Below are 54,369 nucleotides of genomic sequence, written 5' to 3'. Positions count from 1 at the left end.
TTCGGAACCGGCGGCCCTGCAGCGGCATCATTACGGCGTCTGGGTGCTGCTGTTCCTGGCGCTGTTCACCCTGCTGGCCTATTTCCTCAAGAAGGAATACTGGAAAGACGTCCACTGAGCCCGGGGGAAATACCCATCGGATGCGGCGGCCCCGGCCGCCGCATCCGTGCAACCGCAACAGGGAATATCGCGCATGGTTCCAAGCGCCCGCTCGCGTACCGCACTCACCCTCTACACCACGGCCGACGACATCCAGTGTCACCGTGCCCGCCTGGTGCTGGCCGCCAAGGGCGTCGGCTACGAGAGGGTGCTGGTGGACCCGGGCAAGCCGCCGGAGGATCTGCTCGACCTCAATCCCTACGGCACCACGCCCACCCTGGTCGACCGCGACCTGACCCTGTACGACGCCAGCGTGGTGTGCGAATACCTCGATGAGCGCTACCCGCATCCGCCGCTGATGCCGATCGATCCGTTGTCACGCGCGCGCCTGCGCGTGGCCGCGGTGCGCATCGAAAAGGACTGGCTGACCGAGGTCGACACCATCTGCGCCGGCGGCCGTTCCGCCGAGCCGGCGCGCAAGCGCCTGCGCGCCCACCTGCTGGCCGCACTGCCGCTGTTCAAGGCCGCGAAATTCTTCCTCAACCCCGAGATGAGCCTGGCCGATTGCCTGGTGGCGCCGGTGGTGTGGCGGCTGCCGTGGCTGGGCGTGGACCTGGGCCGCGAGGGCAAGCCCATCGTCGATTACGGCGAGCGGCTCTTCCACAGCCAGGGTTTTGCGCGCAGCATGACCGAGCAAGAAAAGGCCATGCGACCCTGATGAGCGAAGCGACCCACCCGATGAGCTCCAACCGCCCGTACCTGCTGCGGGCGATCTATGACTGGATCAGCGACAACGGCCTGACCCCGTACCTGCTGATCGACGCCTCCGGCGAAGGCGTGCGCGTGCCGCCGCAGGTCATCAAGAACGGCCAGGTGGTGTTGAATATCGCGATGCGTGCGGTGGCGAACCTGGAACTGGGCAACGACTGGATCGGTTTCTCCGCGCGCTTCTCCGGCGTCAGCCACGTGGTGCGCATCCCGGTCGGCTCGGTACTGGCGCTGTACGCCCAGGAGAACGGGCAGGGCATGATGTTCCCGGCCGAGGAGGAAGGCGGCGACACGCCGCCGCCCGCGCCCGCGCCGGACGAGCCGCCGTCCGGCCAGGGCAGCGCCGGCGACGACAAGCCGAAGCGTGGCGCCCCGTTCCTGCGAGTCATCAAGTAGGAACGGCTTCAGCCGCGACAGCTGTCGTCAATGCAGCGTGTCGCCGCCGCCGGAACGCCGGCGCGGCCGCAGCGGTATCACGTTGCCGCCGGGCGCGGCTTCGTCATGGCGATCGGCCCCCGACTCGGTCGGTGCGTGCCGTGATTCCATGCCGGTGATCCGATCCTGCGCCGGGGACTCCGATGGGGTGAGCACGACCGTGGGCAGGCGCAGTTCGCTCATCGCGTCGCCCAGCATCCACAGCGATCCCTGCTCGCGGTCGGCGCCGTCGATGCTCACCTCGAAGCCGTAGCAGCGCTCCAGCCGGCGCTGGCCGGCCACGCGACGCAGGCGCAGCGCACGCAGGCCCACGGTTTCGTCCAGCAACTGCAGGCCATGGCGCTCGCACTGCTGCCGCGCCTCGGCGCCCGCGCGTTCGCGCGCCGCGCTCAGCTTCAGCCACAGCCCGACCGCGACGATCAGCGCCAGCAGTACCAGGAGGTCGTCCACGTTGTCCATGCCTGCAGTGTGTGGGCGGGTGGGGTGGCGCGCAAGCCGCAGGAGCGGGCGCAGGGGCGGCTTCAGCCGCGATTCCACTCCGACGGTCGCGGCTGAAGCCGCTCCTGCAGCTGTCTTCAGCCCAGCCGCAGGCGCAGCGACAGGTCGACCGCGTGGACGTGCTTGGTCAGCGCCCCCACCGAGACGTAGTCGACGCCGGTGCGGGCGTATTCGCCGATGGTGTCCAGGTCGACGTTGCCGGACACCTCCAGCGGCACGCGCCCGGCGGTGAGTTGCACGGCTTCGCGCATCAGCGGCACGGTGAAGTTGTCGAGCATGATGCGGTCGACGCCGGCGGCGAGCGCCTGTTGCAGCTCGTCCAGGTTTTCCACCTCGACCTCAAGCAGCAGGCTGGGGTGCAGGCGGCGGGCCGCCATCACTGCCGCGGCGATGCCGCCGGCGGCGATGATGTGGTTCTCCTTGACCAGGATCGCGTCGTACAGGCCGATGCGGTGGTTGTGGCCGCCGCCGCAGCGCACCGCGTACTTCTGCGCCAGGCGCAGGCCGGGCACGGTCTTGCGGGTGTCGAGCACGCGCGTGCCGGTGCCGGCCACCGCGGCCACGCAGGCGGCGGTGGCGGTGGCGGTGCCGGACAGCAGCTGCAGGAAGTTCAGCGCCGAGCGTTCGGCGCTCACCAGCGAACGGGCGTGGCCGGCCAGCCGGCAGATCACCGTGCCGGGCGCCACGCGCTCGCCGTCGTGCACCTGCCAGGCGATGCGCACGGCCGGATCCATGCGCCGGAAACAGGCGTCGAACCACGGGATGCCGGCGATCACCGCGTCGTCGCGGCAGGTGAGCGCGGCCTCGGCGCTGGCGTCGGGCGGCAGCAGCTCGGCGGTGGCGTCGCCCTTGCCGAAGTCCTCGGCAAAGGCGCGTTCCACATCGGCGGCGATCAGTTCGGTATCCGGCGGGTCGAACGGGAGCCTGGCATTCATTCGGTGTCGCTGTCCGCGTCCGGGGCGCCGGGCTGGCGCAGGCGGCTGACGATGGCGCTCATAGCGCGGTCGAACAGCGCGTTGGTGGCCAGCACCTGGGCGTGGCCGCCGGCCAGCAGCACGGCCAGTTCCTGCGGCGCGTAATCGGCCACCTTCAGGCCGCGCCGGTTGACGAACAGGTAGCGGCCGCTCATCGGGCTGATCCACGACAGCTTGGCGCGCACCATCGGTTCGTCGGGCAGCTGGAACTCCAGCCAGATGCCGGGCTGCAACGCCTCCACCTGCTGCCACTCGGGACTGTCGGTGGCGACCGGTACGCTTTCCCCGGGCAGCTCGTCCTCTTCTTCGGCGGCCGGCACGACGATGGGCTGGATGCTTTCCGGTATCGCGGCGACGCTGCTGGCGGCGGGCGCGGTGTCGCGCGCCGGCTCGCCCAGTTGCTGGCCGTACCAGTCGCGCAGCTGCGCCAGCAGGCGCTCGATGTCCTGCGGCTGGAAGGCCACGTTGGCCAGGCCGTGGCGCAGCGCGCGCTCGATGCCGGGCAGCAGGTGGCGCAGCTGCTGACGCGCGGTGGCGTCCTGCGGCGGCCGCGTGCTGGCGATGAAGTCGTCCACGAAGCGCAGGCCGTCGCGGAACTCGGCCGAATCCTCGCCCTGGCGCAGCAGCACCAGCACCAGGTGGTTGGCCCAGGCGCGCGCCAGCACTTCGTGCACCAGCGGCGGCAGCTTGCGGCCGTCGATGCGCTCGACGATCTCGCGGGCGGCGCGGCGCCGCGCCTGCTCCAGCTTCTCGCGGCCGCGGGTGGACTCGGCCACGCGCTGCTCGGCCAGTTCGGAGCGGCGCCGGTTGAGTTCGTGGAACTGCTGCAGGTCCTGCAGCAGCCGTTCGAAGATGCCGAGATCGTCGTCGAATTCGTGCAGCAGCTGGTCGACGATGCTCTTGACCTTGTCGTGCAGGCGGCCGTCGCGATCGGATTCCGGCGACCAGCCCTTGGCCTGCTCCGCCAGCGCGTCGAGCAGGCGGCGCGCCGGGTGCTGGCGGTGGGCGAACAGCTTGCGGTCGAGGATGGCCGCCTTGAGATAGGGAATCTGCAGCCGCGCCAGCATCACCTGCATCTCGGCCGGCAGGGTCTGGTCGTCGAGGATGAACTCGAACAGCATGCCGACCAGGTCGATGGTGTCCTCGTCGATGCTGGCGACATGGCTGGGCCGCGCGCCACGCAATGCACCGAGCTGGCCGAGCAGCTGGTCCTTGAGCTGGGCCACCATGTCGCGCTCGAGGTTGCCGGCCTCGGCGGCCATGGACGACACCGGCATGGCGGTGGCGGCGAGCTGGGTCTGCAGCACGCTGAGCGCACCCAGCAGTTCGTTGCTCGAAGGCGGCGGTCCGCCGGCGCCGCCGACCTGGGCATGGGACATGCTGGTGCCGCGCCGCGCGACGAACAGGCTGTGCAGGGTCTGCAGCAACTCGGCGGCAGCGGGGTCGGCGAACTCGTCCGTGCCGACGCTGCCCACGTTGGCGCCAGCGGCTTGCGCCGCCTGCGCGGAGCCATGAGGGGCGGTGGCACCGCGCGGCGCCACCGGGCGCAGCTGCGGCAGTACGCCCGCGCGCGCCAGCTCGGCGTTTGCTTCGGCGTACAGCTCCTCCAGCGTGGACAGCACGTAGCGGTCGAACAGCTTGTAGATGAGGAGCTTCACGCGCATGTCCGCGCCCAGCTCCTTCAGTGCCTGGCGGAAGGCCTGCGACAGCGCAGCCGGGGCGATCGGGTTGCTGGCGTCGTCGACCTTGCGGCCGCCGCAGATCACCGAAAGGCGCTGGTTGGTGGCGAACAGGTCACGCGCCAGCCGGCTCTCGTGCTTGCTGCTCATGCTGGTGATCGCCAGCGACTCTTCCAGTTCGGCGTCGGCCACCAGCGACAGCTCGGCCATCGCCGGCGCGGGCGCGTTGGGTGCGGCCCGCCCGGCCAGTCCGCCCAGTTCCCGGTTGACCGTGGTGAGGAAGTTGCGCTCGACCGCCGGGCGGCGTTTGCGCACTTCGCGCATGCCGTCGAAGTAGTGCGTCTGGGTGGCGTTGTTCTCGGCCTTCTCGGCGAGGTCGAACAGCGCGTCGTCCACATGCTCGAACAGGTGGCCCAGGCATTGCTGTAGCCGCTTGCCGGCGATGCTGCGCACGGCGTTCAGCAGTTCGCCCACGCGCTCGCCCGAAGCGTCGAGGCGGGGTGCAAGGGGCACGATCTTGGGTGGTTCGAAGGCTTCGTTCATGGCCACACCGGGAGGCTGTCTTTGGCGCTGGGACGTCCTGCAGGCGAATTGTCAGTCCGTCAACGAGGGTTCGGGGCGTGGGAACGCTTCAGGGGTTGGCCGGGAAATCGTTCAACTGGGTGGTGCCGATGCCTTCTTCGGGCAGCATCACGGGGATGCCGTCGTCGACACGATAAATCAGTTTGCGGTCGGTGGTGATCAGGCCTTCGGCCAGGCGTTCACGCACGGGGCTGCCGGCCGTCGTGACCACGCCGCCGGCCGCGATGGCACCGTTGAGTGCGTCCATCTCGGCGCGACCGAGCAGGCGCACCGGCGTCTTGTTCACCGGGCAGCACAGGATGTCGAGCAGGCGCTTGTCCATGGGGCAAAATCGTTGCGGGTCCGGAAAGCCCGTACAATAACCACTTTTGGGCGGTCGGACCATGACAGCAACGACGGAAACGCCGCGGGTGGGCGTGGTAATGGGGTCGCGTTCGGACTGGGAAACCATGGAGCACGCCGCCGGGGTGCTGACCGAACTGGGCGTGGCGCACGAGGTGCAGGTGGTGTCCGCCCACCGCACGCCGGACCTGCTGTTCCGTTATGCCGAACAGGCGGCCGATCGCGGCATCCAGGTGATCGTCGCCGGCGCCGGCGGCGCCGCCCACCTGCCGGGCATGCTGGCGGCCAAGACCCGGCTGCCGGTATTCGGCGTGCCGGTGCAGTCCAAGGCGCTGAACGGCATGGATTCCCTGCTTTCCATCGCGCAGATGCCGGCCGGCATCCCGGTGGGCACGCTGGCGATCGGCCGGGCCGGCGCGGTGAACGCGGGCCTGCTCGCGGCGGCCGTGCTGGCGCTGCACGATCCCCGCCTGGCGCAGGCGCTGGAGCACTGGCGCGCGAAGCAGACCCAGGCCGTGCTCGACCAGCCGGACCCACGTGCATGAGCGCGTCGCGGCAGCCCGTGCTCGGCATCCTTGGTGGCGGCCAGCTGGCGCGCATGCTGGCGCTGGCAGCCGCCCCGCTCGGGGTGAACACCCTGGTGGTGGACAGCGCCGCCGATGCCTGTGCCGGCCAGGTGGCGCCGCTGATCAAGGCTGACTGGACCGACTACGCCGCGCTGGAAGACTTCGCGCGCAAGGTCGACGTGGTCACCTTCGATTTCGAGAATGTGCCGGCCGAGACCGCGCAGCGGCTGGCCGGGCGGGCGGCGGTGTTCCCGAACCCGCGCGCGCTGGCGGTGGCGCAGGACCGCCTCGCCGAGAAAACCCTGTTCCGCGAGTGCGGCTTGCGCACACCCGAATTCATGGCGGTGGATACCCGCGCCGGCCTCGACCACGCGCTGGCCGCGGTGGGCGCGCCGGCCATCCTAAAGACGCGGCGGCTGGGCTACGACGGCAAGGGCCAGTTCCGCCTGAAGTCGCTGGGCGACGCCGATGCGGCCTGGGCCGCGCTGGGCGCGCAGGCGGCGAAGCATGGCTTGATCCTGGAAGCCTTCGTGCCGTTCCAGCGCGAGCTGTCGGTGCTGGCCGTGCGCGGTCGCGACGGCGATTTCCGTACCTGGCCGCTGACCCGCAACTGGCACGTGGACGGCGTGCTGTCGATGAGCCTGGCGCCGGCGCCCGACATCGCCGCGCTGCAGCCGCGTGCCACCGCGCTGGCGCGCACGCTGGCCGAACGGCTGGATTACGTGGGCGTGTTCGCGTTGGAACTGTTCGTGCAGGATGGCGAGCTGCTCGGCAACGAGATGGCGCCACGCGTGCACAACTCCGGCCACTGGACCATCGAGGGCGCGCACGCCAGCCAGTTCGAGAACCACGTGCGCGCCGTGCTCGGCCTGCCGCTGGGCGACACCGGCGCACGCGGCTTGTCGGCGATGTTCAACTGGATCGGCGAACTCCCCGATCCGGCGCCCGTGCTGCGCGCGGTCGACGCGCACTGGCACGACTACGGCAAGTCGGCGCGTGCCGGCCGCAAGGTGGGGCATGCCACGGTTTGCGCGCCGGATGCGGCGCAACTGGCGCTGCGGCTGGAGGTGATCGGTCGCGAGTCGGGGCGCGAGACGCAGGTGGCGCCGACGGTGGAAGCGCTGCGCGGGTGAGGCCTGCGACCAGGGATGGGCGCACGTGCGATCGGGCCCGAAGGGCCCGATCGCACGGAGTCTGGCTCGCGTCGCGGGCCAGGCGAGCCGGAAAAGGGCCGGGGCCCTTTTCCGGCATCAGGCAGGGCGCTCTTGCTCTCGATGCATGGATACAAAAAAAGCCGCGGATGTCCGCGGCTTTTTTGTGTTCGGCTGTTTGACAGCCCAGAGCAAGAGCGTTCGTGCCTGATGGTCAAAAAAGGGCTCCTGCCCTTTTTTGACTCGCCTGATTCGCAGGGCGAATCAGGCTCCGCTTCGCGCGCGCCCTCAGACCTGCATGGCCTTGGCGACTTCGGCCAGGTAGTCTTCCTGCACCTTCTCGATGCCTTCGCCCACGGCCAGGCGCACCACCGAGACCACGTCGGCGCCTTCCTTCTTCAGCGCGTCGCCCACGGTGACGTTGGTGTCCAGCACGTAGGGCTGGCCGACCAGGGTGACCTCGGAGACGATCTTGTTGATCTTGCCCGCGACGATCTTTTCCAGGATCTCGGCCGGCTTGGCCTTTTCCTTGTCCGACATGGCGGCCAGCGCGATGTCCTTTTCCTTGGCGATGAAGTCGGCGGGGACGTCCTCGGCCTTCACGTAGGGCGGATTCATCGCCGCCACATGCATGGCGATGCCCTTGGCCAGCTCCTCGGAGCCGCCCTTGACCGCCACCAGCACGCCGATGCGGCCGCCGTGGATGTAGCTGCCGATGGTGCCGTCGCTCTCGACGCGGGCGATGCGGCGCACTTCGATCTTCTCGCCGATGGTGGCGACCAGCGCCTTGGCGCCTTCCTCGACGCTGGCGGCGCCCGGGTAGGCGGCGGCCTTCAGCGCGTCGATGTCGGCGGCGCCGGACTTCAGGGCCACCTCGGCGACGGTGTCGCTGAACTTCACGAAGTCGGGGTTCTTGGTGACGAAGTCGGTTTCGCAGTTGACCTCGACCAGCACGGCCTTGCCGCCGGCCTGGGCGGCGACGATGCGGCCTTCGGCGGCCACGCGGCCGGCCTTCTTGTCGGCCTTGGCGAGGCCGGACTTGCGCAGCCACTCCATCGCGACCTCGATGTCGCCGTTGTTCTCGACCAGCGCCTTCTTGCATTCCATCATGCCGGCGCCGGAACGCTCACGCAGCTCCTTGACCTGTTGGGCGGAGATATTGCTCATCGGTATTCCTCGGATGCTTGTGGCGTCGTGGCGGGCCACGCCACGACGCCGGGATGGGCTTCGGAGTCCGGGTGGCAGAAGCCGCTCGGGCTGCAAAGCCCGCCCTGCGGTGCATATTCCCGCCGCTTCTTGGCCCATAGAACCACTATGGGCCGGCGAACCGGCGAAAATCTGCCCTCACAGGACGAGCTTTTCGCCTCGAACGTTTCTGCCGACCGGACTCCATGTCGCTGCGGCGGCGGTTGCCCGCCGCCGACCGGCTTACTTGGCGTCGCGCGGAGCGCGGGCGCCGTCGCGGCCGCCTTCACGGCGCGGGGCGCCATTGCCCTTGCGGGGAGCGGCATCGCGGCGCGGGGCGGACGGCTTGCGCTCGCTGCGCTCGGCCTTGGCGACCGGGTTGCCTTCCTCGTCCAGCTCGACGAACTCGTCGGCGTCGCCCTGGGCGGCGGTCGGCGCGGCGGCCTTGCCTTCCAGGATCGAGTCGGCGGCGGCGCGGGCGTACAGCTGGATCGCGCGGATCGCGTCGTCGTTGCCGGGGATCGCGTAGTCCACCAGCTCCGGGTTGTAGTTGGTGTCGACCACCGCGATCACCGGGATGCCGAGCTTCTTGGCTTCCTGCACGGCGATGTCCTCGTGGCCGATGTCGATCACGAACAGCGCGTCGGGCAGGCGGTTCATGTCCTTGATGCCGCCCAGCGAGGCCTGCAGCTTGTCGCGCTCGCGGCGGCGGGCCAGCACTTCGTGCTTGACCAGCTTCTCGAAGCTGCCGTCGGTCTCGGCCGCTTCCAGTTCCTTGAGCTTGGCCACCGACTGCTTCACGGTGCGGAAGTTGGTGAGCATGCCGCCCAGCCAGCGCGCGGTGACGAAGGGCATGCCGGCGCGGGCGGCCTCTTCGGCCAGCGCCTCGCGGGCGGAACGCTTGGTGCCCACGAACAGGATGGTGCCGCGCTTCTGCGCCAGGCCCGACAGGAAGTTCATCGCGTCGGTGAACAGCGGCAGGGTCTTCTCGAGGTTGATGATGTGGATCTTGCCGCGGGCGCCGAAGATGTACGGCGCCATCTTCGGATTCCAGTAACGGGTCTGGTGACCGAAATGCACGCCGGCTTCGAGCATCTCGCGCATGGTGACTTGAGCCATGGTGTAACTCCTTGCAGTGGGCCTTTTCAGGTGGCCCGGGGGTTGGGACCTCCACGCATCCCCGGCTTCGACCGCGGCAGCGAACGCTGCGCGCGGCACCCCGAAGAACGGTGCCGATGCGTGTGTGGCGTTGGTTTGGGCTTGTACCGCATGGCGGTTACAATCCCGTCTCGTTTTGCGCGGCGGCGGCGTCGATGACGACGGATGCAGCCTGCAAAACCGTGCAATTGTAGCCGGTACGCCGGCGACGCGGCAAGTCGCTGGATCTGCAGCGTTTGTGCCGCCATATAGGCGAGATCATGGCCATTACCCTGAAATCCCCCACGGACCTCGAAGGCATGCGCGTGGCCGGCCAGCTGGCCGCCGAAGTGCTCGCCATGCTCAAGGAGCACGTCAAACCCGGCGTCACCACCGAGGAACTGGACCGGCTGGCCTACGAGCACATCGTCAACGTGCAGAAGGCGGTGCCGGCCAACGTGGGCTACCACGGCTTCCCCAAGACGCTGTGCACCTCGGTCAACCACGTGATCTGCCACGGCATCCCCAGCCCCGGCAAGGTGCTCAAGGACGGCGACATCGTCAACCTCGACGTCACCGTCATCAAGGACGGCTGGCACGGCGACACCAGCCGCATGTACTTCGTGGGCACGCCTTCGGTGCTGGCGAAGCGGCTGGTGGAAACCACCCACGAGGCGATGATGCGCGGCATCCGCGCGGTGCGTCCCGGCGCCACCCTGGGCGACGTGGGCCACGCGATCCAGCAGCACGCCGAGGCGGCGGGCTTCAGCGTGGTGCGCGAGTACTGCGGCCACGGCATCGGCAAGGTCTACCACGACGAGCCGCAGGTGCTGCACTACGGCAAGCCCGGCACCGGCGTGGAACTGAAGGAAGGCATGACCTTCACCGTCGAGCCGATGGTCAACGCCGGCAAGCCGCAGACCAAGCAGCTGCCCGACGGCTGGACCGTGGTCACCAAGGACCATTCGCTCTCGGCCCAGTGGGAACACACCATCGCGGTCACCGCCGGCGGCTTCGAGATCCTCACGCCCTGGCCGGATGCCTGAAGAGCCGGGATTCGGCAGGCCATGCGACGCGGGTCGGGATTCATCCCGGCCTTCCCGGGAGTCGGGCCGAAGCCCGACCCGCCGGTGACGTGAATCCACAGCCGCGTGGCAGACTGGTGGTCCTTCTCCGTCGTCCCGAATCCCGCCGATGAGCGTCGTGCTCCCCCCCTTGCCGCGCCTGCCGCCGGCCGTGCCGCGTTCGGGCGTGTCCGCCGACGCGCGGCGCGCGTTGCGGCAGTTGCTGGGCGACGTTGACCGGGCGCTGGCCACCGCATTCCGCCACGGCGCCGACGCCAGCGCGCTGGCGCGGCGTCGCGGCGAGGTGGTGGCGCGCATCGTGGTGCATGTATGGACGGCCTGCCTGGGCGAGGTGACGGGCGCGGCGCTGTTCGCGGTGGGCGGCTTCGGCCGCGGCCTGCTGTTTCCGCATTCGGACGTGGACCTGCTGGTGCTGGCGGAACGCCCCGAGCCGGCGCGCCTGCGCGCGCTGGAACAATGCTTTGCCACGCTGTGGGACGTGGGCCTCAAGGTGGGCCACGCGGTGCGCGAACCGGCGCAGTGCCGCGCGCTGGCCGCCGCGGACGCCAGCGTGTTCACCAGCCTGCTCGATGCGCGCCGGCTGGCCGGCGACCCGGCCATGGATGCAGCGCTGCGCGCCATCGTGGACGATCCGGCGCTGTGGCCGCCGCGCGACTACCTCGCCGCGCGGCTGGCCGAGCGCGATGCGCGCCATGCGCGCCACAACGACACCGCGAGCAATCTCGAACCCAACCTCAAGGACGGCCCGGGCGGCCTGCGCACGCTGGATTCGCTGCGCTGGCTGGGACGCCGGCTGGCGCATGCCGGCGGCTTCGAGGCGATGCAGGAGGCCGGCCTGCTCGATCCCGCCGAGCGGGCCAGCCTGTGCGATGCCGAAACCACGCTGCGTCGCTACCGCTGGGCGTTGCACCTGGAGGCTGGACGGCCGGAGGAACGCCTGCTGTTCGACTACCAGCGTGCGCTGGCGGCGCGGCTGGGCTTCGAGGACGAGCACGAGAAGAACCTCGGCGTCGAGCAGTTCATGCAGGGCTATTACCGCGCGGCCAGCCAGGTCGAGCGGCTGGGCGTGCAGATCGCCGAGCGCTTCGTCGAACTGCTGGAACCGCCGGGCGAGGCGAAGCCGGTGGGCGAGGACTTCGTGCGCCACGGCACGCGGCTGTCGGCGCGCGATCCCGGGCTGTTCGCGCGACGGCCGGCGGCGCTGGTGGAAATCTTCATCGCACGGCTGGACGAACCGGACCTGATCGGCTTCAGCGCCGACACCATGCGCCGCATCCACCAGGCCACCGCGCAGCACGACGGCGCGCTGGCCGACGATCCCGCGGTGCTGGCGGCCTTCCTGCGCCTGCTCAGGCGCGGCGCGCCGGCGGTGGATGCGCTGTGGCGGATGAACCGCCACGGCCTGCTCGCCGCGATCCTGCCCGCGTTCGGCAAGGTGTTCGGGCGCATGCAGTACGACCTGTTCCATGTCTATACCGTGGACGAGCACACGCTGCGCGTGCTGCGCCAGATGGCGCGCTTCGCCGATCCGGAGGCGCGAAGTGAATTCCCCGTCGCCTGCGACATCTGGGCCAGCCTGGGCCAGCCGGAGCTGATGCTGCTGGCCGGCCTGTTCCACGACATCGCCAAGGGGCGCGGCGGCGATCATTCCGTGCTGGGCGAGGACGACGCGCGTGCGTTCTGCGCCAGGCTGGGCCTGCCCGCGGCCGACGGTGAACGCGTGGCGTGGCTGGTGCGCTGGCATCTGCTGATGAGCACCACCGCGCAGCGCCAGGACATCACCGACCCCGACGTGGTGCGCCGTTTCGCCGATGCCGTGGGCGACCGCGAGCGGCTGGGGCGGCTCTACCTGCTCACCGTGGCCGACATCATCGGTACCAGCCCGAAGCTGTGGAACGGCTGGAAGGACCGCCTGCTGGCCGATCTCTACGCCGCCACCCGCCAGACGCTGCGCAGCGACACGCGGCCCGGGCACGATGCCGCGGCGCGCATCGACGCCTGTCGCGCGCAGGCGCTGATCCTGCTGCAGGACGAGGGCATCGCCGCCGAGGTGGCCGAGCGCACGTGGGACACGTTCCCCGCATCCAGCTTCCTGCGCCATCGCCCCGAGCAGATCGCGTGGCAGACCGCGGCGATCGTGCGCGCGGACGGCGCATGGCCGCTGGTCGCCGTGCATCCGCTGTCGGTGCGCGGCAGCACCGAGCTGTTCGTCTGCACGCCCGACCGCGACGGCCTGTTCGCCAGCGTCACCGCGATGCTGGACCGGCTGCACTTCTCGGTGGTGGAGGCGCGCATCCTCGGCTCCAGCGCCGGCATGGTCATGGACACCTTCCTGCTGCTGGAGGCGGACGGCCAGCAGCCGGCCAGCGCGGAGCGCGCCGAGGAGCTGCGTGCACGCATGCAGCGCGCGCTGGCGCAGGGCGGCCAGATCCTGCCGCCACGGCGCAGCATGTCGCGCCAGCTGAAGCACTTCCAGATGCCGCCGCGCATCGACTTCCGTCAGGTCGACGGGCGCACCCGCATGGCGCTGGTGTGCAGCGACCGCCCCGGCCTGCTCGCCGCGGTGGCGCAGGTGCTGGTGGCCTGCGCGGTGCGCGTGCACGATGCCCGCATCGCCACCTTCGGCGAGCGCGTGGAGGACTTCTTCCAGCTCACCGATCGCCACGATGCGCCGCTGGGCGAGAGGCAGCAGCAGCGGCTGCTGCAGGCGCTGCTGGTGAGGCTGGGGCAGCGGGCCTAGTCGCGCGCCACGAAGCGCATCCGCCGGCGGGATGGCGAGGCGTCAGTCCGTGGCATCGCTGCCCCACAGGGTTTCCATGCCGACCTCGATGCCCAGTGCCGGCAGGTCCACCACCTCGGCGATGGCATGCGCTTCCACGTCGCCGCGCCGCCGGATCGGCGAGCGCAGGCGCAGGCCGTCGTGCGTGGTGAGCGAGGCCACGATCGGCTGGTGGCCGGCGGGCCGGCGCTGGACCACCACGGCGAGCGAGCCGTTGCGCAGGCGCACGCCGCTGCCGGGCGGGTAGATGCCCAGCGTCTTGATGAACACCCTGGCCAGGTTTTCGTCCAGCGCCGCGCCTTCGTTGAGGAACAGCCAGCGCAGTGCCTGCGTCGGTTGCAGCGGCGAGCGGTAGCCCCGGCCGGTGATGCGCGCGCAATAGACGTCCGCCAGCGCCAGCAGGCGCGCCGGCCGGCCGATCTCCTCGTTGCGCTTGCCGGCGGGATAGCCGCTGCCGTCGGCGCGCTCGTGGTGGTCGCGCACGGCGTCCAGCCAGCCGGCGCAGTCGACGCCGAGTCCGCGCAGGCGCGCCACGCCGAGCTGGCAATGCCCGCGCACCGCTGCCTGCTGCGCATCGGACAGCGGGCCTTCGCAGGCGAGCAGTGCGTCGTGCAGGGCGGACATGCCGATGTTCATCGTCAGCGCGGCGGCGACGGTGGCCGCCAGCTCGCCGGCGTCGAACGCCAGCGCCGCGCCGGTGAGCTGGCAGGCGATCGCCGCATTCACCGCGTGGCGGCTGCTGTGGGAACCCTCGCTGCACAGCAGGATGCTGGCCAGCGCCAGGTCGGGGTTGGTGCGGCAGGCCTCGCGCACCTGCGTGGCGATGTCCGCCAGCGCGGCCGGGAAATCCGCCGGCGCCGGGTCGGCCAGCAGGGCCTGCAGCTGCCGGCGTGCGCCCAGCAGCCGGGCCAGCGGCGACGGCGTCGGTACTGGCACCAGGGGCGGCAACGGGCCGCGGCATTCCTCCTCGGAGCCGTAGAACAGCCCGTGCTGCAACAGCATCGCCCGTTGCGCCTCGCTGCCGATCACCTGGCCCAGGCACAGCAGCAGGTTGCCCCGGGCGTCGTAGGCGTTGAAGCGCATCGGCAGGCCGATGGTCAGTTCCACCGCGTCGATCGGACGCCGCGGCATGTCAGGCCTCCACCGGTTCCGCGCGGGCCCAGGAGGCCAGCACGGGCAACGGGCCCGGTTCGGACACGCGATCCAGCGTCTTGCGCAGGGCATCGAGCGTGTTGCCTGCGGGCGGCGACGCCATCGGTGCCACGCCCGCCCAGGCGTTGCGGCCGCGGCGCTTGGCCGCGTACAGGCATTCGTCGGCGATGTTCACCACCTGCTCCCAGTGCAGCCGATCCGGTTCGCTGGCGAAGAACGGGTAGCTGGCGAAGCCGATCGAGCAGCTGAGGTGCAGGTGCTGGCCGTCGCCCAGGTCGAAGCGATGGGTGGCCACCGCCGCGCGGATGCGCTCGGCGAATTGCGGGCCGGCGCCGGGTGGCGCGAACCGGGCCACGATCAGGAACTCCTCGCCACCCCTGCGCACGGGTGTGTCGGATTCGCGGGTGACCGACAGCAGCACGTCGCGGAACTGCAGCAGCACGCGGTCGCCGGTGGCGTGGCCGTAGCTGTCGTTGATCTCCTTGAAGTGGTCGATGTCCACCATCAGGAACAGCAACTGCGCCTCGCGGCCGTGATCGCGGGAGTGCCGGCGCGCGGCTGCCAGGTCGTGCTCGATGTGCTCGTTGAGGTAGCGGCGGTTCTTCAGGCCGGTGAGCGGGTCGGTGATGGTCTGCTGGGCGAGCGCGTGGTTGGCCCGTTGCAGTGCCTGGTTGGCCTGCGCCAGCTCGGCGGTGCGCTGCGCCACCAGCGTGGCCAGCGCGCGGTTGCGCCGGCGCAATGCCGTCGAGCGCCAGCGCATGAGCAGGTTCAGCGCCAGCACGCCGGAGGCGATCCACAGCAGCCAGGCCCATGCCGTGCGGTACCACGGCGGCAGGATGCGGAAGCCGAACGTGGCCTCCCGGCCCTGCTGGCCGTATACGTTGCGCGCACGCACATGCAGGCGATAGCGGCCTTCGGGCAGGTTGGTGTAGTCGCGGTAGGCGCCGGCGCTCCAGGATGACCAGCCGCGGTCCAGGCCCTCCAGCCACACCTGGTAGCGGGTGGCATCGAAGTGGCCGTAGCTGGGCAGGGCGAATTCGAAACGCATCGCGTTCTGCGCGTAGGGGATCTTCGGCGCATCCGCCGTGGCGGGGTTGTGGGCAAACAGCACGCGGCCGTCCTGTCCGGACGCCATGCGCAGCAGCGTGTGCAGTTGCGTGTCCTGCGGCACCGCGTGGTCGGGGCGGTAACGGAACAGGCCCTTGTCGCCGCCGATCCAGACGGTGCCGTCGGCGTCGTCCAGGAACGCCGACATGTCGATGCCGGCCAGTGGCTGCAGCGGCGTGGCCGTCCATCGCCAGCCCTTGTCGCCGCGCACGGCGCGGCCGGTCTCCTTCGAGCCGCTGCCGTCGGCGACGGCATTCATCCACAGCTCGCCGCGGCGATCCTGGTGCAGCTCGTCGACCTCCTGCGAACCGCCGGGGAACAGGCCGGTGAACGCGGGGTCGGGCGAGAAGCGGCCGCTGGCTTCGTCGAAGCGGTAGATGCCGTGCGCGGTGATGAAGCGCAGCTGGCCGTCGATCGTGGCCAGGTCGCTTTGTTCCATCGGCAGGCCCGAGCCGGCGCCGAAGCGCTCGACCTTGACGGCGCGCGCGTCACGCGGCCCCTGCCAGTCCGCCGGCAGGCCCAGGCGGATCACGCCGCCGATCCACAGGCTCAGCCAGAGATGGCCGGCGGCATCCTGCCGGATGGTGCGCACTTCCTGCCGCACCCCGGCGATGCGGCCTTCGTCGATCCACTGCCCGCCCACCCGGCGCAACGTGCCGATGCCGTCCCCGTAGCCCACGAACACGCGGGAGGGGTCGCGTGTGGAACGCCGCAGCGCGAGCGCCGGGCTGGAATGTGCGGTCTGGCGGTTGCCGGACAGTTGCCGGAACGAGTTGCCGGCGCCGGCGAACACGCCGTCGCTGCTGGCGACCAGCAGCTGGTCGTCGACTTCCGCAAAGCCCCAGATCTGCCCCGGCACCTGTTGCACCGGTTCGAAATGGGCATCGGTGCCGCTCGCCAGGCGGTACAGCCCCTCGGCGGTGCCGGCGTAGAGCACGCCGGCGTGGCGCTGCAGCGCCAGCACGCCCCCTGGCAGCCCGCTGCGTTCGCCGTAATGGGTCAGCGGCGAGCCGACGTCGATGCGACTGATGCCGTTGCCGGCGGCGATCCACAGGCCGCCTTCGCGATCCTGGAACTGGGCCAGCATCATGTTGGTGGTCAGGCCGCTGCTGCGCGTCAGCGTGCGCAGCAGGTGGCCCTCGGCGTCGAGCAGGAACAGGCCGCCGCGCAGCGTGCCCGCGGCGAGCCGGCCGTCGGCCAGCCAGATGGCGTTGTACAGCTGGTCTTTCCGGATCGCCGCGTCGGCCTCGTTGGCCCAGGGTTGGAACGCACTGCCGTGGCGGATGAACCAGCCTTGCGTGCGCGTGCCCACCAGCAGATCCCCGGGCCGCGCGCCCGGCCCACGCCAGGGCAGCAGCGCGTAGATCTTCTCGTCGGCGAAGCGGCCGCCGCCGGGCGACAGTTCCAGCCGTTCGCCGTCCAGTTGCATCAGGCCCAGGCCGGTCTCGCGGATGTACAGCGTGCCGTCGACCAGGAAACTGAGGTGGAAGGAGGTCTTCGGCTTCCATACCTCCATCGCGCCGTTGCGGTAGCGGAACAGCCGCGTCGTGGTGGCGAAGAACACGCCGTCGGCCGCGGGATGGATCGACCACACGTCGGCGAAATCGCGCTCGGAGGGCGGGATCTTGTCCAGCAGCGAGACGAAGGACAGCCGGCCGGAGGCGTCCGGCTTCAGGTAGCCCAGGTTGCCCACCGTGCCCACGTAGATGCGGCCATCCGCACCCAGCGCCAGCGAGCGCACCGCGGCCCGGTTGGGCACCGGGATGCGCTGCCAGCGCGCGCCATCGAAGGCCAGCACGGTGCCTTCGACGTTGCCCACGTAGATCACCCCCTGCCGGTCCTGCGCCAGCGACCAGTTCTGCGCGGCGGCGCCGTAGCTGCTGGGATCGAAGTTGCGGATGGACGGCAGGCCCGCTTCGTTCGGCGCCGTCGCTGCGGCGTTGGCGAAGGCAGGCGCGGCTATTGCCAGACCGGCCAGCAGGCAGCACGCTGCGAGTGCCCATGCGCGGGCGAGGCACCGGCGGCGTTGCGTCTGCTTGTCTACGGCCGGGACCCTCTGGTTCATCGCACGCTCTGGGCTGGCCGGTCATCGCAACCAGCATGGGGCTGGCCAGCAAGAACCCTGCCGTGACCGGTATCGGCGGAAGGCGGCAAAGCTTTAGCGGCACGGGGCGCGATCGCGGTGGGCGATCCGGCGGGTGTGTACGGTCGAGCGGGCTGGCCGGTCCGCTTGCCGCGACGCTGACCCGGTTGGGCCACGAGGCTTCCCGCCCATGCTGCAATCTGATTGAATGCAACCTATTCTCATCCGTGAGCGGTTTGCATGTCCCTGTCCCATCGTTTCCTCAAGGCTTGCCGCCAGGTGCATCTGTACCTGGGCGTGTTCACTGCGCCGGCGTTGCTGTTCTTCGCGATCACCGGAGGCCTGCAGAGCTTCGGCCTGCACGAGACGACGCGCGGCAGCAGCTACGTGCCGCCGAGGTGGCTGGTGGTGGCGGCGCAGCTGCACAAGAAGCAGACCATGGAGGTGCCGGTGCACAAGCTGCGGCCACCTGCCGACCCGGCGGCGGTGCGGGCGGCGCATGCGGCGCCCGTTCCGGCGGCGCGCCCGGCCGGCGAGGCCGCCGTGGCACGGGGGAGGAATCCGGTGCCGCTGAAGTTCTTCGCCGCGCTGGTGGCGCTGGCGCTGGCCTTGTCGACCCTCAGCGGCCTGTACATGGCCTGGCGCTACACGCGCCATGCGGGGCGCGTCGTCGCCGTCTTCCTCGCCGGCATCGCCGTGCCGGCCCTGCTCGCGCTGGTCTAGCCGGCGGTGCGCATGCGCCATCCACTCGCGCTCCGTGCAGGCAGCGCCGGGCGCAGGTCGGCGGCTTCGCGGGCGCGGCGGTTTCCCCGTGCGGCCGGGGCAGGCACAATGGCAGGGTTATCCATCGACGATTTGGACGTCCATTTGCCATGCAAAGCATCGAATCCCTGATCGACGACGCCTTCGAGCGCCGCGCCGAGCTGACCCAGGCCGAGGTCGAGACCCATCTGCGCCCCGCGCTGGGCCAGGTGCTCGACCTGCTCGAATCCGGCGAGCGCCGCGTGGCCGAGCCGGACGGGCAGGGCGGCTGGCAGGTCAACCAGTGGCTGAAGAAGGCGGTGCTGCTGTACTTCCGCATCAACGGCAACCGCGTGGTCGACGGCGGCCCGGCGCTGGCCTTCGACAAGGTGCCGCTGCGTTTCGCCCCCGGCAACGACGCCGAGCTGCAAGGCCTGGGCGCCCGCGTGGTGCCCGGCGCGCTGGTGCGGCGGGGCGCGCACATCGCGAAGGACGCGGTGCTGATGCCGAGCTACGTCAACATCGGCGCCCACGTGGGCGCCGGCAGCATGGTCGATACCTGGGCCACGGTCGGCTCCTGCGCGCAGATCGGCGCGGGCGTGCACCTCTCCGGCGGCGTGGGCATCGGCGGCGTGCTGGAACCGCTGCAGGCCAATCCGACCATCATCGAGGACCATTGCTTCATCGGCGCGCGTTCGGAAGTGGTCGAGGGCGTGGTGGTGGAACGCGGCAGCGTGATCGGCATGGGCGTGTTCCTCGGCCAGTCCACCCGCATCTACAACCGCGCCACCGGCGAGATCAGCTACGGCCGTGTGCCCGCCGGCAGCGTGGTGGTGGCCGGCAGCCTGCCCGCGAAGGACGGCTCGCACAGCCTGTACGCGGCGATCATCGTGAAGCAGGTGGACGAGAAGACGCGCGGCAAGACCTCGATCAACGAACTGCTGCGGAGCGGCGAATGAGCACCACGATCTACGGCCTCACCACCTGCGACACCTGCCGCAAGGCGCGCAACTGGCTGGACCGCTTCGCGGTGCCGTACACCTTCGTGGACTACCGCACGAACCCGGTGCCGGCGGCCACGCTGAAGGCCTGGGCACAGCAGCTCGGCGGCTGGGAAGCGCTGGTCAACAAGTCCTCCACCACCTGGCGCAACCTGCTGCCGCAGCGGAAGAACCCCGGCAGCGATCCGGAGTGGACCTTGCTGCTGAAGGAATACCCCGCGTTGATCCGCCGCCCGGTGGTGCTGCAGGAAGAAGGCAGCGTCAGCGTGGGCTTCAGCGACAACGGCTTCAAGAAACTGTTCGGGCGCTGACGGATGATCGTGCGCCTGTGCAAGATCGCGGTGCTGGCGGTGGTCGCGCTGTGGATCGCGCTGGTCGCCTTCGGCAACCTGACCGACTACGGCAGCAACTGGCCGTTCGTGCAGCACGTGCTGGCGATGGACACGATCTTCCCCGGCGCGCACATCCGCTACCGCGCGATCCAGTCGCCGCTGCTGCAGCATGCGGCCTACGCGTTGATCATTGCGGTCGAGACGCTGGTCGCCGTGCTGTGCTGGCTGGGCACGTGGCGGCTGTGGCGCGCGCGGCGGGGCGCGGCCGCCACGTTCCAGCGCGCCAAGCGCATCGCCGTGCTGGGCCTCGCCACCGGCGTGCTGCTGTGGCTGGGCGGTTTCGTGGCGATCGGCGGCGAGTGGTTCGGCATGTGGATGTCCGGCCAGTGGAACGGCATCGAGAGTGCGTTCCGCTTCGCCATCGTGCTGCTGGCGATGCTGCTGTGGCTGGGCCAGCGCGACGACGAGATGGACGGCTGAACCCATGCCCGACCATCGCGTCCGCCGCTACCGCATCAACCTGCGCATCGAGCGCGACAACGCCGCGCTGTACGCGCGGCTGGCCGAACTGGCCGACGACGCGCGGCTGGCGCGCGCCTACCGGCGCATCGCCGAAGGCGAACAGGTCAACGCCGCCTTCTGGGAGTCGCGCCTGCGCGAGGCCGGCGCCGCCGTGCCGCCGCCGCGCAGCGGCCTGCGCGTGCGCGCGCTGGGCTGGTTCGCGCGGGCCTTCGGCACCGAATTCGTGATGCCCACCGTGGTGCGGCTGGAACATGCCGACCATGCCGAGACGCCGGTGGACCGCAGCGGCCATCGCGACCATTTCGTGCCGCTGCATGCGCGTGTCGCGCGCGGCCACAACCACCGCGCGCAGAGCGGCAACACGCTGCGTGCCGCCGTGCTGGGCGCCAACGACGGCCTGGTCTCCAACGTCTCGCTGGTGATGGGCATGGCCGGCGCCGCCGCGAACGACCGCGCCGTGCTGCTGGCGGGCCTGGCCGGGCTGGTCGCCGGCGCCTGCTCGATGGCGCTGGGCGAATGGCTCAGCGTGAACAGCTCGCGCGAGTTCTACCAGGCGCAGATCACCGAGCGCGCGGAGCGTCTCGCGGTGGCGCCGGAGGACGGCGTGCGCCACATCGCCGGCATCTATCGCGGGAAGGGGCTGGGCCGCGCCGAGGCCAAGCACCTGGCCGAACATCTCACCGAGACGCCGCGCGCCGCGCTGGACACCGTGGTGCGCGAGGATCTGGGCGTCGATCCCGACGAGCTGGGTGGCTCGGCGTGGGGCGCGGCGCTGTCCTCGTTCTGCCTGTTCGCGTTCGGCGCGGCGTTCCCGGTGGCGCCGTACCTGTTCCTGCACGGCCATGCCGCGCTGCTTGGCAGCGCCGTCGCCGCCGCGGCGGGACTGGCGCTGATCGGCACCGGCACCTCGCTGTTCACCGGGCGCGGCATGCTGTTCTCGATCGCGCGGCAGTTCGCGATCACCGTGGCCGCGGCGGCGGTCACCTGGGGCGTGGGACACCTGCTGGGCGCGGTGATCGCCGGTTAGGGACAGCTTGCTATGCTCCGATTCCCCAAGCGGTGGCCTGCGCCATGTCCGACGTCCTCGATCTCGCCTGCGAACTGATCCGCCGCCGCTCGGTGACGCCGGACGATGCGGGCTGCCAGGCGCTGCTGGCCGAACGCCTGCAGCGCGTGGGCTTCCGCATCGAGCACCTGCGTCACGGCGAGGTGGACAACCTGTGGGCCGTGCATGGCGACGGCGGGCCCACGCTGGCCTTCCTCGGCCATACCGACGTGGTGCCCAGCGGGCCGGAAGCGGCGTGGCGCAGCCCGCCATTCACGCCGACCCTGGAGGATGGGCGCCTGTACGGCCGTGGCGCCGCCGACATGAAAGGCTCGGTAGCGGCGATGGCGGTGGCGCTGGGGCGCTTCGTCGCGGCGCGTCCGCAGCACGCCGGCCGCGTGGCGCTGCTGCTCACCAGCGACGAGGAAGGCCCGACCAACCTCGACGGCGTGCGCAAGGTGGCCGAAGGCTTCCGTGCGCGCGGCGAGCGCATCGATTGGTGCGTGGTGGGCGAGCCGTCGGCGAAGGAACGACTGGGCGACCTGATCCGCGTGGGCCGGCGCGGCTCGCTCTCCGGCACGCTCGTCGTGCGCGGCGTGCAGGGGCACGTGGCCTACCCGGAGAAGGCGCTGAACCCGATCCACGCCTTCGCCCCCGCGCTGGCGGAACTCGCCGCCGAACGCTGGGACGAAGGCAATGCGGACTTCCCGCCCACCTCGTTCCAGGTCTCCAACCTCAACGCGGGCACCGGCGCGAACAACGTGATCCCGGGCGAACTCGTCGCACTGGTCAACTTCCGCTACTGCACCGCGAGCCGCGCCGGGGACCTGCGCGCGCGCACCGAGGCGATCCTCGCGCGGCACGGCCTGGACTACGCGCTGGACTGGAACCTCTCCGGCGAGCCCTTCCTCACGCCACCGGGCGGCCGGCTGCGCGAAACCGTGGTGGCCGTGTGCCGCGCGCTGTGCGGCACGGAACCCGAGCAGAGCACCGGCGGCGGCACGTCGGACGGCCGCTTCATCGCGCCGCTGGGCACCGAGGTGGTGGAGCTGGGGCCGGTCAATGCCAGCATCCACAAGGTGGACGAGTGCGTGGACGTGGCCGAACTGGAACGCCTGCCGGCTTTGTACGAAGCGATCTGCGAGCGGATGCTGGCGGTCTGACAACGCAATACATCGGAGGCGGCATGCATATCGAATTCCACGGCGCGGCAGGCGGCGAGGTCACCGGCTCCTGCCATCTCGTCGAGGCCGCCGGCAAGCGCATCCTGTTCGACTGCGGCATGGTGCGGGGCAGCCGCGACGCGGAGGCGCGCAACGCCGAGCCGTTCGCGTTCGATCCCGCTTCCATCGGCGCGCTGGTGGTCAGCCATGCGCACATCGACCACATCGGTCGCGTGCCGCTGCTGGTCAAGCGCGGCTTCAAGGGGCCGATCTGGGCGCAGGCGGCCACCTGCGACCTGTTCCCGGTCATGCTGCTCGATGCCGCTTCGCTGTCCGGGCACAACGCCGAGTTCGGGAACCGCAGGCTCGCGCCGGGCCAGCCGGAAGTCGAGCCGCTCTACACGGCTGCCGATGTCGCCGCCGCGCAACGGCAGTTGCATCCGCTGGCTTACGAGACCGACGCGGAAATCCTGCCCGGCGTGACGCTGCGCCTGGACGAGGCGGGACACATCCTCGGCTCGGCGATGCTGGAGTTGCGCGCGGACGGCCGCTCGATGCTGTTCACCGGCGATGTCGGCATGCGCGGCACGCCGATCCTGCGCGATCCCGCGCCGCCGCCGCGCACCGAGCTGATCCTGATGGAGTCCACCTACGGCGACCGCAACCACAAGGACCGCGCCGCCACCGTGGCCGAGCTGGGGCAGATACTCGCCGCGGCGCGCGCCGACGGCGGCAACGTGGTGATTCCCGCGTTCGCGGTGGGGCGCAGCCAGGAGCTCCTGTACTGGTTCGCCGAGCACTTCGAGGACTGGAACCTCGCGCATTGGACGATCTTCCTCGACAGCCCGATGGCGGCCAAGGTGATGGCGGTCTACGACCATCATGAGGAATTGTTCGACGCCGAGGCGGCAAAGGTCTGGCAGGGGCGCATCAAGCCGTTCAAGCTGCCGAACCTGCGCGTCAGCGCGAGCGTGGACGACAGCAAGGCGATCAACCGCATCCACGGCGGCGCCATCATCATCGCCGGTTCGGGCATGGCCAACGGCGGGCGCGTGCGCCATCACCTGGCGAACAACCTGGCCCACGCGCGCAACCACGTGGTCTTCGTGGGCTACCAGGCCGCCGGCACGCTGGGCCGGCTGCTGGTGAACCGCATGCCGCGCGTGCGCCTGTTCGGCGAGGACATCCCGGTGCGCGCGCATGTCCACACCGTGGGCGGCCTCTCCGCGCATGCCGACCAGCAGGCCCTGCTGGATTGGTACGGCGCCAGCCCCAACCATCCGCCGGTGGCGCTGGCGCATGGCGAGAATCCGGCGCGGGAAGCCCTGGCGGCGGTGTTGAAGCAACGCTACGGCGTCGAGGTGGCGTTGTCGCAGCCGGGCATGCAGCTCGAAGTCTGAAAAGGAGACGCATCCATGCAGGCCAACGGTACGTTCACGGTGAAACTGGATCCGCAATCGCCCGCATCCGCCGAAAGCAGGCTGGGGCGCATGAGCATCGACAAGCAATTCTGCGGCGATCTCGACGCGCACAGCCTCGGCGAGATGCTGGCGTACCGCGGCGCGGCAGACGGCTCGGCCGGCTACGTGGCAATGGAGCGCGTGGTCGGTGCGCTGCATGGCCGGCACGGCGCATTCGTGCTGCAGCACTCGGGCACGATGGACCGCGGCGCGTCCACGCTGGTGGTGAGCGTGGTGCCGGACTCGGGCACCGACGAACTGGCCGGGCTCGCCGGCACGCTGGCGATCCACATCGACGCGCAGGGCGGGCACTCGTACACCTTCGAGTATTCGCTGCGCTGACGCAGCCAGCGCGGCGATCCGGCGTCGGCATGTAACGCCAACCCCTCCTGCGGCGAAAGGACAGAGTGATTCCCCACCTCGCTCCGTCCAAAGGAAGCCATGCCCATGCACACCCCCCATCCTCGTCGCAGGAAGCTCCTGCTTGCCATCCTGTTTTCCGCGACCGTGGCGGCGACCCTGTCTGCCGCCGCGGCGGGTCGACCGATCCACGTCCGCGGGACGATCACCCAGGTGGCTGCCAGCGGATTCACCGTGCAGACCGGCGACGGTCCGCGGACCATCGCCATCACCGACGGCACGCGCATCGCCGGCGTGGTCCCGACCTCGCTCGGCGAGATCAGGCCGGGATCGTTCATCGGTTCGGCCAATGTGCCGAATGGCAACACCGCACGCGCGCTGGAGGTGGTGGTGTTTCCGCCGGCGATGAAGGGAATGGGGCTGGGCGATTACCCCTGGGACTTGCCGGCCAGGGGCGGCCGGATGTCGACCGCGATGACCAACGGCAACGTCATGCAGGTGAGCCGCGGGCCCGCCCCGCCATCGGCGATGACGAACGGTACGGTGAAGGCCGTGACCGGCCAGGGGGATGTCAGGATGGTGGTCGATTACGGCAAGGGCGAAAAAACGATCGAGGTGCCGGCGGGCGTGCCGGTGGTGACGTTCAAGCCGGCCGACCGGCGTGCTCTTGTCGTGGGGGCGCATGTCTTCGTGGCCGGGCAGCCGGGTGAACCGGTGGCGGCCGACGTGGTGACTGTCGGCCTGGATGGCGCCGTGCCCCCCATGTGATGCGCCGGCCCGGCCGACCTTACGGCACCGGCTCCAGCACCAGCGTGTGCCGTGCGGGGCCGGGCAGCAGCGGGGTGGGGCGGCCGTGCACCCAGTCCTCGTGGCCGGCGCCGTAGTACGGCGACAGCGGGTTGTCGCTCTGGCCGCCGGGCATTTCCAGCACGCCTTGCGCCTCGTGGCCGGGCGACACGTCGAAGCGCTCGGAGGCGCCGAAGCCGGGGCGCGCCACGCGCGGCATGTCGTCGTCGCCGGGCAGTTCGTCGTCCGGCATGTCGAGGAAGTGCGCCACGAAGCCGGGCAGGGCGCGGGACAACGGGTGGCCGATGCCGGCGTGGTTGATCTCGCCCCAGCGGCGCGCGGCGAGGCCGCCCGGTTGCCTGCCCAGCGTGTCGGTCACCCGGCGCGCGGCGGCCAGCAGCAGCGCATGCCAGTCCGGGTAGCGCGGATCGAGCAGGTTCATCGGTTGCCGCTGCACCAGCATCCACACCGCGGCCTCCGGATCGCCGAGGCCGGGCCAGGCGAAGTCGGGGTACTTCGCCTTGACGCGCGTGGCGAACGGCGCCAGCACGGCGTCGTGCACGGCGTTGCGGAACGCGCGCACCAGCCGGTAGTCCACGCTGTCCGGATCGGCGCGGTTGCGCCAGCTGGCGGTGAGCTCGCGCAGCTGGCGCAGCGCCGGGTCCCGCGTGCCGGCCAGGGTGTCCTGCAGCAGGCGCTGCCAGCGGCCGAGGAACACGGCACGGTCGTCCAGCTGGATGTCGAGCAGGTTGCCGGGCGTGAAGTCCGCATGCGCGAACAGGTCGTCGCGGATCTGCTGCGCGCGTGCGCCGAGGTCGTGGCCGCCATGGCCGAGCAAGGCCAGGGCATCGCCGCCCACCACACGGTTGTTCGCGGTCCACAGCCGGCCATCGGCGGGATCGAGCACGCGTGGATACTGCGTGGGCGCGGCCCAGCCGGTCCAGCCGCTGCCGGGCCGCGACCAGTCGGCGGGCAGCAGGGCGTCGGCGTCGCCGCGCAGCGGGACCCCGTTGCCGGCGATGGTCCAGCCGACGTGGCCGGCGCCGTCGGCCACCAGCAGGTTCTGCGGCGGCATGCCGAACGTGGGCGCGAGGTCCAGCGCCGCCGCGGCGCTGGCAGTGCGTTCCAGCCGGATCAGGGCGAGGTTGTAGCTGCGTGGCTCCTGCGCGATCCACGCCAGTGCCAGCGGCGTGCCGTCGGTGTCCTGCGCCAGGATCGGGCCCCAGCGCGTGTCCGTCACCTTCAGCACATGCGGCGCCGCGCCCTTCACGCGGATGACCTCGTCGCGCGTCTGCAGCGTGGCCCAGCCACCGGGCACCTTGTAGCGGGACGGATCGTGCGGATCGCGGATGACACGCACCCAGTCCATCCAGTCGCCGTAGCTGTTGGTGAAGCCCCAGGCGATCTGGCCGTTGGAGCCCACCACGACTGCCGGCGTGCCGGGCAGGCTCACTCCGGTCACGTCGCGCTCGCCGCCCGGGGCGCCGGGGTCGGGGTAGCGCAGGCGGGTGCGGAACCAGATGTCCGGCACGCGCAGCGCCAGGTGCATGTCGTTCGCCAGCATCGCCGCACTGGTGCCGGTGAGCTTGCCGGCTACCGCGAAGCTGTTGCTGCCGGGGCGGCGGTCGTCATGGCCGGGCGCCAGCGCGGCGGCGAGATCGGCGACGGGTTTCGCCGCGGGCAGGCGGCGCAGGTCGAACACGCCGGCGTCGGGCGGCACCGGCTGCGGCGACAGCGGCCCGGCCAGCGGCGCCTCCCAGGTGGGGTCGGGCGCGAGCAGGAAATCCACCAGCGGACCGGGCAGCGCCGCCCGCATCTCGGCGATGCGCAGCTCACGCGTGTTGCGGCCGTCGTGGTTGAGGTCGAGGTACATCGCCGCGATCACCAGCAGCGTGTCCTCCGCACGCCATGGCTGCGGCTTCGTGTGCAGCAGCAGGTAGGCCCAGGGGCGCACGCGCAGCGCGGCGAGGCCGGCGTTGACGCCGTCGCGGTAGCGCCCGAGTTCCTGCTGCTGCGCCGGCGGCAGTCGCGCATACGCGGCCGCGGCCACCGCACGCAGGCGATGGCGGCGATGGTCGAGATCGGCAGGCAGCGCCGCCGGCCCGATCAGTTCGGCCAGCTCGCCGGCGGCGTCGCGACGCGCCAGGTCCATCTCGAAATAGCGTTCCTGCGCGTGCACATAGCCCAGCGCGTAGTCGAGGTCGCCACGGTTCTTGCCGGCAAGCGTGACCGTGCCCAGCGCGTCGCGCTGTATCGTGACGGGGGCGACGACGCCGCGGGTGCGCACCTGGCCATCAAGCCGGGCACGACTGCCGGCGAGCAGGTACCAGCCGGCGCCGAAGCCGGCCAGCAGCAGGATGGCCACGACGGCCAGCAGGCCCTGCCACCAGCGCGGGCGGCGCGCCTTCATTGCGGCACGAACACCGCGAAGATGCCCGCGTAGGGCTTGACCAGGAAGGCCGGTGCGCCGGCGTAGCCTTCGCCGTTGACGAAGACCTGCGAGATGCTGCCGTCCAGGTACAGCGCGTCGCGGCAGCCCAGCTTGTCGCGGAACAGCCGCGCGAAGCCGTGGAAGTTCACCGGCACCTCGCTCACCGCGAACACCACTTCGGTGGGCGTCTTCGCGCACACGCCGCTGCGCCATTTCAGGCTGCCCGAGTCATCCACGAAGCGGGGGTTGAGCTGGCCGTCGATGACCAGCATCGGGCCCGACTGGGTGGCCCAGCGCACCGGCTTGCCGTCGGCCTTGAACGCGGCGCTGCTGCGCACCGCGGCATGGCCGTCGGGATAGATCGCGAACACGCCGTTCGGCAGCAGCGAGAAGTTGCCCGAGGCAGGGTTGCCGTGCGCCATGTTCAGCGGCACCAGGGTCTTGCCGTTCTCCACGTACAGGCCCAGCGGCGCGTTCCGGCGGTCGTAGATGCCCGCGTTGGTGGCGAACAGCAGGCGCTGGCCACGCGCTTCGCCCCATTGCTGCAGCGTCTCGATGTCGCCGTAGGCCTCGTCGCTGGCCGGGTCGCGCCAGTGCAGGCTGAGCGGCTCGTGCTTCAGGTCCAGCGTCACCACCCGGTAGTTCTGGCCATCGAAGCTCAGCTCGCGGCTCACTGGCGCCCGTGCCGACGCGCCGCAGCCGGCCAGCAGCAGCAACACGGGCAGCCAGAGTCGGCGGCGGACACGGGCCGGGAAGCAAGGGCGGGACATCATGCGCATCCGCCGATGGTCGCCGCCCGGTGCGGGTCGACGCAAGTCCGCGGCGGGGGCACGGCCGGCGCCGCTACAATCGACGCTTTCCGCGGCCGTTTCGCCATGCCTTACACCCCCATCGTCGCCACGCTCGGCTACGTGCTCTCGCCCGACCGCACGCAGGTGCTGATGATCCATCGCAACGCGCGCCCGGACGACCAGCACCTCGGCAAGTACAACGGCCTTGGCGGCAAGATGGAGCCGGGCGAGGACATCGCCGCCTGCATGCGTCGCGAGATCCGCGAGGAGGCCGGCATCGAATGCCGGTCGATGCAGTTGCGCGGCACGCTGAACTGGCCCGGCTTCGGCAAGCAGGGCGAAGACTGGCTGGGCTTCATCTTCCTGATCGACCGCTACGAAGGCACGCCGTTGACGCGCAACCCCGAAGGCACGCTGGAATGGGTGGAACGCGACCGGCTGATGGAACTGCCGATGTGGGAAGGCGACCGCCACTTCCTGCCACTGGTGTTCGACGCGGATCCGCGCCCGTTCCACGGCGTGATGCCGTACCGGGACGGGCGCATGCAGTCGTGGTCGTGCACGCGGCTGTAGGCCCAGCCCTTTTCGCGTAGCGGGAGCGGCGGGAGGAAAGCGGCGCGTCAGGGCACGTCGGCGATCCAGGCGCCGGTGCCGAACTTGTCCTCCACCAGCGCCTGCGCCAGCGCCAGTTCGCTCTCGCGCATGTGGTCGTCGGCGAGGCCGTGCAGGCGGCGGAACGTGGCAAGCATGCGCTCGACGATGGCCGCGCGCGGCAGGCCGGTCTGGCTGCGCAGCGGATCGACGCGCTTGGCCGCGCTGGCCGTGCCCTTGCCGGAGAGTTTCTCGCGGCCGATGCGCAGCACGGCCAGCATCTTCGCCGCGTCGATGTCGTAGGCCATGGTGACGTGGTGCAACAGCGCGCCGCCGCGGCGGGTCTGCGCGGCGCCGCCGATCTTGCCCGCGGCGGAGGTGATGTCGTTGAGCGGCTGGTACCAGGCTTCGATGCCCAGTTCGCGCAACGCCTCCAGCACCCACGAATCCATCAGCGCGTAGGACTCCTGGAAGCTCAGGCCCTCGACCATCGACAGCGGCGCGTAGATCGAATAGGTGATGGTGTTGCCCGGCTCGATGAACATCGCGCCGCCGCCGGAGATGCGCCGCACCACCTCGATGCCATGGTGCTGCGCGGCAGCGCCGTCCACCTCGTTGCGCAGCGACTGGAAGCGGCCGATCACCACCGCCGGCGCGGCCCATTCCCACAGCCGCAGCGTGGGCGGACGGCGGCCCTCGGCGACTTCCGCCAGCAAGGCTTCGTCCAGCGCCATGTGCAGCAGCGGCGCCTGCGGCGCGGCGTGGATCAGCTGCCAGTCGTGGTCGCGCCAGTCGCTGCGGCTCATGCGGGCGCTCCTTCCTGCAGCGCACGCCGCAGCGCGACGACGATGGCCGCGCTGGAGATGCCGTACATCGTGGTGCCTGCAGGCAGGGCGGCGTCGATGGCGGCGGCGAGCCTGGCGTCATCGGCGTCGACAGGCTGGCCTTCCAGCGCGGCGTTGATGGCCTGCAGCGCCGTGTCCGGTTCGAGGAAGAAGTCGCCGCTCAGTCGCACGCCGGTGAAGCGGCCGTCGCGCGGCGCGAGGTCGGCCACTACCAGCTTGCCGCCGGGCATCTTGTATTCGCCGTGCATCGCCTGAGGGTCCGTGTCGTCCGTGCGGGAACGGGCGGGACGGCAAGTCTAGCGCCGTGGCGTGGGGCAGATGCTGATCGGCGGCAAGCGGGGCCCGTATCGGCTGCCGACAGGCTAGCGGTCCCGTTCGCCTGTCGGCACTCCAGGCCGGCTTGCCACCCGGATACCGGTCAAACGCCGTCGCTCACAACGACACCATCGGGTGGTGGGTAGGGGCGGTGCGTCACCGGCGGCGCAGGGAGTGCACGCCGCGTGGGCCTACCACCCGCGCCCGTGGAAATTGCCCTGGCCCACGCCGATCGAGAAGTTGACGGAGCCGGTGGGGTGGTCGCAGTCGCCGAGGTTCTTGGTGATGCTCACCGCGCCGGTCTGGTAGTTGCCGCTCATGTGGTTGCCGGCTACCACGCCCATGCCCACGCTGCCGTGCATCTGGGCCTGGTTGTAGGTGGAGTCGTCGCAACGCTGCACGCTGGCGCTGCGCTCGCCGCTGTCGCTCATGCGGCCGCTGGTGTCGCCGTAGTACACGCCGGGCGCGCTGCTGCTGGCGGGTTTGGCGGCGCTGGCGCCGTGGGCGGGCAGGTCGGAAGGCGGCATGTCGCCCTGCGGCGGCAGCTTGAGGTTGAGCGGCTGGCCGGACGTCTGGGCCAGGGCCGCGCTGGCCAGCAGACTGGCGGTGAGGGCGATGACGAGCCGTTTCATGGGGGAATGCTCCGGGGACATGACGGGTACAACGCGTGACGCGGCGACGCGGTGGACACGTCATGCCTTGGACGGCCGGCCGCGACCGGAAGTTCCGGCCACGTGCCGTCAGCCGGTGGTCTCGATCCGCTCCACCCGGCGCAGGCCGCGCGGCAGCAGGCCGCCGCGGCTGGCGCGGTTGCCGCCGTATTCCACCAGGTCGGCCCACTTCAGGGTGAGCTTGCGCGCGCCGGCGTACATGGTGACCTCGCCCTTGCCCTCGGCGACCACCGCGATGCCGGCCACGCGCTCGCCTTCCGCAAGCTGTTTCTTCGGCACCTCGATCAGCTTGTTGCCCTTGCCCTTGTCGAGCTCCGGCAGCTCCGCCACCGAGAACATCAGCAGGTGGCCTTCGCTGGTGACCACCACGATGCGGTCGCGGGCAGGGTCGGCGCTGGCCTGCGGCGCCAGCACCCTGGCGCCGTCGCTCAGCGAGATGATCTGCTTGCCGGCCTTGTTGCGCCCGGTGAGCGCCTCGAAGCGGGTGACGAAGCCGTAGCCGAAGTCGGTGGCGAGGATCAGCCGGGTGTCGTTGTCGCCGGCGCACAGCGCGTCGAAGCTGGCGCCCCCGGGCGGCGTGAAGCGGCCGGTGAGCGGCTCGCCGTTGCCCCGGGCGGAAGGCAGGGTGTGTGCGGGCGTGGAGTAGCTGCGGCCGGTGGAGTCGATCACCGCCACCTGCTGCGTGGTGCGTGCCTTCACCGTGGCAAGCAGGCCATCGCCTTCGCGGTAGCTCAGGCCCTCGGCGTCGATGTCGTGGCCCTTGGCGGCGCGGATCCAGCCCTTCTGGCTCAGCACCACGGTGACCGGTTCGCTGGCCACCAGCGCACTCTCGTCCAGCGCCTGCGCGGCCTCGCGCTCCACCAGCGGCGAACGGCGCGCATCGCCGTATTTCTCGGCATCGGCGCGTAGTTCGTCTTTGATGAGGCCCTTGAGCTTGGCGGGCGACTTCAGCAGCACGTTGATGCGCGCGCGCTCCTCTTCGAGCTGGTCGCGCTCGGCGTTGATCTTCATCTCTTCCAGCCGCGCCAGCTGGCGCAGACGGGTTTCGAGGATGTAGTCGGTCTGCTCCTCGCTGAGGCCGAGGCGCGCCATCAGCACGGCCTTCGGCTCCTCCTCGGTGCGGATGATGCGGATCACCTCGTCGAGGTTGAGGTAGGCGATGCGCAGGCCTTCCAGCAGGTGCAGGCGGCGCTCGACCTTGGCGAGGCGGTGGTTGAGGCGGCGCGTGACCGTGCTGGTGCGGAAGGCCAGCCATTCGGCGAGGATCTTCTTGAGATCCTTCACCTGCGGGCGGCCGTCCAGGCCGATCATGTTGAGGTTGACGCGGAAGCTTTTTTCCAGGTCCGTGGTGGCGAACAGGTGCGGCATCAGCTCGTCGGCGTCGACGCGGCTGGAACGCGGCACCAGCACCAGGCGGATCGGGTTCTCGTGGTCGGATTCGTCGCGCAGGTCCTCGATCATCGGCAGCTTCTTCGCGCGCATCTGCGCGGCGATCTGCTCGAGGATCTTCGACGGGCTGACCTGGTGCGGCAGCGCGGTGATGACGATGTTGCCTTCCTCGCGCACGTACACCGCGCGGGCGCGCACCGAGCCGGTGCCGTTCCGGTACATCGCCAGCAGCTCGTGGCGCGGGGTGATGATCTCCGCCTCGGTGGGGTAGTCCGGCCCCTTCACGTGCTCGCACAGCTCGGCCACCGTGGCCTCGGGTTCGTCCAGCAGGCGGATGCAGGCGGCCACCAGTTCACGCAGGTTGTGCGGCGGGATGTCGGTGGCCATGCCCACCGCGATGCCCATCGAGCCGTTCAGCAGCACGTGCGGCACGCGCGCGGGCAGCCACGAGGGCTCCTCCAGCGTGCCGTCGAAGTTCGGCACCCAGTCCACCGTGCCCTGGCCCAGCTCGCCCAGCAGCGCCTCGGCGATCGGGCTGAGCTTGGATTCGGTGTAGCGCATCGCCGCGAAGCTCTTCGGATCGTCGGGCGAACCGAAATTGCCCTGGCCGTCCACCAGCGGGTAGCGGTAGGAGAACGGCTGCGCCATCAGCACCATCGCCTCGTAGCACGAGGTGTCGCCGTGCGGGTGGAACTTGCCGATCACGTCGCCGATGGTGCGCGCGGATTTCTTCGGTTTCGCGCTGGCGGCCAGCCCCAGCTCGCTCATCGCGTAGACGATGCGCCGCTGCACCGGCTTCAGGCCGTCGCCCACGAAGGGCAGGGCGCGGTCCAGCACCACGTACATCGAGTAGTCGAGGTAGGCGCGTTCGGCGTATTCCTTGAGCGGGATCTGTTCGTAGTTGGCTTGCAGGTTCATGTAGATGCGTCAACAGGCGCGCGACTCGCGCGGATAGCCGGGCGATGGTGCCAGATCGGGAGGATGGGGGACAGCTTGACGGGGGCTGACGGGAGAAGTGCGCACGCTGTGCGCTCAAGACGTGTTGCGCCTGGCGCCCGAGTCAACCGGGCGGGGGCGTGCAGGCGTGACCAGCGGCCCGCCGAAGACACCGGGATCCAGACCTCAGCGCGGCACGCGGTAGCCGCCCGGCACGCCGTTCGGGCTCAGCGTGAGTTGCCAGAGCTGGTCGCGGCGGCTGCGGAACACCGCGGCGGAGGCGCCGAGGTAGTAGCGCCACATGCGGCGGAAGCGTTCGTCGTAGCTTTTCGACAGTTCCGGCCACGCGGCGTCGAAGTTGGCGCGCCAGGCCATCAGGGTGCGGTCGTAGTCGGTGCCGAAGTTGTGCCAGTCCTCGACCACGAACAGGTTTTCCAGCGCGCTGGCGACCTGGCTCATCGCCGGGATCATCGAGTTGGGAAAGATGTATTTCTCGATCCACGGATCGGGCTGGGCGGGCGTGCCGTTGCTGCCGATGCAATGGAGCACGGAGAGGCCGCCCGGTTTCAGGCAGCGCCGCACGGTCTCGAAGTAGGCGCCGTAGTTCCTGCCGCCAACGTGCTCGAACATGCCGATGGAATACACCGCGTCGAACGCCTCGTCGACCTCGTGGTAGTCCTGCAGGCGAATCTCGATCGGCAGGCCCCTGCACAGTTCGCGGGCGAATCCGGCCTGCTGTTCGGAGACGGTGATGCCCACGCCGCTGACGCCGTAGTGCTCCGCCGCGTACTTCAGTGCCTCGCCCCAGCCGCAGCCGATGTCGAGCACGCGCTGGCCGGGTTCCAGCCGCAGCTTGCGGCAGACCAGGTCGAGCTTCGCCGCCTGGGCGTCGTCGAGATTGCCGGCCTGGGCCCAGTAGCCGCAGGAATACACCAGGCGCTTGCCCAGCATGGCCTGGAACAGGTCGTTGCCGAGGTCGTAGTGCGCCTTGCCGATCTCGAATGCGTGCTCGCCGCGCTGCAGGTTGACGAAGCGCGCCTTGAGGTGGGCGATCAGGGTGTCCAGGGTCCGCAGGTGCTCGTCCACGTGCGAGCCGAGCAGGCGGGTGAAGAAACCCGCCAGGTCGTCGACATCCCACCAGCCGTCCATGTAGGCCTCGCCGAGGCCCAGCGTGCCGCGCGCGAACACGCGTGCGTAGAGGTGCTCGTCGTGCACGCGGATGTCGGTGGGTGTGTCGCCGTCGATGCGGATGCCGGCAAGTTCCAGCAACTCGGCGGCGCGCTGCTTCAGTGAATCCTGGCTCATCGATCTTCCTCGTTGCCCAGCAAGCCGAAACGCACCGGCACGCGTGCGTAGACCAGTGCCGCGCCGGCGTCGCGCACCTGCTGCAGCAGCGCCTCGGCCTCGCTCTCGCGCAGCAGGAATTCCACCACCACCGGCAGGTCGTCGGCCAGTTCGAAGAAGGCCTCTTCGTGCAGCACGCCGTGGCGGCCGAAGCCGGCGATGGCGCGGAACACCGAGCCACCGCCGAGCTTGTGCCGCTTGGCCAGCTCCAGCAGCCACTCGGAGACCAGCAGGCCATCATGGCGCGCGTGCATGTGCACGTAGAAGCGCAGCTGCACGCCGTCGATAGGGTTTTCCGTGCTCATGCGCGCAGTCTCCGTGTCAGTGCCGCAGCAGGCCGCGGGTGAGCGCGATGCCGACGATGGTCATGCCCAGCGTGCCGACCAGGTGCATCGCCACGTGGCCGCCGAACCACAGGTATTGCTGGCGCAGCAGCAGGGTGTCGGCCTCGGCCGAGAAGGTGGAGAAGGTGGTGAGCCCGCCGAGGAAGCCGGTGAGCACGAACAGCCGCAGCTCCGGCGGCAGGGTCTGGAAGTGCTCGAAGATGCCCATCATGCAGCCCATGATGAGACCGCCGAGCAGGTTCGCCGCCAGCGTGCCCAGCGGCACGGTGGGAAAGATCGGATTGAGCACGATGCCGAGCAGCCAGCGCAGCCAGCAGCCCAGCGCGCCGCCAAGGCCCACCGCGATGAATCCGTTGAAGTTCACGTGCCATGTCTCCTGTCCGCGCTTCGAGGCATCCGCGACACAGGCACGCCTGCGCCGCCGGAATCCGGTGGTGCAGGCATCATCGGCCCCTGCGCCACGCAGGGCGGGGCGGTTCGTCCCCTGGAGATCAGCGGACGGGAGGCATGCCATCTCCCTCATGATCGGCATGCTAGCCGATGCGGCAGGGCGGTGGTCAAGCCACGCCGGGCGGCGCGGCGATCACGTCGTCGCGCAGCGCCCGCGCCAGCGTCGGCGAGCGGTAGTCGCTGGCGAGCCGGCTGTGCCGCCATACCGATTCGTCCACGGTCTCGTTGATGCCGTTGCCGATCACCCGCACGAACGGCGGCTTGAACCGCCTGTAGATGCCGAACATGAATTCGGCGTAGGCGTCGCGCGGCACGCCCGCCGCGGCGTCGGGTGCCGGCGAGAAGGGCTTGTTGCAGGCCAGCCCCGCCGCCATGGCCTTGCGCTGCAGCCAGGCCAGCGGGAGATCCGGCAGCGGATCGGGCGCGCGGCCGGCGCCGTCGTGGTCGTAGCCGCCGCCCACGTCCGCGTGCGCGCCCACGAACCAGCGCTGCTCCACCTCGATCTGCCCGGGCTTCTTCGCGGTGGGCGACTCGCCGGGGCCCAGCCGCGCGGGGTTGCGGACCCATTTGGTGGGCGCGAAGTCGATGCGGTGCTCGTCCAGCGCCAGCGCCTGGTAGGCGTGCTTGACGATGTGGCTGATGTCGGCGTCGTGGAACTGGTAGCGCGCACGGGCGAACGGGAACCACGCGGCGATGCCGGGGATGCCCAGTGCACCCACGGTGTCCCACACGCCGATGAAATGGATGTCCGTCTCCAGCGAGCGCGCGGCACGCCAGGTCGCCGCGTCGCCGTCACCGGGCCTGGTCGCGGCGTCGCGATAGAAGGCGTATGCGCGTGTCACGGCGCCGTCGGCGATGGCGCCGTCGCAGCGCAGCAGGCCGCACTTGCGGATCAGGCCGGCGAGGCTGCGCGCGGCGTAGGCGCCGCGACTGAAGCCGAACAGCCAGATCTCGTCGCCGTGCCGCCACCGTTCACACAGCCAGCGGTAGCCGTCCTTGACGTTGCCGGACAGGCCATAGCCGAATGCGCCGCCAAGCAGGTGGACCAGGCCTGGCGCCACGCCCACGCCGGGGATGTACTCGACGAGCTGCTCGACGCCGGCTTCATCGCGTGGTGCGATCAGCCGGCGCAGGCGTTCCACGTTGGTGTTCGACTCGGGCTTGTACCAGGTGCCGTCGAACAGTACGACCAGCCTGCGCTTGCTCATGTCGTCCTCCGTGGCGGCACGCGGCCGCATCCATCGAAGCGTCGGACCTCCTGATCGCCCGCGCCCGGCAGGGTGGCGCGGACGATGCGCCGCGTCACAGCACCGGCGAGTCGTCGTGCAGCATCGCCTTGCGGACGATCGCGATCGGCGCGAAGCCCTGCTGCATGAAGGCGTCGTGGAAGCGCTCCAGGTTGAAGTCCTTGCCCTGCTTCTTCGCCACGTCGGCGCGCAGCTTGAGGATCTCCAGCTTGCCGAGCGTGTAGTAGAGATAGGTGGGGTCGCCGGTGCCGCGCTTGGTCTCCACCTCGCCCACGGCGCGCGACTGGTAGCCTTCCTTCACGAAGAAATCCACGGCCTGGTCCATCGTCATCTGGCCGGTATGCAGCTTGATGCCGACGATGAAGCGCGCGTTGCGCAGCAGGGCGTCCTGCAGCTGGCCCAGGCGCAGCAGCAGTTGCTGGCGGCGGTCGTGCGGGTAGAGGAACTGCGCCAGCCCCTCGTCCAGCATCATCTGTTCGCAGTAGTGCGCCCAGCCTTCCACGTTGGTGTTCGCGCCCAGCAGCTTGCGCACGCGGTCGTCGAGGTGGTGCATCCACAGGAACTGGATGTAGTGGCCGGGGTAGGCCTCGTGCGTGGCCACGCTGTTGATCACCGGGTAGCTGAACTGCGCCATGAACTCTTCGGTCTGCTGCTTGCTCCACGACGGGTCGGGCAGGGTGACGTTGAAGTACGCCTCCTTCGCCACCGTTTCGTAGGGCCCGGGCGTATCCATCGAGGCGAAGGTGGTGGCGCGCATGAAGGGCGGCGTTTCCTCCACGATGGGGCGCACGTCGGAAGGCACCGTGATGATGTGCCTGGCGCGGATGAAATCGACCAGCTTGTCGAGGCTGCCGCGGAACACGTCCAGCACCTTGTCCGGCGCGGGATGGTCGGCGGCCAGTTCGGCCAGCACCTGCCGCGGCGTCTTCGTCGGGTCGAGTTCATGCGCCACCTTGGCGAACTGCTGCTGGTTCGCGCGCATGTTCGCCGTGTCGATCGCGACCAGCTGGTCCAGCGGCAGGGTGACCATCTCGTCGTACTTCAGCTTGTCGCGGAAGGCCTGTGCGCCGATGCGGAAGTCGCCGTGCGAGCGCGGCAGCAGGTCGGTCTTCAGCCAGGCCTGGTAATCCTCCAGCGCCTTGATCACCGCGCCGTTGCTGGCGGCGAACTGCTTCCTGAGGTCCGCCTCGGTGACGTCGGCGAACGCGGACGGCACGTCGTGCTGGAAGAAGCTCACCAGGCCCGGCAGCTGTTCCAGCGCGATCTGCGTGTAGATCTCCGGCGGGTTGTCGAGGTTCTTGCGTGCATCGGCCAGCACCGCGGGCATCAGTTTTTCGCGGGCGATCAGTGCGCGCAGGCGCGTCTCCGGCGGCGCGAACTTGCGCTCCATCAGGGTGAACGCGCTGCTGGTGATGCCGCTGGAATAGTTGTCGGGATTCTTCTGCCACGGCCGGATCGTCTCCAGCGTGAGCAGGGTGCTGCGGATGTTGTTGAGCACCAGCTCGCGGTCGCCCTGCACGAATGGGCTGAGCGCCTTCGGGTCGGTCGCGGCCACGCGTGCTTCCCACTGCTTCAGCGCCTTGATGTTGGCGTCCACGCCGGCGCGCGAGTAATCCTCCAGCTTGCCGTCCCAGGCATGCAGGCCATCGACGGTGGCGGTACTCGGGTTGGTGGGGAAGTAATAGTCGCCGAAGTAGCGGTCGGCCAGCTGCGTGAAGGCCCGGTCGGCGGGCGACGCCGCGCCGGCAACTGCAGGCGCGGTTTGTGCGGCGAGGGCGGCGCCACCCGGCGGCAGGGCGAGGGCAAAGGCGCAGGCGATCCGTGTGAGCGGCTTCATCGAGGGGTTTTCCCGTGGCGTGAGGGGCCGCATCCGCACGTGGCGGCACGGCGAGACACGAAGCCTAGCGCAGCGTGGCGCCCACGCGCAGTGTCACGGGACACGAGGCCCTGGAATCAGAGATGTGCGGCGAGCTCGCGTGCCACCGCCTCGGGCGCAAGGCCATAGGCATGGATCACGTGGTTGCCTGGGCCGTAGGGGCCCCATTCGTCGGCGCGGGTGGTGGTGAAGATGCCCAGCGTGGGCACGCGCGAGGCGCAGGCCAGGTGCATGATGCCGCAGTCGAGGCTGAGGTAGCCGTCGAGGTTGGCGAGCACGCCGCCGAGCTGGCGCAGGTCGGTGGAGTAATAGCCGGGGTAGCGCGAATCGAGCATGGAGCGGCCGGACATCGGCACGATCTCCACCAGCCGGCAGTCCGGTCGCAGCTGCTCCAGCGTTTGCAGCAGCGGGTTCCACCAGTCCGTGCCGAGCAGCTTGGGGCCGGTGGCGTTGGCGAACACGCCGATGGTCTTGCGATGCTGTTCGGCGGCCGTGGCCGAGGCGAGCACATGCTGCAGCACGCGCCGGCCCCGGGCGCGTTCGGCCTCGTCGAGGCGGATGTCCGGCACGGGGTAGTCGGCTTCGGCGACGGCGCCCAGCGCCTGGCGCAGCAGGTACACCGGGCGCTGGCCCTTGCTCTGCACCTGCTCGGGCACTTCGACCGCATGGGTCACGCTGCCGCTCTTCTTCGGTCCGCTGAAGCCCAGCGTCCAGGTGGCGCGCGCCTTCAGCAGCAGCAGGCGGCCGGTCTGCGATTGCGGGTCGACGTCGATCGCAAGGTCGTAGTGCGACTTGCGCATGCCGCGCAGTCCGCACAACCACTGGCGCGGATGGCCGAAGCCGTGTGCAGGCAGCTGGAACACCTGGCTGACGCGGTCGTAGCGGCCGTAGAGCTCCCGGCCGACCTGGCTGCGCGTGACGATGTCGATCTCGGCGCCGGGATACGTGGCTTCCAGTTCCTGGATCAGCGGCGTCAGCAGCAGCGCATTGCCCAGCGTGTGGCTGACGTGGCAGACCAGGATGCGATGGATGCCCTTGCGCGGCAGCGGTTCGCCACTGTTTTGCGCGGGCGTGCCGAACAGCAGCCGCATCAGGCCGCGCGCCACGCGGCGGCGCAGGTGGTCGAGGTCGAAGGATTCGTGCGGGGGTCGCGCCACGGCGGGCCTGCGGGGTGGGTGGTCGGGAATGTCAGCTGGTGGCGCGCATCGTAGCGTCAGCCGCGACGGGAAGCTCGCCATCGGGCGCGAGCAGGCCGCGTTCGAGCAGCCAGCGTCGCGCGTTCTCGGCGTCCTGCTCGAACCAGGCGCGGGTGGAGCCGAGCCGGAAGCTGTAGCCCCAGGCGTCCATGTCGGCCATCAGCCGCGCGCGGCCCACGCCGGGCAGGGCGCCGGCCAGCACGATCTGCAGGTAGCAGGTGGCGTCCTCCTCCTCGATCGAGTCGGTGGCGTCGGTGTGCACGGCGGCGCGCCGCTCCGGCGGCAGCACGATCAGGTGGCAGGCCTCGTGCAGCAGCGAGTGCACCGGCGTGTCGCCGCGCGCATACACCGTGTGGCCGATGATGCCGGCCTCCTCGTCGCCCCAGTAGCTGCCTGGAATGGACTCGCCGTCGGCCACGCGCCGCAGCGCGAGACCGTAGCGGGCGAGCAGGGATTCGACGGCGGTGATGTTGATATCGTCGAGGCGTAATACGGAGCTGGACATTGCGCTCCCTCTCCCCTCCGGGGAGAGGGTTGGGGTGAGGGGTCAATCTGGCGGGAAGGCTGATCTTTGAGCGCTTTGAAGGCAAAAGGCGCCTGACGCAGCAACAGGATGCGAGGCTGCGTGGCCCCTCACCCGGCCCTCTCCCCGGAGGGGAGAGGGAGCAAGGCATCAGGTCGCGGGGCTGCCCGCGGCCTTGCCTTCGGGCAGCGCCACCGACAGCTCCAATATCTCGTGCCCGCTGTCGCGTTCGAGGTTGATGTTGATCGCCTCGATGTCGACGTGGACGTATTTCTTGATGACTTCGAGCAGATCACGGCGCATCAGCGGCAGGTAGTCCGGCGCGCCGCGGTCGGAGCGCTCCTGCGCCACGATGATGCGCAGGCGTTCCTTGGCGAGGCCGGCGGTGGGCTCGGGCTTGCGCTTCAGGAAGTCGAGTATGCCCATAGGGTCAGCCTCCGAACACGCGTTGCAGGAAACCCTTCTTCGGCACGTCGAGGAAGCGCAGGGCGCGTTCCTCGCCGAGGATGCGGGCCACGGTGTCGCTGTAGGCCTGGCCGGCGTTTGAATTCGGGTCGAGGATCACCGGCACGCCCGAATTCGAGGCGGCCAGCACCTGCTCCGACTCCGGGATCACGCCCACCACGTTGATGCCGAGGATCTCCTCGACGTCCTTCACGCTGAGCATGTCGCCGCTGGCCACGCGCACCGGGCTGTAGCGGGTCAGCAGCAGGTGCTGCTTGATCGCGCCGTCGCCGCGCTCGGCGCGCCGGGTCTTGCTGGCGAGCAGGCCAAGGATGCGGTCGGAGTCGCGCACCGAGGACACTTCCGGGTTGACCACCACCACCGCGTGGTCGGCGAAGTACATCGCCAGGTGCGCACCCTTCTCGATGCCGGCGGGCGAGTCGCACACGATGTAGTCGAAACCGTCCGCGGACAGACCGTCGAGCACCTTCTCCACGCCCTCCTGGGTCAGCGCGTCCTTGTCGCGGGTCTGGCTGGCGGCCAGCACGTACAGGTTCTCGTGGCGCTTGTCCTTGATCAGCGACTGCTTGAGCGTGGCCTCGCCGTGCACGACGTTGACGAAGTCGTACACCACGCGGCGCTCGCAGCCCATGATGAGGTCCAGGTTGCGCAAGCCGACGTCGAAGTCGATCACCGCGACCTTCTTGCCGGCGATCGCCAGGCCGGTGGCGAGCGAGGCGCTGGTCGTGGTCTTGCCGACGCCGCCCTTGCCCGAGGTGACAACAATGATTTCAGCAGTCAAGGAACCATCTCCCGGGAACGTTCTTGTCGTTGTGGTTGTTGCAGTCGCGGCCGGTCACAGCTTGGCCAGCAGCAGTTTTTCCCCTTCCAGCCAGCATCGCACGGATCGGCCTTCGAGGTCTTTCGGTATCTGTTCGAACACGCGGTAGTGGCCGGCGATGGCCACCAGTTCGGCGCGGAAGTCGTGCACGAAAATGCGCGCATCGGTGTCGCCCTGGGCACCGGCCATGGCGCGGCCGCGCAGGCTGCCGTAGACGTGGATGTCGCCGTCGGCGATCACCTCGGCGCCGTTGGCGACGGTGCCGGTGACCACGAGGTCGCGGTCGCGCGCATAGATCTGCTGTCCCGAACGCACGGTGCCGTCGTGGTGCAGCGAGCCTTGCGCCTGTTCGCCGGCGGGTTCGGCGGGGGCCGCTTCGCGCGCCGGTGCCGACGCAGCGACGGGCTCGGCCGCGGTGGCGGCCGGCGGCACGCTGGCGCCGCTGGCCGGCTCGTAGGCAGCACGGAACTTGGCGATCAGGGGCAGGCCCATGCGCCGGGCCAGCGCCTCGGTCTCGCTGGTGCCGTAGGCCAGGCCCACCGGCAGCATGCCGGCGCTGCGCACGGCTTCCAGCAGGGCGTCGACGGCGCCGTCGTCGGGCAGCTTCAGCAGGTGGCTGAGATCCAGCACCACGGCGGCGCGGGCGAACAGCTGCGGTGCGGAACGCACGCGGCGCTCCAGCTCTTCGCAGAGTGCGGCGGCGTCCACGCGCTTGATGCGCACGTTGGCAATGCCCACCTGACCGAAGCGCAGATCGCAGGCATCCGCCGCATCCAGTGCGGCGGTCATGCGTGGCGCTCCCCGGCCTGCCGGCGCGGCTGGGTGGCCGCGGCCAGCCGCTGGCGTTCGGCCAGCCAGGGCAGCTCGGGCAGGCCGCCGTGTTCCAGCCAGGTCTCGCGCACGTAGGCGTAGCTGGGCAGCTCCTTGGCGAGCAGGCTCACCTGGCGCCCCTTCCTCGATCCCATGCGCTGCTGGCCCACTTCCTGGAAGCCGTAGGTGCCATGGAACAGCACGACCACGTCGTCGCGCGGCTCCAGGAACACCTCGCAGGCGAGCAGCGGCACACGCACCTCGGCGTAGCTGGTGACGTCGCAGTAGAAGATGCGGCCGAGGCCGTGGCGGCGGTAGGCGTTGGCGATCACGATGCGGTCGATGTACAGGAACGCCGGGTAGCGTTCGCTGAACCAGCGGTAGTTCGGGCTGTGGTAGTCGCCGCTTTCGCGCAGCGCGATCAGGAAGCCGGCGAGGTGGCCGTCGATCTCGGCCACGCGGAAGTAGTCCGCGCGCTCGAAGAAGTAGCGCAGTTGCGCGGCATCGAGGGCGATGATGGATTGACCGCCGGCGTTGTTGAGGGCCAGCACGGCGTCCAGGTCGTGTTCGCTGACGTCGCGGATGGCGAGGGCCATTCGTTGCTCCGCAGGGATGGAATGGGCCGCGGCCGGCAGAAGCCTCGCGGCAATGGCGCATTATGGCATGTGGCTGCCACCCGCACACCTCGCGCCGCCACATGTAAAGGCTCCGTAAAGCAGCTGCATGCCTTTCGGCAGGGATGACTTCCCGCGCATTGCACGCGCCGGGCGCGTGTCCAATGATGTGCGGCATGTCCCAGGTCAATTTCAGCCACATCCGGCTGCTGCGCTTCGCCGGATTGTTCACCTATCTGTGCGTGGGCACGCCGCTGCTCACCGAGTGGGCGACGGATCGCCTGGTCCTGCTGCATCGCCCGAATTTCGCCCTGCTGCTGTGGTCGCTCTGCTATCTGGCGTTCGGCGTGCTGTACTGGGCGGTGACCTACGATCTCGGTTCGCGGCGCCACCTTGGACTGCGCCTGCTCGGCCTGATGCTGATGACGCTCGCGGCGCTGGCGGTGGGCTGGTACAGCCACAGCGGCCTCACCGCGATGTTCATGGCGGTGATGGCGATGGTGTTGCCGTGGCTGCTGCCGTTCTGGCTCGGCGTGCTCTGCATCGTGGTGCAGAATGCCTGCCTGGTGGCGGTGTTCACCCGCTTTCCGGAATACCCCACCCTGGCGCTGGCTTTCCTGCAGACCATCATCTACCTGGGCATCTGCGCGCTGGCTTTCATCGCCTCGGTGGTGGCGAGCCGGCAGACCGATGAGCGCGAGGCATTGCGCCGGCTCAATTCCGAGTTGCGCGCCACCCGCGCGCTGCTGGCCGAATCCAGCCGCCTGGCCGAGCGCATGCGCATCGCGCGCGAGCTGCACGACCTGATCGGCCACCACCTCACCGCGCTGAGCCTGAACCTGGAAGTGGCCAGCCACGTCTGCAACGAGGATGCCGGCGCGCATGTGCGCAAGGCGCAGGCCACGGCCAAGCATCTGCTGGCCGACGTGCGCGAGGCGGTGAGCGAGTTGCGCCAGGACGACGCGATCGACCTCACCCATGCGCTGCGCAGCCTCACCGAGGGCGTGCCGGGGCTCAAGGTGCATGTGACGATGCCGCCGCGCTTCAGCGTGGAGGATCCGCGCCGTGCCCAGGTGCTGCTGCGCTGCGCGCAGGAGATCATCACCAATACCGCGCGGCATGCCGGCGCGCGCAACCTGTGGCTGACTTTCGCCTACGCCGGGCCGAGCCTGCTGGGCCTGCACGCGCGCGACGACGGCCGCGGCGCCACGCAGCCGGAGGCGGGCAACGGCCTGTCCGGCATGCGCGAGCGGCTGGCCGAGTTCGGCGGCAGCATGGCGCTGGATACCGCGCCTGGCGAGGGTTTCGCGCTCACCGTGCGGCTGCCGCTGGGCGAGCAGCCGGAGCTGGCGCATGCGCCGTCGCGGACCGAGCCGCCTGCGCTGAGTGTGCCGTGATGCACGTTCCGGGTTCGCGCCGCGTGGTTTCCGCATGCCAGAATGCATCGGTTCGGATGCCGCATTGTTCCCCCTGTCGTGCGCCGGTGCGCCGGAACGACGACCGCTTCGAGGACCCGCGATGATTTCCGTCTGTCTCGTCGACGACCAGAACCTGGTGCGCCAGGGCGTGCGTTCGCTGCTCGATCTGGCCCAGGACATCCGCGTGGTAGCCGAGTGTGCCGACGGCGCGCAGGCCGTGCAGGAGATTCCCCGCGTCAAGCCCGACGTGGTGCTGCTGGACCTGCGCATGCCGAACATGAGCGGGCTGGAGGTGCTGCAGGCGCTCGGCGCGCGCAACGAGCTGCCGCCCACCATCATCCTCACCACCTTCGACGACGACCAGCTGGTGCTGCAGGGGCTGAAGGCCGGCGCGCGCGGCTATCTGCTGAAGGACGTCTCGCTGGAGCAACTGGTGGAGGCGGTGCGCACGGTGGCCGCCGGCGGTTCACTGGTGGCGCCGATGGTCACCCAGCGCCTGCTGGCCGGGGTGGGGCGCATGCAGAACCAGTTCACCAGCCTGGAGCAGCCCGACCCGCTGACCGAGCGCGAGACCGAGATCCTGCGCCTGCTCTCCGGCGGCTACTCCAACAAGGAGATCGCCAACTCGCTGAAGGTGGCCGAGGGCACGGTGAAGAACCACGTCTCCAACATCCTCTCCAAGCTGGGCGTGCGCGACCGCACCCGCGCCGTGCTGAAGGCGCTGGAGCTGGGCATCGTCTGAGCCCGCCGGCGAAGCCGCATCCATGCGCCCGCGGATGCTGCGGCGCAATGTCCGCGGGCGGCCGGCAGTCCGGTCGCGACAAGGCCTTGCGGCCGTCCATATGGCCTGCCGGAATCCGATGGCGTTCCGGCGCATGAGCAAGTAACATCCAGTCCTTCGGCGTTTGCCGACCCCCGGTCATCTCCCCGCGACCGAGCCGCTGCCATGGCTCGCGCGACGGCCGGGGCAACACCTGCGTACCGCGTAACAGACGCTCGGAGACCCTGGAATGATGCGTGCTCGTGTTCTTGAATTTCTCATGGCGCTGGTCATCGTCGCCGCGATCGGCGTGCTGGCTGCAGTGATCATGCCCGGCAGCGGCCACATCGAGCGTTCGGTGGTCGTCGGCAAGGACATGCGCCAGGTCTACGACGTGTTGGACAACTTCCGTCGCCTGCCCGAATACTCGGTGCTGAACTCGTACGATTCGCACGTCAAGTACAACTACTCCGGCAAGGCCTTCGGCCCCGGCGCCGAGGTGAACTGGACCAGCAGCGATCCGCGGGCGGGCAATGGCTCGCTGACCATCGACAGTGCCACCCCGGACTTCAACAAGGTCGACGGCACCGCCAAGGACGCGAAGATCGTGTGGGACCTGGACAATGGCTGGAAGGGCTACGACAAGACCTTCACCTTCGACCTGGAGCGCCAGGGCAGCCGCAACCAGCTCACCAATGTCACCTGGTCGTATGACGTGAAGTACGGCTGGAACCTGGTGAACCGCTTCGCCAACCTGTACATCCACGGCGATCCCGACTCGTTCATCGAGTTCGGCCTGAACAACCTGCAGAACGTGCTGGCCGCGGTGCCGAACGTCAGCTATGGCGACCTGGTTCCGTACATCCGCCAGACCGAGCAGACCCCGGTGCTGCTGGTGCCGGCCTCGATCCAGCGCAAGGACGGCATCGAGGGCCTGGCCGACACCGTCAACAAGGCGGTGACGCAGATCCAGGCCACCGCGAAGAAGCTGGGCGTGAACGTCACCGGCCCGCGCATCATCTTCACCACCAACTACGGCGACCAGACCTACACCTTCGACGTGGCGATGCCGATCGATTCCAGCTCGCTCAACGTCAACGGCCAGACCCAGCAGCTCACCGCGCCGACGACGCCCGCGCTGGACGCCAGCGCGCCGGCCGACGCCAGCACCGCGGCGGCCCCGGCGGCTCCCGCTGCGCTGAACCCCGGCGACCACGACAAGTTCGGCCGCCTGGTGGTCGACGGCGGCGGCGTGCGCGCCACCCTGGCGTTCGGTGGCGCCGCGCTGGAAGGCGTGTGGAACGGCACCGCCGCCGGCGTGCCGCAGACCCGCGACATGCTGAAGGCCTACGCGCTGACCCACGGCTACAAGTTCGACGACGTGGTGAACCGCAGCTACGACATCCTCGCCAAGCCCGAGGTGAAGGACGCGCAGGGCAACATCACCAGCTACGCCGAGTTCGACGTGTACCTGCCGATCACCAACGCGCCGGACCAGACCCCGGAGCAGGCCGCCGGCATCAAGCAGCCCACGCTGGAAGTGGAGACCCCGGCCGCCACCGGCAGCGCTCCGGCTGCCGCCGGCACGGCCGCGGCGCCCGCCAGCAGCAACTGAGCACGCGCGGCTCGTTCCATCGAAAGGCCCTTCTCCGGAAGGGCCTTTCTGTTTGTGGGCCGTCGCGGCTGTGAACCATTCCGCGCCCTTGCGGTACATTGCAGATGATTTCACCGCCCGCCCATCCATGATCGAGACCGAACGACTCACCCGCCGCTACGGCCAGCTCACCGCGGTGGACGCGCTGAGCATCCGCGCCGAACCGGGCCAGGTGCTGGGCCTGCTGGGCCCCAACGGCGCGGGCAAGTCCACCGCGATGCGCATGATCGCGGGCTTCCTCGCGCCGAGCAGCGGCACCGCGCGGGTCTGCGGGCACGACGTGCAGCGCGCGCCGCTGGCCGCGCGCCGCGCGCTGGGTTACCTGCCCGAGGGCGCGCCCAGCTACGGCGAGATGACGGTGCGCGAGTTCCTGGTGTTCATCGCGCGCATGCGCAAGCTCACCGCGGAGATGGGGCGCCGCCGCTTCGACGAGGTGGTGGGCTGGCTGCAGCTGGAGGACGTGCTGGACACGGGCATCGACACGCTCTCCAAGGGCCTGCGCCGACGCGTGGGCCTGGCCCAGGCGATCCTGCACGACCCGCCGGTGCTGATGCTGGACGAGCCCACCGACGGCCTCGACCCCAACCAGAAGCACACGGTGCGCCAGTTGATCGACGCGATGGCGCGCGAGCGCACCATCCTGATCTCCACCCATCTGCTGGAGGAAGTGCATGCCCTGTGCAACCGCGTGGTGATCGTCGCGCGCGGCCGGCTGCTGGCCGACGCCACGCCGGCCGAGCTGGAGGCGCGTTCGCGCTACCACGGCGCGGTGTCGTTCAGCGCGCCGGGCAGCGGCGTCTCGCAGGAGATGCTGGGGCGGCTGCCGCAGGTGGCATCGATCGAGGTGGACCCGCTGGACGGCCGCATCACCGTGTTCCCCAAGCCGGGCGCGCGCATCCTGGAGCCGGTGGAACAGCTGCTGCGCGAGCAGGGGCTGGAGGTCTCCGAGATCCAGCTCGAGCGCGGGCGGCTGGACGAGGTGTTCCGCCAGATCACCACGGCGCAGGACGCGGCGGGGGCGAGCGCATGAGCCCGGTCAGCGCGGTGATGCGGCGCGAGCTGCGCAGCTTTTTCGTGACGCCGATGGCCTACGTGTTCCTGGTCATCTTCCTGGTGCTGGCAGGCATCCTCACGTTCTACACCGGCGACTTCTACGAACGCGGCCAGGCCGACCTGCAGCCGTTCTTCGTGGTGCATCCGTGGCTGTACCTGATCCTGGTGCCCGCGATCACCATGCGCATGTGGGCGGAAGAGGCCAAGGGCGGCACGCTGGAGCTGCTGCTGAGCCTGCCCCTGACGCTGTGGCAGGCGATGCTGGGCAAGTTCCTCGCCGCCTGGCTGTTCATCGGGCTGGCGCTGGCGCTGACCTTCCCGATCTGGCTCACCGTGAACTACCTCGGCGCGCCGGACAACGGCGTGATCTTCGCGAGCTACCTCGGCAGCTGGCTGATGGCCGGGAGCTTCGTGGCGATCGGCGCCTGCCTGTCCGCGCTCACCCGCAGCCAGGTGGTGGCCTTCGTGCTCACCGCCACGGTCTGCGTGCTGCTGATCCTGGCCGGGCAGCCGCAGGTGCTGGATTTCTTTTCCGGCGCGTTGCCGCGCAAGCTGATCAACGCGCTGGCCTACCTGAGCATGCTGCGCCACTTCGAGGCGATCGCGCGCGGCGTGCTGGACCTGCGCGACCTGGCCTACTTCGTGCTGAGCACGGCGGGCTGGCTGGTCGCCGGCGTGCTGCTGCTCGAACTGAAGCGGGTGCGCTGATGACTTCGCGCCTGCGCTTGCCGAGCGTGTTCACCAGGCCGCTGCACCTGGGGCGGCGGGCCGCGCTGTACGGCGCGCTGGTGCTGGTGGCGCTGGTCTTCGTGTCGCTGATCGTGTCGAGCGGGCATTGGCTGCGCACACGGCGCATCGATCTCACCGCCGACCGGCTGTACACGCTTTCGCCCGGCACCCTGCAGATCGTCGACCACCTGCAGCGGCCGCTGCGGCTCACGCTGTACTTCTCCGAGCACGCCACGCGCGACCTGCCCAAGCTGCGCAGCTACGAGCAGCGCGTGCGCGACATGCTGCAGGAGATCGCGGTCCGCTCGCACGGTCGCGTGCAGCTGCAGGTGATCGATCCGGTGCCGTACTCCGACGACGAGGCCAGCGCCGAGGGCGCTGGCCTCACCGCGGCCAACGGCGGCAGCAACGGCGAACGGGTGTTCTTCGGCCTCGCCGGTGGCGCGCCCCCGGGCGGTGCCGACAGCGAGGCGGCGGAAGGCGCGGCGCCCGAGCACGCGCTGGCGATCCCGTTCTTCGATCCGTCGCGCGAGCCGTTCCTCGAGTACGACATCGCCAAGCTGCTGTACGAGCTCAACCAGACCAGCAAGCCGCACATCGGCGTGATCAGCAGCCTGCCGGTGGAAGGCAATCCGGTGCTGGGCCAGCAGCCGTGGGTGGTGATGCAGCAGCTGGCCCAGCTGTTCGACGTGAAGACGATCGATGCGGGCCAGCTCAGGCAGGTCGGCGCGGACATCCGCGTGCTGCTGCTGATCCATCCCAGGCACCTGTCGGCGGACGCGCTGTACGCGATCGACCAGTACGTGCTGCGCGGCGGCCACCTGGTGGTGTTCGTCGATCCGGATGCGGAGCTGGACGACACGCCGGGCGATCCGTCCAGCGGCGCGCTGCCCGACCACGGTTCCGACCTGCCGCGGCTGTTCGCGGCGTGGGGCGTGCGCTACGACCCGCGCCAGGTGGTGCTGGATCGCTCGCACGCGCTGACCATCGAGCTGGGCGGCAACAACGTCAGCCATCCGGCGATGCTGTGGCTGGACAGCCAGTCGCTCAACCGCGACGACGTGGCCACCGCCAGCCTGCAGCGCATCGACCTGTCCAGCGCCGGCCATTTCGACCTCGCCCCGGACGCGGGCACCCGGCTGATCCCGCTGCTGCAGAGCAGCCCGGATGCCGAGGCGGTGCCGGTGCAGCGCGTGTTGCAGGCCAGCGAGAATCCGTCCCTGCTGCTGCAGGACTACCAGCCGGGCAACACCCGTTACGTGTTCGCCGCCCGCCTGCGCGGGACCTTCCCCAGCGCCTTCCCGGAGCGCGCGAAGCGGCCCGGGCACCTGGCCCGCTCCGCGCCCGGGGACGAGGTGGTGCTGGTCGCCGACACCGACCTGCTCAGCGACCGCCTGTGGGTGGAGCCGCAGACCATCCTCGGCCAGACCATGATGCGGCCGTTCGCCAACAACGGCGATTTCGTGGGCAACCTGGTGGACAACCTCAGCGGCTCCTCGGCGCTGTTGTCGATACGCGGCCGCTCCACCTCGCAGCGACCGTTCACCCGGGTGGAGGCGCTGCGCAACGTGGCCGACCAGAAGTTCCTGCAGAAGGAGCAGGAGCTGGAGCGCGAGCTGGCCGAGACCCGGCAGCGGCTGGAGGAGCTGCAGCCGGGCAAGGGCGGCGGCCACGCCGGCAGCGTCGGCACCGAGCAGCGGAGCGAGATCGAGCAGTTCCGCCAGCGCCAGCTGGCGATCAACAAGGAGCTGCGCGACGTGCAGCACCAGCTCAACGCCGAGATCGACGCGCTGGGCCTGCGCCTCAAGGTGATCAACATCGTGCTGGTGCCCGTGCTGGTGGCGCTGCTGGGCCTGCTGTACGGCTGGCGTCGCATGCGTCGCAACCGGCGGCGGCTGTGAGCGCGACCGCGAGGCGGGCGGCAATCCGCCGCAACGGCGCCGCCGCCGCGGAAGCTATGCTGGGCAGGACGTGGTGCGCGGATATGCCGGAGTGATGGCGACGCTGTCGAAATGGATCGTGCCGTGGGAGTTCTCGTGGGTATTCCTCGCGGGCTTCCTGCTGGCCTGCGTGCTGTACTGGCGCGGCAGCCGGCGCCTGCGCGTGGGCCGCGGGCGCCGTGCGGCGTTCTGGATCGGCATGGCGATCATCTGGCTCACGCTGCAGACCTACCTGGATTTCTACGCCGAGCACGAGTTCTTCGTGCATCGCCTGCAGCAACTGCTGCTGCACCACCTCGCGCCGCTGCTGATCTGCGCCACGTACCCCGCCGGTGTGCTGCGCGCCGGTCTGCCACGTCGCTGGCGGCTGCGCTGGTTGAAGCCGCTGCGCCGCTCGTGGCCGTGGCGCGTGGCGACTGGCGTGTTGTTCCAGCCGCTGGTGGCGTCGATCCTGTTCGTGTTCTTCGTGCTGATCTGGCTGGTGCCGTCCATGCAGACGCTGGCGATGCTGGACTGGCGCGTCTACCGCTTCATGAACTGGACGATGCTGCTCAGTGGTTTTGTCTACTGGTCGCTGATCCTCGACCATCGGCCGCATCCGCCGGGACGCATGGGCGCCGGCCTGCGCGTGCTGTCGCCGGGCATCACGATGGCGCCGCAGATCCTGGCCGGCGCGATCGTCACGTTCTCGCGCAGCGACCTCTATCCGATCTTCGAGATCTGCGGCCGTGCGTTCAGCTTCAACGTGCTCACCGGACAGATGATAGGCGGCGTGATCACCTGGGTGCCGGCGGCGCTGATCGAGTCCCTCGGCGGCCTGCTGGCGCTGCGCCAGTGGCTGCGCTTGTCGCGCAGCGGGCGCCTGCCGCGCAAGACATGGCAGGTGCGTACGGCGGCAACGCCGTAGCAGTCCTTGTGCGCGAAAGCGGGAAATGCGAAGGAGCGGATCGCGCGCCGGCGGGGCTTTCTCTCGCTTCTCACTCCTTCCCATCGCGCACGGAGTGGCTCCTGCAAGGCTAGCCCTGGTCTCCCGGCGCACTGGCCGGTCGCGCCTTGAAATCCACCGGCAGCGTGCCGCCATTGCCGAATCGCAGCACCACGCGCACCGTGTCGCCGGGCTGCACGGGATGCTTCGCGTCCATCAGCATCAGGTGGTAGCCGCCGGGCTGCAGCGCCTGCGTGCCGTGGGCGGGGATGGCCAGCGCGTCGACCATGGTCATGCGGCTCATGCCGCCCGCGCGCGAACTCTCGTGCAGCATCGCCTCGCCGTAGGCGGGGCTGCTGGCGCCGGTCAGCGAGATCGCCCGGTCGCCGTCGTTGCGCAGCACGACGTACGCGCCGGCCGGCAGGCCACCGGGCAGCACGCGGATCCAGGCGTGACTGGCGGTGACATGCACAGGGGCGCCGGCATGCGCGAGGCCGGCACAAAGCAGGCCGGCGAGCAGCAGGGCCAGGGCGGGACGGCTCATGCGGAAGCTCCCGCGCCAAGCAGCAGGCCGAGATCATGCACCAGGTCGCCCTGGGGCGTGCCGGGCGTGGAGAGCACCCGGGCGTGGCCGTCGCGGTCGAACACGTAGATCGCCGAGCTGTGGCTGACCTCGTAGTTGCCGTCCTTGCCGCCCGGTTCACGGGTGAACGAGGCGCGGTAGCGCTTGACGAGGGCCTCGATCGCGCGCGGGCTGCCGGTGAGGCCCACCGCGCGCTTGTCGAACGCGTTGACGTAGGCGTGCAGCACCGCCGGCGTGTCGCGCGAAGGATCGACGCTGACGAACAGGATGCGTGTGTCGTCGGCCTGCTTGCCCAGCTTCTGCAGCACCGCGTGCAACTGGGCCAGGGTCAGCGGGCAGACGTCGGGACAGTGCGTGTAGCCGAAGTACAGCAGCAGCACCTTGCCGCGATAGTCGCCGGCGTCCACCGCCTTGCCGTTGTCGTCGGTGAGCCGGAACTGCAGGTCGGGCATGTGCCCGCTGATGTTGGTGAGCTTGAACGGCAGTGCGTCGCGGTGGCAGCCACCGAGCAGCAGGGCGCCGGCCAGCGGCAACAGCAGCAGGGCGAGGCGCAGGAGACGCGGGAACTTCATGCGAGAATCCGTGGACTGCAACCGCCCAAGCATACGCCAGCGACTCCGCTGCGCGAGCGCCTGCACCGTGAGCCCGGCCATGCTGCGACAAACTGCCCGATCCCCCGCCGGCCTGCTCGTCGGCATCGCCGGAGCCAGCGCGGTATTGCTGGGCGCGTTCGGTGCGCACGCCTTGCGCGGCGTGCTCGATCCCGCCCATCGTGAGTTGTGGCGCACGGCCGTCGAATACCACGCGTGGCACGCGCTGGCGCTGGCGCTCGCGGTGGGACTCGGTGCCGGGCGCGCAGGGCGCTGCGCGGTTGCCGCGTTCGCGCTCGGCATCGTGCTGTTCAGCGGCAGCCTGTATGCGCTGGCCCTCGGTGCGCCGCGCTGGGTGGGCATCGCCACGCCATTCGGCGGCGTGGCCTTCGTGGTGGGCTGGATCGCACTGGGCATGTCGCTGCGCCGCCTCCGCGATTGAGCGCGGCGGTGTCATGCCCTTGCCATGCACGGCGCGCACCATGGTGGCATGGATGCCGCCGCCCGCAAACGCGCAGACGCCTGGCGCAAGGCCATGGGCCTGTTTGCCGCCTGCGTGCTGCTGGTACTCATATCGGTAGATGGCTTGCGCGACCATCTGTCGTCGCCCATGGAGCCGTCGCTCGCCGGGCCCGCGTATGACGCGCTGGTGCGTCGCGTCGAGGGCGGCCGCGAGTTGCTGCGGGTGACGAACGCACAGAGCGGTTCGGTGCGCCTCTACGACGCGCACAACGGACGCCTGCTGTCCGTCGCCGCAGCCGACTGACCGTGCACGGTCCACGTCGATGCGGAAAAATCCGGCGAAGACGCTGAGGCTGCGTCGGTCCGCCTACAATGTGCTCCCGCCCAACGACGGAGCACACCCATGAAACCCTTCGGCACGCCCCATTCCGACCATGCCGTGCGCGTGCTGCTGCTGGGTTCCGGCGAACTGGGCAAGGAACTGGCGATCGAACTGCAGCGCTACGCGGTGGAGGTGATCGCGGTAGACCGCTACGCCGACGCGCCGGCGATGCAGGTGGCGCACCGCAGCCACGTGATCGACATGCTGGACGGCGCCGCGCTGCGCCGGACGATCGAGGCCGAGCATCCCGACCTGGTGGTGCCGGAGATCGAGGCGATCCACACGCCCACCCTGGTGGAGATGGAGCGCGAGGGCCTGCACGTGATCCCCACCGCGCGCGCCGCGTGGCTGACGATGGACCGCGAAGGCATCCGCCGGCTGGCCGCGCAGGAGCTGGAGTTGCCCACCTCGCCGTACCGCTTCTGCGACAACGAGGGCGACTACCGCCGCGCGGTGGCCGACATCGGCTATCCGTTCGTGATCAAGCCGGTGATGAGTTCCTCGGGCAAGGGCCAGAGCATCGTGCGCGCCGAATCCGGACTGCAGCATGCCTGGGACTACGCGCAGTCCGGCGGCCGCGCGGGACACGGGCGGGTGATCGTGGAGGGCTTCGTCGACTTCGACTACGAGATCACCCTGCTCACCGTGCGCCACAAGGACGGCACCAGCTTCTGCGCGCCGATCGGCCATCGCCAGGAAGACGGCGACTACCGCGAGTCGTGGCAGCCGCAGCCGATGAGCGACAAGGCGCTGGCCGAGGCACAGCGCCAGGCCGCGGCGGTGTCGAACGCGCTGGGCGGCTGGGGCGTGTTCGGCATGGAGTTCTTCGTCAAGGGCGACAGCGTGATCTTCTCCGAGGTGAGCCCGCGCCCGCACGACACCGGGCTGGTCACGCTGATCTCGCAGGACCTGTCGGAGTTCGCGCTGCACGCGCGGGCGATCCTCGGCCTGCCGATCCCCGCGATCCGCCAGTTCGGCCCCTCGGCCTCGTGCGCGGTGCTGGTGGAAGGCGAGGGCCGCGCGCCGCGCTACCACGGCGTGGCCGCGGCACTGGCCGAGCCGGATACCCAACTGCGCCTGTTCGGCAAGCCCGAGGTGAAGGGGCGCCGGCGCATGGCGGTGACGCTGGCGCGCGATGCGGATATCGAGGCGGCGCGCGCGAAGGCCGTGCGCGCGGCGGCGC

The 54,369-nt window shown here is 70.1% G+C and carries 54 protein-coding genes and 1 riboswitch (2 of these 55 only partly in view); of the genes, 27 read left to right on the top strand and 27 right to left on the bottom strand.

The features are described 5' to 3' along the window. From ABQJ56_RS08280 to ABQJ56_RS08270, 3 genes are all read left to right on the top strand, one after another. Positions 1 to 118 carry the end of a cytochrome c1 gene (locus ABQJ56_RS08280; protein WP_367844531.1) on the top strand. 614 nt of this gene lie to the left of the window's left edge, so only the last 118 of its 732 coding nucleotides appear in the window; its start codon lies off the left edge, out of view; its stop codon occupies positions 116 to 118. Positions 119 to 193: 75 nt separating this feature from the next. Then, on the top strand, positions 194 to 817 hold the full coding sequence (locus ABQJ56_RS08275; protein WP_367844530.1) for a glutathione S-transferase N-terminal domain-containing protein: 624 nt from the start codon (positions 194 to 196) through the stop codon (positions 815 to 817). Beyond that, positions 817 to 1,263 carry a ClpXP protease specificity-enhancing factor gene (locus tag ABQJ56_RS08270; RefSeq protein WP_367844529.1) on the top strand — a complete coding sequence of 149 codons (447 nt, stop codon included), beginning with the start codon at positions 817 to 819 and terminating at the stop codon, positions 1,261 to 1,263. Before ABQJ56_RS08275 ends, ABQJ56_RS08270 begins: the two co-directional genes overlap by 1 nt. Before the next feature lie 27 nt (positions 1,264 to 1,290). Here the strand turns inward: ABQJ56_RS08270 and ABQJ56_RS08265 are convergent, their stop codons facing one another. From ABQJ56_RS08265 to ABQJ56_RS08250, 4 genes are all read right to left on the bottom strand, one after another. Next, the gene (locus ABQJ56_RS08265; protein ID WP_367844528.1) at positions 1,291 to 1,761 is read right to left on the bottom strand and encodes a DUF3301 domain-containing protein; all 471 of its coding nucleotides are present in this window, start codon (positions 1,759 to 1,761) and stop codon (positions 1,291 to 1,293) included. Positions 1,762 to 1,877: 116 nt separating this feature from the next. Beyond that, positions 1,878 to 2,735, bottom strand: coding sequence for a carboxylating nicotinate-nucleotide diphosphorylase (gene nadC / locus ABQJ56_RS08260; RefSeq protein ID WP_367844527.1), 858 nt, complete (start codon positions 2,733 to 2,735; stop codon positions 1,878 to 1,880). Beyond that, complete coding sequence (locus ABQJ56_RS08255; RefSeq protein ID WP_367844526.1) at positions 2,732 to 4,996, bottom strand: DUF1631 domain-containing protein; 2,265 nt, start codon at positions 4,994 to 4,996, stop codon at positions 2,732 to 2,734. The genes nadC and ABQJ56_RS08255 overlap by 4 nt, the downstream gene beginning before the upstream one ends. Before the next feature lie 88 nt (positions 4,997 to 5,084). Further along, positions 5,085 to 5,357: a Trm112 family protein gene (locus tag ABQJ56_RS08250; RefSeq protein ID WP_367844525.1), complete on the bottom strand. Its 273-nt coding sequence runs from the start codon at positions 5,355 to 5,357 to the stop codon at positions 5,085 to 5,087. Positions 5,358 to 5,418: 61 nt separating this feature from the next. Between ABQJ56_RS08250 and purE the strand changes: the two genes are divergently transcribed. Together purE and ABQJ56_RS08240 are read left to right on the top strand one after the other, a co-directional pair. Next, positions 5,419 to 5,922 carry a 5-(carboxyamino)imidazole ribonucleotide mutase gene (gene purE / locus ABQJ56_RS08245; RefSeq protein WP_367844524.1) on the top strand — a complete coding sequence of 168 codons (504 nt, stop codon included), beginning with the start codon at positions 5,419 to 5,421 and terminating at the stop codon, positions 5,920 to 5,922. Then, entirely contained in the window at positions 5,919 to 7,076 is a 1,158-nt protein-coding gene (locus ABQJ56_RS08240) for a 5-(carboxyamino)imidazole ribonucleotide synthase (RefSeq protein WP_367844523.1), read from the top strand. Before purE ends, ABQJ56_RS08240 begins: the two co-directional genes overlap by 4 nt. 306 nt (positions 7,077 to 7,382) lie before the next feature. On the opposite strand, the gene tsf is transcribed toward ABQJ56_RS08240, so the two are convergent. Next, positions 7,383 to 8,261: a translation elongation factor Ts gene (tsf, locus tag ABQJ56_RS08235; protein WP_367844522.1), complete on the bottom strand. Its 879-nt coding sequence runs from the start codon at positions 8,259 to 8,261 to the stop codon at positions 7,383 to 7,385. A gap of 261 nt (positions 8,262 to 8,522) precedes the next feature. Beyond that, positions 8,523 to 9,398 (bottom strand): 30S ribosomal protein S2, encoded by an 876-nt coding sequence (gene rpsB, locus ABQJ56_RS08230; RefSeq protein WP_367844521.1) that lies wholly within the window; start codon positions 9,396 to 9,398, stop codon positions 8,523 to 8,525. Between the two features lie 299 nt (positions 9,399 to 9,697). Here rpsB and map point away from each other — a divergent pair, with 299 nt between their 5' ends. Together map and glnD are read left to right on the top strand one after the other, a co-directional pair. Beyond that, entirely contained in the window at positions 9,698 to 10,462 is a 765-nt protein-coding gene (gene map / locus ABQJ56_RS08225) for a type I methionyl aminopeptidase (protein ID WP_367844520.1), read from the top strand. A gap of 148 nt (positions 10,463 to 10,610) precedes the next feature. Next, on the top strand, positions 10,611 to 13,241 hold the full coding sequence (glnD, locus tag ABQJ56_RS08220; protein WP_367844519.1) for a [protein-PII] uridylyltransferase: 2,631 nt from the start codon (positions 10,611 to 10,613) through the stop codon (positions 13,239 to 13,241). Between the two features lie 42 nt (positions 13,242 to 13,283). On the opposite strand, the gene ABQJ56_RS08215 is transcribed toward glnD, so the two are convergent. Further along, positions 13,284 to 14,411, bottom strand: coding sequence for an HD-GYP domain-containing protein (locus tag ABQJ56_RS08215; RefSeq protein ID WP_367844518.1), 1,128 nt, complete (start codon positions 14,409 to 14,411; stop codon positions 13,284 to 13,286). A 1-nt stretch (position 14,412) separates the two neighbouring features. Further along, positions 14,413 to 17,604 carry a ligand-binding sensor domain-containing diguanylate cyclase gene (locus ABQJ56_RS08210; protein WP_367844517.1) on the bottom strand — a complete coding sequence of 1,064 codons (3,192 nt, stop codon included), beginning with the start codon at positions 17,602 to 17,604 and terminating at the stop codon, positions 14,413 to 14,415. Positions 17,605 to 17,862: 258 nt separating this feature from the next. Here ABQJ56_RS08210 and ABQJ56_RS08205 point away from each other — a divergent pair, with 258 nt between their 5' ends. The 9 genes from ABQJ56_RS08205 to ABQJ56_RS08165 all read left to right on the top strand — a co-directional run bounded on the left by ABQJ56_RS08205 (position 17,863) and on the right by ABQJ56_RS08165 (position 25,014). Continuing rightward, complete coding sequence (locus ABQJ56_RS08205) at positions 17,863 to 18,345, top strand: PepSY domain-containing protein (RefSeq protein ID WP_367844516.1); 483 nt, start codon at positions 17,863 to 17,865, stop codon at positions 18,343 to 18,345. 119 nt (positions 18,346 to 18,464) lie between these two features. Continuing rightward, positions 18,465 to 19,322, top strand: a complete 858-nt coding sequence (dapD, locus tag ABQJ56_RS08200; RefSeq protein ID WP_367844635.1) for a 2,3,4,5-tetrahydropyridine-2,6-dicarboxylate N-succinyltransferase — start codon at positions 18,465 to 18,467, stop codon at positions 19,320 to 19,322. Beyond that, entirely contained in the window at positions 19,319 to 19,675 is a 357-nt protein-coding gene (locus ABQJ56_RS08195) for a Spx/MgsR family RNA polymerase-binding regulatory protein (protein WP_367844515.1), read from the top strand. Before dapD ends, ABQJ56_RS08195 begins: the two co-directional genes overlap by 4 nt. Before the next feature lie 3 nt (positions 19,676 to 19,678). Next, positions 19,679 to 20,176, top strand: a complete 498-nt coding sequence (locus ABQJ56_RS08190; protein ID WP_367844514.1) for a DUF2165 family protein — start codon at positions 19,679 to 19,681, stop codon at positions 20,174 to 20,176. A gap of 4 nt (positions 20,177 to 20,180) precedes the next feature. Beyond that, on the top strand, positions 20,181 to 21,245 hold the full coding sequence (locus tag ABQJ56_RS08185; RefSeq protein WP_367844513.1) for a VIT1/CCC1 transporter family protein: 1,065 nt from the start codon (positions 20,181 to 20,183) through the stop codon (positions 21,243 to 21,245). A gap of 44 nt (positions 21,246 to 21,289) precedes the next feature. Then, positions 21,290 to 22,426 carry a succinyl-diaminopimelate desuccinylase gene (dapE, locus tag ABQJ56_RS08180; RefSeq protein WP_367844512.1) on the top strand — a complete coding sequence of 379 codons (1,137 nt, stop codon included), beginning with the start codon at positions 21,290 to 21,292 and terminating at the stop codon, positions 22,424 to 22,426. Between the two features lie 23 nt (positions 22,427 to 22,449). Then, positions 22,450 to 23,826 carry an MBL fold metallo-hydrolase gene (locus tag ABQJ56_RS08175; RefSeq protein ID WP_367844511.1) on the top strand — a complete coding sequence of 459 codons (1,377 nt, stop codon included), beginning with the start codon at positions 22,450 to 22,452 and terminating at the stop codon, positions 23,824 to 23,826. 15 nt (positions 23,827 to 23,841) lie between these two features. Beyond that, a complete protein-coding gene (locus ABQJ56_RS08170) occupies positions 23,842 to 24,228 on the top strand; it encodes a DUF3224 domain-containing protein (protein WP_367844510.1) in 387 nt (128 codons plus the stop codon). A 105-nt stretch (positions 24,229 to 24,333) separates the two neighbouring features. Then, positions 24,334 to 25,014 carry a hypothetical protein gene (locus ABQJ56_RS08165; protein ID WP_367844509.1) on the top strand — a complete coding sequence of 227 codons (681 nt, stop codon included), beginning with the start codon at positions 24,334 to 24,336 and terminating at the stop codon, positions 25,012 to 25,014. Positions 25,015 to 25,033: 19 nt separating this feature from the next. Here the strand turns inward: ABQJ56_RS08165 and ABQJ56_RS08160 are convergent, their stop codons facing one another. Both ABQJ56_RS08160 and ABQJ56_RS08155 read right to left on the bottom strand, forming a co-directional pair. Beyond that, complete coding sequence (locus tag ABQJ56_RS08160; RefSeq protein ID WP_367844507.1) at positions 25,034 to 27,442, bottom strand: penicillin acylase family protein; 2,409 nt, start codon at positions 27,440 to 27,442, stop codon at positions 25,034 to 25,036. After that, the gene (locus ABQJ56_RS08155; RefSeq protein ID WP_367844506.1) at positions 27,439 to 28,233 is read right to left on the bottom strand and encodes a phosphodiester glycosidase family protein; all 795 of its coding nucleotides are present in this window, start codon (positions 28,231 to 28,233) and stop codon (positions 27,439 to 27,441) included. The genes ABQJ56_RS08160 and ABQJ56_RS08155 overlap by 4 nt, the downstream gene beginning before the upstream one ends. Positions 28,234 to 28,338: 105 nt before the next feature. On the opposite strand from ABQJ56_RS08155, the gene ABQJ56_RS08150 reads away from it, so the two are divergent. Then, positions 28,339 to 28,827: an NUDIX hydrolase gene (locus ABQJ56_RS08150; RefSeq protein ID WP_367844505.1), complete on the top strand. Its 489-nt coding sequence runs from the start codon at positions 28,339 to 28,341 to the stop codon at positions 28,825 to 28,827. 47 nt (positions 28,828 to 28,874) lie between these two features. Here ABQJ56_RS08150 and ABQJ56_RS08145 read toward each other — a convergent pair whose 3' ends face one another. The 15 genes from ABQJ56_RS08145 to ABQJ56_RS08075 all read right to left on the bottom strand — a co-directional run bounded on the left by ABQJ56_RS08145 (position 28,875) and on the right by ABQJ56_RS08075 (position 42,672). Beyond that, the gene (locus tag ABQJ56_RS08145; RefSeq protein WP_367844504.1) at positions 28,875 to 29,651 is read right to left on the bottom strand and encodes a lipoate--protein ligase family protein; all 777 of its coding nucleotides are present in this window, start codon (positions 29,649 to 29,651) and stop codon (positions 28,875 to 28,877) included. Next, on the bottom strand, positions 29,648 to 29,938 hold the full coding sequence (lplB, locus tag ABQJ56_RS08140) for a lipoate-protein ligase small subunit (RefSeq protein ID WP_367844503.1): 291 nt from the start codon (positions 29,936 to 29,938) through the stop codon (positions 29,648 to 29,650). Before lplB ends, ABQJ56_RS08145 begins: the two co-directional genes overlap by 4 nt. A gap of 258 nt (positions 29,939 to 30,196) precedes the next feature. Beyond that, positions 30,197 to 30,637, bottom strand: a complete 441-nt coding sequence (locus ABQJ56_RS08135) for a hypothetical protein (RefSeq protein ID WP_367844502.1) — start codon at positions 30,635 to 30,637, stop codon at positions 30,197 to 30,199. Positions 30,638 to 30,745: 108 nt separating this feature from the next. Then, positions 30,746 to 32,983 carry a DNA topoisomerase IV subunit A gene (gene parC, locus ABQJ56_RS08130; RefSeq protein ID WP_367844501.1) on the bottom strand — a complete coding sequence of 746 codons (2,238 nt, stop codon included), beginning with the start codon at positions 32,981 to 32,983 and terminating at the stop codon, positions 30,746 to 30,748. A 204-nt stretch (positions 32,984 to 33,187) separates the two neighbouring features. Then, positions 33,188 to 34,306 (bottom strand): cyclopropane fatty acyl phospholipid synthase, encoded by a 1,119-nt coding sequence (gene cfa, locus ABQJ56_RS08125; protein ID WP_367844500.1) that lies wholly within the window; start codon positions 34,304 to 34,306, stop codon positions 33,188 to 33,190. After that, positions 34,303 to 34,650, bottom strand: coding sequence for a DUF190 domain-containing protein (locus ABQJ56_RS08120; protein ID WP_367844499.1), 348 nt, complete (start codon positions 34,648 to 34,650; stop codon positions 34,303 to 34,305). Before ABQJ56_RS08120 ends, cfa begins: the two co-directional genes overlap by 4 nt. Before the next feature lie 16 nt (positions 34,651 to 34,666). Beyond that, positions 34,667 to 35,053 (bottom strand): fluoride efflux transporter CrcB, encoded by a 387-nt coding sequence (gene crcB / locus ABQJ56_RS08115; protein WP_367844498.1) that lies wholly within the window; start codon positions 35,051 to 35,053, stop codon positions 34,667 to 34,669. A gap of 66 nt (positions 35,054 to 35,119) precedes the next feature. Beyond that, positions 35,120 to 35,216: riboswitch (Fluoride riboswitch) on the bottom strand. A 30-nt stretch (positions 35,217 to 35,246) separates the two neighbouring features. Continuing rightward, the gene (locus tag ABQJ56_RS08110; RefSeq protein WP_367844497.1) at positions 35,247 to 36,347 is read right to left on the bottom strand and encodes a T6SS phospholipase effector Tle1-like catalytic domain-containing protein; all 1,101 of its coding nucleotides are present in this window, start codon (positions 36,345 to 36,347) and stop codon (positions 35,247 to 35,249) included. A 94-nt stretch (positions 36,348 to 36,441) separates the two neighbouring features. Next, positions 36,442 to 38,223 (bottom strand): DUF885 domain-containing protein, encoded by a 1,782-nt coding sequence (locus ABQJ56_RS08105; RefSeq protein WP_367844496.1) that lies wholly within the window; start codon positions 38,221 to 38,223, stop codon positions 36,442 to 36,444. A 116-nt stretch (positions 38,224 to 38,339) separates the two neighbouring features. Continuing rightward, the gene (locus ABQJ56_RS08100; RefSeq protein ID WP_367844495.1) at positions 38,340 to 39,419 is read right to left on the bottom strand and encodes a glycosyltransferase family 9 protein; all 1,080 of its coding nucleotides are present in this window, start codon (positions 39,417 to 39,419) and stop codon (positions 38,340 to 38,342) included. Between the two features lie 31 nt (positions 39,420 to 39,450). Next, positions 39,451 to 39,963 (bottom strand): hypothetical protein, encoded by a 513-nt coding sequence (locus ABQJ56_RS08095; protein WP_367844494.1) that lies wholly within the window; start codon positions 39,961 to 39,963, stop codon positions 39,451 to 39,453. Between the two features lie 168 nt (positions 39,964 to 40,131). After that, a complete protein-coding gene (gene minE, locus ABQJ56_RS08090; protein WP_367844493.1) occupies positions 40,132 to 40,407 on the bottom strand; it encodes a cell division topological specificity factor MinE in 276 nt (91 codons plus the stop codon). A 4-nt stretch (positions 40,408 to 40,411) separates the two neighbouring features. Then, positions 40,412 to 41,227, bottom strand: a complete 816-nt coding sequence (gene minD, locus ABQJ56_RS08085; RefSeq protein ID WP_367844492.1) for a septum site-determining protein MinD — start codon at positions 41,225 to 41,227, stop codon at positions 40,412 to 40,414. Positions 41,228 to 41,281: 54 nt separating this feature from the next. Continuing rightward, a complete protein-coding gene (gene minC, locus ABQJ56_RS08080) occupies positions 41,282 to 42,055 on the bottom strand; it encodes a septum site-determining protein MinC (RefSeq protein ID WP_367844491.1) in 774 nt (257 codons plus the stop codon). Further along, positions 42,052 to 42,672: a GNAT family N-acetyltransferase gene (locus tag ABQJ56_RS08075; RefSeq protein ID WP_367844490.1), complete on the bottom strand. Its 621-nt coding sequence runs from the start codon at positions 42,670 to 42,672 to the stop codon at positions 42,052 to 42,054. Before ABQJ56_RS08075 ends, minC begins: the two co-directional genes overlap by 4 nt. A 194-nt stretch (positions 42,673 to 42,866) precedes the next feature. On the opposite strand from ABQJ56_RS08075, the gene ABQJ56_RS08070 reads away from it, so the two are divergent. The 7 genes from ABQJ56_RS08070 (at position 42,867) to ABQJ56_RS08040 (ending at position 51,151) form a co-directional block, all read left to right on the top strand. Next, on the top strand, positions 42,867 to 44,087 hold the full coding sequence (locus ABQJ56_RS08070; protein ID WP_367844489.1) for a sensor histidine kinase: 1,221 nt from the start codon (positions 42,867 to 42,869) through the stop codon (positions 44,085 to 44,087). Between the two features lie 121 nt (positions 44,088 to 44,208). Then, positions 44,209 to 44,850, top strand: coding sequence for a response regulator (locus ABQJ56_RS08065; RefSeq protein ID WP_367844488.1), 642 nt, complete (start codon positions 44,209 to 44,211; stop codon positions 44,848 to 44,850). Positions 44,851 to 45,148: 298 nt separating this feature from the next. Further along, a complete protein-coding gene (locus ABQJ56_RS08060) occupies positions 45,149 to 46,483 on the top strand; it encodes an SRPBCC family protein (RefSeq protein WP_367844487.1) in 1,335 nt (444 codons plus the stop codon). A 127-nt stretch (positions 46,484 to 46,610) separates the two neighbouring features. Next, on the top strand, positions 46,611 to 47,552 hold the full coding sequence (locus ABQJ56_RS08055; RefSeq protein WP_367844486.1) for an ABC transporter ATP-binding protein: 942 nt from the start codon (positions 46,611 to 46,613) through the stop codon (positions 47,550 to 47,552). Next, positions 47,549 to 48,283 carry an ABC transporter permease subunit gene (locus ABQJ56_RS08050; protein ID WP_367844485.1) on the top strand — a complete coding sequence of 245 codons (735 nt, stop codon included), beginning with the start codon at positions 47,549 to 47,551 and terminating at the stop codon, positions 48,281 to 48,283. The genes ABQJ56_RS08055 and ABQJ56_RS08050 overlap by 4 nt, the downstream gene beginning before the upstream one ends. Beyond that, positions 48,283 to 50,205, top strand: coding sequence for a GldG family protein (locus tag ABQJ56_RS08045; protein ID WP_367844484.1), 1,923 nt, complete (start codon positions 48,283 to 48,285; stop codon positions 50,203 to 50,205). The genes ABQJ56_RS08050 and ABQJ56_RS08045 overlap by 1 nt, the downstream gene beginning before the upstream one ends. Positions 50,206 to 50,296: 91 nt before the next feature. Continuing rightward, positions 50,297 to 51,151, top strand: a complete 855-nt coding sequence (locus ABQJ56_RS08040) for a cytochrome c oxidase assembly protein (protein ID WP_367844483.1) — start codon at positions 50,297 to 50,299, stop codon at positions 51,149 to 51,151. Positions 51,152 to 51,260: 109 nt separating this feature from the next. Here the strand turns inward: ABQJ56_RS08040 and ABQJ56_RS08035 are convergent, their stop codons facing one another. Both ABQJ56_RS08035 and ABQJ56_RS08030 read right to left on the bottom strand, forming a co-directional pair. Continuing rightward, complete coding sequence (locus ABQJ56_RS08035) at positions 51,261 to 51,713, bottom strand: copper chaperone PCu(A)C (protein WP_367844482.1); 453 nt, start codon at positions 51,711 to 51,713, stop codon at positions 51,261 to 51,263. Then, positions 51,710 to 52,324: an SCO family protein gene (locus ABQJ56_RS08030; protein WP_367844481.1), complete on the bottom strand. Its 615-nt coding sequence runs from the start codon at positions 52,322 to 52,324 to the stop codon at positions 51,710 to 51,712. The genes ABQJ56_RS08035 and ABQJ56_RS08030 overlap by 4 nt, the downstream gene beginning before the upstream one ends. Before the next feature lie 82 nt (positions 52,325 to 52,406). On the opposite strand from ABQJ56_RS08030, the gene ABQJ56_RS08025 reads away from it, so the two are divergent. The 3 genes from ABQJ56_RS08025 to purT form a co-directional block, all read left to right on the top strand. Continuing rightward, positions 52,407 to 52,784: a DUF423 domain-containing protein gene (locus tag ABQJ56_RS08025; protein WP_367844634.1), complete on the top strand. Its 378-nt coding sequence runs from the start codon at positions 52,407 to 52,409 to the stop codon at positions 52,782 to 52,784. A 48-nt stretch (positions 52,785 to 52,832) separates the two neighbouring features. Then, positions 52,833 to 53,108: a hypothetical protein gene (locus tag ABQJ56_RS08020; protein ID WP_367844480.1), complete on the top strand. Its 276-nt coding sequence runs from the start codon at positions 52,833 to 52,835 to the stop codon at positions 53,106 to 53,108. A 99-nt stretch (positions 53,109 to 53,207) separates the two neighbouring features. Then, positions 53,208 to 54,369, top strand: partial view of a formate-dependent phosphoribosylglycinamide formyltransferase gene (gene purT / locus ABQJ56_RS08015; RefSeq protein ID WP_367844479.1) — the 5' portion only. 20 nt of this gene lie beyond the right edge of the window; the window shows 1,162 of its 1,182 coding nt (coding positions 1-1,162); its start codon is at positions 53,208 to 53,210; its stop codon lies beyond the right edge, outside the window.

The sequence above is a fragment of the Rhodanobacter geophilus genome, from assembly GCF_040812275.1.
GTDB classification, from domain to species: Bacteria; Pseudomonadota; Gammaproteobacteria; order Xanthomonadales; family Rhodanobacteraceae; genus Rhodanobacter_A; species Rhodanobacter_A geophilus.
The sequence above is the reverse complement of the archived record's forward strand: the minus strand, read 5'-3'. Positions and strand labels throughout refer to the sequence as shown.

Bases quoted from the DNA above. Each gene is read 5' to 3' on its own strand.
- ABQJ56_RS08035 (WP_367844482.1), bottom strand. From the start codon at position 51,713: ATGAGCCGTCCCGCCCTGGCCCTGCTGCTCGCCGGCCTGCTTTGTGCC.
- ABQJ56_RS08105 (WP_367844496.1), bottom strand. From the start codon at position 38,223: ATGAAGCCGCTCACACGGATCGCCTGCGCCTTTGCCCTCGCCCTGCCG.
- ABQJ56_RS08175 (WP_367844511.1), top strand. From the start codon at position 22,450: ATGCATATCGAATTCCACGGCGCGGCAGGCGGCGAGGTCACCGGCTCC.
- ABQJ56_RS08160 (WP_367844507.1), bottom strand. From the start codon at position 27,442: ATGAAGGCGCGCCGCCCGCGCTGGTGGCAGGGCCTGCTGGCCGTCGTG.
- ABQJ56_RS08195 (WP_367844515.1), top strand. From the start codon at position 19,319: ATGAGCACCACGATCTACGGCCTCACCACCTGCGACACCTGCCGCAAG.
- parC (WP_367844501.1), bottom strand. From the start codon at position 32,983: ATGAACCTGCAAGCCAACTACGAACAGATCCCGCTCAAGGAATACGCC.
- ABQJ56_RS08110 (WP_367844497.1), bottom strand. From the start codon at position 36,347: ATGAGCAAGCGCAGGCTGGTCGTACTGTTCGACGGCACCTGGTACAAG.
- ABQJ56_RS08150 (WP_367844505.1), top strand. From the start codon at position 28,339: ATGCCTTACACCCCCATCGTCGCCACGCTCGGCTACGTGCTCTCGCCC.
- ABQJ56_RS08120 (WP_367844499.1), bottom strand. From the start codon at position 34,650: ATGAGCACGGAAAACCCTATCGACGGCGTGCAGCTGCGCTTCTACGTG.
- ABQJ56_RS08170 (WP_367844510.1), top strand. From the start codon at position 23,842: ATGCAGGCCAACGGTACGTTCACGGTGAAACTGGATCCGCAATCGCCC.
- ABQJ56_RS08190 (WP_367844514.1), top strand. From the start codon at position 19,679: ATGATCGTGCGCCTGTGCAAGATCGCGGTGCTGGCGGTGGTCGCGCTG.
- glnD (WP_367844519.1), top strand. From the start codon at position 10,611: ATGAGCGTCGTGCTCCCCCCCTTGCCGCGCCTGCCGCCGGCCGTGCCG.
- ABQJ56_RS08095 (WP_367844494.1), bottom strand. From the start codon at position 39,963: ATGTCCAGCTCCGTATTACGCCTCGACGATATCAACATCACCGCCGTC.
- nadC (WP_367844527.1), bottom strand. From the start codon at position 2,735: ATGAATGCCAGGCTCCCGTTCGACCCGCCGGATACCGAACTGATCGCC.
- ABQJ56_RS08155 (WP_367844506.1), bottom strand. From the start codon at position 28,233: ATGTCCCGCCCTTGCTTCCCGGCCCGTGTCCGCCGCCGACTCTGGCTG.
- ABQJ56_RS08205 (WP_367844516.1), top strand. From the start codon at position 17,863: ATGTCCCTGTCCCATCGTTTCCTCAAGGCTTGCCGCCAGGTGCATCTG.
- ABQJ56_RS08255 (WP_367844526.1), bottom strand. From the start codon at position 4,996: ATGAACGAAGCCTTCGAACCACCCAAGATCGTGCCCCTTGCACCCCGC.
- cfa (WP_367844500.1), bottom strand. From the start codon at position 34,306: ATGAGCCAGGATTCACTGAAGCAGCGCGCCGCCGAGTTGCTGGAACTT.
- ABQJ56_RS08045 (WP_367844484.1), top strand. From the start codon at position 48,283: ATGACTTCGCGCCTGCGCTTGCCGAGCGTGTTCACCAGGCCGCTGCAC.
- ABQJ56_RS08265 (WP_367844528.1), bottom strand. From the start codon at position 1,761: ATGGACAACGTGGACGACCTCCTGGTACTGCTGGCGCTGATCGTCGCG.
- ABQJ56_RS08065 (WP_367844488.1), top strand. From the start codon at position 44,209: ATGATTTCCGTCTGTCTCGTCGACGACCAGAACCTGGTGCGCCAGGGC.
- map (WP_367844520.1), top strand. From the start codon at position 9,698: ATGGCCATTACCCTGAAATCCCCCACGGACCTCGAAGGCATGCGCGTG.
- ABQJ56_RS08055 (WP_367844486.1), top strand. From the start codon at position 46,611: ATGATCGAGACCGAACGACTCACCCGCCGCTACGGCCAGCTCACCGCG.
- minC (WP_367844491.1), bottom strand. From the start codon at position 42,055: ATGACCGCCGCACTGGATGCGGCGGATGCCTGCGATCTGCGCTTCGGT.
- ABQJ56_RS08075 (WP_367844490.1), bottom strand. From the start codon at position 42,672: ATGGCCCTCGCCATCCGCGACGTCAGCGAACACGACCTGGACGCCGTG.
- rpsB (WP_367844521.1), bottom strand. From the start codon at position 9,398: ATGGCTCAAGTCACCATGCGCGAGATGCTCGAAGCCGGCGTGCATTTC.
- ABQJ56_RS08215 (WP_367844518.1), bottom strand. From the start codon at position 14,411: ATGCCGCGGCGTCCGATCGACGCGGTGGAACTGACCATCGGCCTGCCG.
- minE (WP_367844493.1), bottom strand. From the start codon at position 40,407: ATGGGCATACTCGACTTCCTGAAGCGCAAGCCCGAGCCCACCGCCGGC.
- ABQJ56_RS08030 (WP_367844481.1), bottom strand. From the start codon at position 52,324: ATGAAGTTCCCGCGTCTCCTGCGCCTCGCCCTGCTGCTGTTGCCGCTG.
- ABQJ56_RS08070 (WP_367844489.1), top strand. From the start codon at position 42,867: ATGTCCCAGGTCAATTTCAGCCACATCCGGCTGCTGCGCTTCGCCGGA.
- ABQJ56_RS08250 (WP_367844525.1), bottom strand. From the start codon at position 5,357: ATGGACAAGCGCCTGCTCGACATCCTGTGCTGCCCGGTGAACAAGACG.
- purE (WP_367844524.1), top strand. From the start codon at position 5,419: ATGACAGCAACGACGGAAACGCCGCGGGTGGGCGTGGTAATGGGGTCG.
- ABQJ56_RS08275 (WP_367844530.1), top strand. From the start codon at position 194: ATGGTTCCAAGCGCCCGCTCGCGTACCGCACTCACCCTCTACACCACG.
- ABQJ56_RS08240 (WP_367844523.1), top strand. From the start codon at position 5,919: ATGAGCGCGTCGCGGCAGCCCGTGCTCGGCATCCTTGGTGGCGGCCAG.
- ABQJ56_RS08050 (WP_367844485.1), top strand. From the start codon at position 47,549: ATGAGCCCGGTCAGCGCGGTGATGCGGCGCGAGCTGCGCAGCTTTTTC.
- ABQJ56_RS08165 (WP_367844509.1), top strand. From the start codon at position 24,334: ATGCACACCCCCCATCCTCGTCGCAGGAAGCTCCTGCTTGCCATCCTG.
- ABQJ56_RS08020 (WP_367844480.1), top strand. From the start codon at position 52,833: ATGGATGCCGCCGCCCGCAAACGCGCAGACGCCTGGCGCAAGGCCATG.
- ABQJ56_RS08145 (WP_367844504.1), bottom strand. From the start codon at position 29,651: ATGAGCCGCAGCGACTGGCGCGACCACGACTGGCAGCTGATCCACGCC.
- ABQJ56_RS08135 (WP_367844502.1), bottom strand. From the start codon at position 30,637: ATGAAACGGCTCGTCATCGCCCTCACCGCCAGTCTGCTGGCCAGCGCG.
- ABQJ56_RS08185 (WP_367844513.1), top strand. From the start codon at position 20,181: ATGCCCGACCATCGCGTCCGCCGCTACCGCATCAACCTGCGCATCGAG.
- ABQJ56_RS08060 (WP_367844487.1), top strand. From the start codon at position 45,149: ATGGCGCTGGTCATCGTCGCCGCGATCGGCGTGCTGGCTGCAGTGATC.
- lplB (WP_367844503.1), bottom strand. From the start codon at position 29,938: ATGCACGGCGAATACAAGATGCCCGGCGGCAAGCTGGTAGTGGCCGAC.
- ABQJ56_RS08210 (WP_367844517.1), bottom strand. From the start codon at position 17,604: ATGAACCAGAGGGTCCCGGCCGTAGACAAGCAGACGCAACGCCGCCGG.
- ABQJ56_RS08270 (WP_367844529.1), top strand. From the start codon at position 817: ATGAGCGAAGCGACCCACCCGATGAGCTCCAACCGCCCGTACCTGCTG.
- dapE (WP_367844512.1), top strand. From the start codon at position 21,290: ATGTCCGACGTCCTCGATCTCGCCTGCGAACTGATCCGCCGCCGCTCG.
- tsf (WP_367844522.1), bottom strand. From the start codon at position 8,261: ATGAGCAATATCTCCGCCCAACAGGTCAAGGAGCTGCGTGAGCGTTCC.